Consider the following 54,935-nt stretch of genomic DNA (forward strand, 5'->3'; position numbering starts at 1 on the left):
CGCCGAAGTCGGACAGCGCGATCGCCAGCACACCGGCAAACGGGCCGAGGCCAACAACGTTGATCCACACCAGCGCCCAGATCAGCGTATCGACACCGCGGATGGAATCAAGGAACCGCCGCACCGGGAAGCGAAGCAGGTTCGACGGAATGATGTTCCGCGCCGCCAGCAGGCTGACCGGCAGTGCCGCCACGGCAGCCAGGGTCGTGCCGAGCAGCGCGATCGACAGCGTCTCACCGAGGGCTGCGAGATAGGCGGGCAGCGAGGAGCCGGGATCGGGTGGAATCATCATCACCGTGATCCAGCCGAGCTGGCTCAGGCCCGACACCAGTTTGGCCGGCGAGAAGCCGAGATCGACCAGCCCGAACACGAAGATCGCGAACACAGCCAACATCACCGCCGGCATGGCGAGGCGCGCCGATGCGGGCCGGTCGAAGACATCAGGGTATTTGGTCCGGAGCGCGCCTGTATCCGGTTTCGGCAACTGGCTCATGCGCGAGCCTCCTTGCCGAACAGTTTTCCGCGCAGCCAGCCGGTCGTGATATCGATGACGAAGACGGTGACGATGATGGTGACGAGGATCGCGCTGACGTCGGAGTAATAGAACTTGCGGATCGCGACGACGAGCTCCTGCCCGATGCCGCCGGCGCCAACAAAACCCATCACCGAGGCCTCGCGGACATTGATCTCAAAGCGCAGCAGCGCATAGCTGGCATAACCCGCCGTGACCTGCGGCAACACCGCAAAGCGCATGCAGGAGAGCCAGCTTGCGCCGGTCGAGCGCACACCCTCTACCGGTTTCATGTCGGCGTTCTCGACAATCTCGGAGAACAACTTTCCGAGCGCGCCGGCGGAATGTACGGCGATTGCAAATACGCCCGCCATCGGCCCGAGGCCGAAGGCGATGACGAAAATCAGCGCGAATACGATGCCGGGAACCGTGCGCGCGAACTCGAGGAGACGCCGGACGACGAAGCGCAGCCATGGCGCGGGCGACGTGTTCTGCGCGGCGAAGAAATTCAGCACAAAGGCGAGGACCGCGCCGGTCAGGGTGCCGACATAGCTGATGAGAATGGTCTCGCCGAGCATCTTGAGCCACTTCTGCCAGCCCCAGAACCATTCACCGAAATTGGTCCATACCCGCGTGCCGTCTTCCAGGGTAAGAATGCGATCGAAATAGCTGACGAAGTTGCCGAAATAGCTGAAGAGCGTGCGCAGATTCACTTCCGCGCCGATCGCTGCGATAATCAACGCGGCGAAGAAAACTGCCGCCGCCAAAATCACCTTCAAACGTTTGCGCGCGACCGCCTTGCGATAGGTATCGTTGAGCACCGCCAGTTGCTGGTCTGGAAGGATGGATATGGCATTCGCCATCGGGATCACTGTGCCCAAGTGTTAAACAGAATAGGCGTTAAACAGAACGAGTGTTAAACAGAACGGCGTTAGACAGAAAAAGGCCGGGTCGCTTGGACCCGGCCAGGCTCGTCTAGGTCTATTGATCAGGACGCCTTCTTTTTACGCAACGCATCGACGAACTTGATCAATTCGACGGTGCCATCCCAGTCCTTGGTGGTGGCCGGATTGAAGCCCTTCTTCTGACCGTCGGACAGACGGTCGAACGCAGCCTTGTCCTTGGCCGGCGCTTCGGTGAAAGCCTTGGCAATTGCGGCCTTCAGATCGGCCGGGAGGTCCGAATTATAGGCGTAGGGCCCGTTGATGATCGGGGCCGATTTGTGGATGATCCGGAAGTCGTCCTTCTTCATCGGCGAACCGTCGGCGTTCTTCAGCATGCCCTTGTGCAGCATCTGGGCGAGCGTGGAATCGTCGTCGTTGGTCCACTGATTGGCGGCGACCTCAACGGTGCCCTGCGACAGCGCCAGCATGGCGTTCTCGTGGCTGCCGGTGAAGACGACCTTGCCGAAATAGCCATCGGCGTCGGAAATGCCGAGCTTGTCGAGTTCGAAGCGCGGCACGTTGTTGCCCGACGTCGAGTTCGGGTCGACCAGGCCGAGATTCTTGCCCTTCAGTTGATCGATGTTCTTGTAGGGGCTCGACGCCTTGACGAAGAACACCGAATAATAGCCGGTCGAACCGTCGGCATTGATGTCGTTGGCGAAGGCATCGGTCTTGACGCCGGTCAGCCGGGCGCGAGCGAACGACGCCGAGCCGTAGCTGGCGATATGGATATTGCCGGCGCGCTGGCCTTCGATCACGGCCGCGTAATCGTTGGCAATGCGTAATGTGACCTTGACGCCGAGTTCCTTGGAGAGATACGCGACGAACGGCGTCCAGCGCTCGGTCACGCCCGAGGCGTTTTCGGCCGGCACCACGGCAAAAGTCAGTTCCGGATATTTGTTCTTCCAGTCCTGCGCCAAGGCGGAAGCGGTAAACGCCAGCGCGGCCGCGCCGGCGAGAACGATACGACGAGTGATCATGGTGAGCCCTCTAGTTGTGGTTACGCCTCTTCGCCGAATGCAGGTTTGCAACCGGCTACCCGTACAGAAATGACACTCAGGCTGCGGCCGCCGTGCCGAGTTCAGGCATCGCCGCAGCGCCGGGTGCCTGCGCAGGCGCGCCACCCATGACGTCATCGGCTTCGAGATCGTAGAGTTCGCGCGCGATACGATCGGTCAGGGTCTCGGGCGCGCCATCGAACACCACCCGTCCCGCCGCCATGCCGATCAGGCGGTCGCAATAGCTTCGCGCGAGATCGAGCGAATGCAGGTTGCAGATCACGGTGATACCGAAATGCTTGTTGATGCGCAGCAGCGCATCCATCACGATCCGCGTGTTGCGGGGATCGAGCGAGGCGATCGGCTCGTCGGCGAGAATGATGTCGGGTTCTTGCACCAGCGCGCGTGCGATTGCGACGCGCTGCTGCTGGCCGCCGGAAAGCTGGTCGGCGCGCTGGGCGGCGATCGACGCCATATCGAACTGTTCCAGCGCCGACATCGCCAGCGCCCTGTCCTCTTCGGGCCAAAGCTGCGTCAGCGAGCGCCAGGACGGGATTTCGGCCAGCCGCCCCATCAGCACATTGGTCAGGACGTCGAGCCGGCCGACCAAATTGAACTGCTGAAAGATCATCGCGGAGCGCGCACGCCACTGCCGCAGATCCTTGCCGCGCAGCGCGGTCACGTCAACGCCTTCAAAGAGGATGCGCCCCTCGGAAGGTTCAGCGAGGCGGTTGATCATGCGAAGCAGCGTGGATTTGCCGGCGCCGGAGCGGCCGATCACGCCGACGAAGCTGCCGGGCGCGATCGAAAATGACGCGTTATCCACTGCGGCCTTGGTGCCGAACCGGCACGTCAAACCTTCTACCACCAGCATGCAATGCTCCAGAGTTCCAGTCGTGGAGCATCGCTAACGGCTCGATCTAACAGTTGTGTGACACGACTGCTGCGGTGCGGCGTTCCTCCACAGCCCTCGTCCACAGCCTTGGCAGGCGTCACGTATCCGTCATGATCCTGTCATCAAGCGCATCGAAGACGAGCGGACGCCAACGATCTTTCCCCGATTTCTGATGGACACCACCGATGGCCGGCAAGATGCTTTCCACTGAACCGGCCGTCGACCCCACCGCCTCGGTGCGCAACTGCCAGCTTGGCGCCTATACCGAGGTCGGCGCCCGGACCATCCTGCTCGAAGTCGAGATGGCCGACTATTCCTACGTCGTGAACGATTCGCAGATCACCTACACGACGATCGGAAAATTCTGTTCGATCGCGGCGATGACGCGGCTCAACCCGGGCAATCATCCGATGCACCGGGCATCACAAGCGCATTTCACCTACCGTGCCAGCAGCTATTTTCAGGGCGAGAGCGATGATGCCGATTTCTTTGCATGGCGGCGCGGGCATCACGTCCATATCGGCCATGACGTCTGGATCGGCCACGGCGCGGTCATTCTGCCCGGCCGCTCGATCGGCACCGGCGCAGTGATCGCGGCCGGCGCCATCGTGACCAGGGACGTCCCTGCCTACACAATCGTTGCAGGCAACCCGGCCCGGCCGATCAGGCGGCGCTTTCCCGAATCCGTCGCGGGCCGGCTTGCGGAGCTTGCATGGTGGGACTGGGACCATGAGACGCTTCGCCGCGCCCTGCCCGATTTCCGCAAGCTCGATGTCGAGGGCTTTCTCGACAAGTACGAATCGGCCGAAACATCCGTCCGTCAGCAATTCAACCAGAGTGCCGCATCGTGACCGAACTGTTCATTGAAGGTGGCCGAGCCCTGCTCGGCCATGAGATCCACAAAACCACGTTGCGGATTGCCGGCCGCGAGATCGTCGCCGTGGGTACGGATAGCAGCCACAGTTCGCCCGGCATCGATGCCGGCGGCTTGCTGGTGCTGCCGGGCATTGTCGACCTGCATGGCGATGCGTTCGAGCGACAGATGATGCCGCGCCCCGGCGTCGATTTTCCGATCGACGTCGCATTGATCGACAGCGACCGGCAGGCGGTAAGCAACGGGATCACGACCGTCTACCACGCCACGACCTGGTCGTGGGAGCCTGGCCTGCGCAGCGCGGACAATGCGCGGAAATTGCTGGAGGCGATCGAGCAGATGCGGCCGCAGCTCGCCGCCGACACCCGCTTCCATTTGCGGCACGAGACCTACAACCTCGACGCCGAAAGCGAGATCATCGACTGGCTGGGGCAAGGACGCGTCGACCTGTTCGCATTCAACGACCACATGGACTCGACCGTGGCGAGCCTCGCCAAGCCGCAGAAACGCAGCCGAATGGTCGAGCGCACGGGTCTCACCGATGAGGCGTTCGATCGCCTGGCGCAAAACGTGATCTCCCGCGGCCACGACGTACCGGCGTCGATCACCCGGCTGGCGCAGGCAGCGCGCATGGCTGATGTCCGGATGCTTTCACACGACGACGAAAGCCCGGCGATGCGGCAGGCCTTTCGTGCGCAGCGCGTTGCCATCGCCGAATTTCCGGTCAACGAGGAAACCGCCCGCGAGGCCGCCGCGGCTGGCGACTTCATCGTGTTCGGCGCGCCCAATGTCGTGCGCGGCGGCAGCCATACCGGCTGGACCAAGGCCTCCGATATGATCGCCAAGGGCCTCTGTTCAGTGCTCGCGTCGGACTATTATTATCCAGCGCCGCTGCTGGCGGCCTTCCGGCTTGCGGCCGACGGCGTGCTGCCGCTGGCGGAGGCGTGGCAATTGATCTCCTCGGCGCCGGCGCGAGCCGCCGGCCTCGCCGATCGCGGCCTGCTCGCCGCGGGACAGCGCGCCGACATCATTCTCGTCGATGACACGGCGCCGTTGCGCCCGCGGGTCGTCGCGGTCATTGCAGCGGGACGCCTCGTGCATCTGACGGAGGCGAACCGTCTCGTCCGTTCGTCCGTCGCGCCCCGCAAGGCAGTTGCGGCCGCGTGAGCGGGCCCTATTCTGGCGCGATGGCAAACTATCCCCGTTACGCAATCTATTACACCGCCACGCCGGGCAGCGCGCCCGACCGGTTCGGCGCATCGCTGCTCGGCTACGATGCCCATGGCGGCGACGACCTGCCCTTTCCGGATGGGCTCCCATTGGACTGGCGCGATCTGACGCACGATCCGCGCAAATACGGCTTTCACGCCACGCTGAAGGCGCCGATGGCGCTGGCCGACGGCAAGGCCGAGTCACAGCTTGCTGCGGCATGCCAATTGTTCGCGGATCTGGTCCGGCCTGTACCGGTGATCCAACCGATCGTCGATTCGATCAGCGGTTTCATCGCGGTGATTCCGGCCGAACCGTCGGCGGAGCTCGAACTGCTCGCCGGCGACGCCACCAAGGCATTCGATTCGTTCCGGGCCACCCTCAGCCCGGAAGACCGCGCACGGCGAAATCCCGACAAGCTGACGCCGCGGCAGCGCGACTATCTCGACCGCTGGGGCTACCCTTACGTCTTCGAGGAATTTCGCTTCCACATGACGCTGACGGGACGGCTTCCCGCAGAACGGCGCGAGCAGGTTGTGGCGATGCTGCGCGGCAGGTTTGCGGCAACAGGCATCGGGCCGCTCGCGATCGACGCGATCGCCCTGTGCCGTCAGGAAAACCCGAATTCGCGGTTTCGGGTCATCGGCCGCTGGCAGTTGCGGACCTGACGTCCCCGGGTGCCAGCGCGCCAGGCCGCCAGCCGCGCTATCTCCGCTGGTTGTAGACGTCGAGGCAGACGGCGCCGAGCAGCACCAGCCCCTTGATCACCTGCTGGTAGTCGATGCCGATGCCAAGGATGGACATGCCGTTGTTCATGACCCCCATGATCATGGCCCCGATCACCGCGCCGCCGACCCTGCCGACGCCGCCATAGGCGGACGCGCCGCCGATGAAGCAGGCCGCGATGACGTCGAGCTCGAAGCCGGCTCCCGCCTTCGGCGTCGCGGTATTGAGCCGCGCGGCGAAGACGAGGCCGGCCAAAGCCGCCAGCGCGCCCATGTTGACGAAGGTCAGAAACGTCAGCCGCTCGGTCTTGATGCCGGACAGGCTCGCGGCCCTGGCGTTGCCGCCGATGGCATAGATATGGCGGCCAATCACGGTGCGGGTGGTGACGAAGCCATAGAGCGCGATCAGCGCCGTCATGATCACCAGCACGTTGGGCAGGCCGCGATGCGAGGCGATCAGGCCGGCGAAGAACACGATCACGGCGAACAGCACCGCGCTCTTGGCGACGAAGAAGCCGAAGGGCTCGACCTCGATGCCGTGCGAGGCCTGCCGTGCCCGGCTCTTGGCGCTGGTATAGACAAGGGCCACTGCCAATACGGCACCGATCAACAGCGACGTCGGATAGAGCGTGCCGGCGCCGGGAAACAATTCGGGAATGAAGCCCGAGGACAGTTTCTGGAAGGTCGGCGGAAACGGTCCGACCGACTGGCCTGCCAGGATCGCGAGCGCCAGCCCCTTGAACACCAGCATGCCGGCCAGCGTCACGATAAAGGACGGGATCTTGAAATAAGCCACCCAATAGCCCTGCGCGGCGCCGATCAGCGCACCAACCAGCAGGCAGGCGAGGAAAGCCAGCGGATAGGCAATGTGATAGCGCACCATCAGCACCGCGGCGACGGCGCCGACGAAGCCCGCGACCGAGCCCACCGACAGGTCGATATGGCCGGTGACAATGATCAGCAGCATGCCGAGCGCCATGATCACGATGTAGCTGTTCTGCAGCACCAGGTTGGTCAGGTTCAGCGGCTGCAGCAGCGTGCCGTCGGTCATGACCTGGAAGAACAGCATGATCGCAAACAGCGACAGCAGCATGCCGTAATTGCGCAGATTGTTCTTGATGAAGCCGGTGTGCCCGGGCAGCGCAACCGCCTTGTCGGTCATGGCCGCAAATCTCCCTGAAGTACTTTCTTGTCCATTTCCTTGTTGCGCATGATGGCGCGCATGATCCTTTCCTGGGTGGCCTCGGCGGCGGCGAATTCTCCGACAAAGGCGCCGTCATTCATCACGCAAATGCGGTCGCAGACCCCGAGCAGCTCCGGCATCTCCGACGAGATCATCACCACTCCCTTGCCCGCCTCGGCGAGCTCGTTGATGATACAATAGATTTCGTATTTTGCCCCGACATCGATGCCGCGCGTCGGCTCGTCGAGGATTAATACTTTCGGATCGGTCATCAGCCATTTCGACAGCACCACCTTCTGCTGGTTGCCGCCGGAGAGCTGACCGGTCTCCTGATAGACATCGGAACAGCGGATCCGCATCCGGGTGCGGTAGTCGCTCGCAACGCGCAGCTCGGACATGTCATCGATCATGCCTTTCGGCGCGACGCGGCCGAGGCTTGCCAGCGTGATGTTCTTGCGGACGTCGCTGTCCAGGATCAGGCCGAGCTGCTTGCGGTCCTCGGTGACGTAAGCGAGGCCGGCGTCGATCGCCGCCGCCACATCAGACAGGTTGACTTCCCTGCCATCGAGCCAGATGCGGCCGGTGATCCGATCCCCCCAGGCCCGGCCGAACAGGCTCATGGCGAATTCGGTGCGGCCAGCGCCCATCAGCCCGGCGATTCCGACCACCTCGCCGCGCCGGACCTCGAAATCGACGCCCTTTATTATCAGGCGTTCCCGGTGTTGTGGGTGGTACACTGTCCAGTCCTGAACGGCGAAGACCGGTTCGCCGATCGTGGCGGTGCGCTGCGGAAAGCGATGGGCAAGGTCGCGATCGACCATGCTGCGGATGATCCGATCCTCTTCCACCGGCTCGGCCCGGCAATCGATGCTGTCGACGGTGCGGCCGTCGCGCAGCACCGTGATCCGGTCGGCCACACGGGCAACCTCCGACAATTTGTGCGAGATCAGGATCGAGGCGATGCCCTGGGCGCGGAACGCAAGCAGACGATCCAGTAGTGCGGCGCTGTCGTTCTCGTTCAGGCTGGCGGTCGGCTCGTCGAGAATCAATAGTCGCACCCTCTTGGACAAGGCCTTGGCGATTTCCACCAATTGCTGCTTGCCGACGCCAAGGTCCGTCACCAGCGTATCGGGCATCTCGGTGAGGCCGACCTGGGCGAGCAGTTCCTGGGTCCGGCGGTAGACCGTGTCACGGTCGATCACGCCAAGGCGCGACGGCGGATGCGACAGGAAAATGTTCTCCGCGATCGACATCAGCGGAATCAGCGCCAGTTCCTGATGAATGATGATGATGCCGAGCGCTTCGGAATCATTGACGTCGCGAAAGCGCCGTTCCTCGCCGTCGAAGATGATGCTGCCTTCGTAGTCACCATGGGGGTAGACGCCGCTGAGAACCTTCATCAGGGTCGACTTGCCGGCGCCGTTCTCGCCGACCAGCGCATGGATCTGCCCGGCCTCCACCGTGAAGTTGACGTCGCGCAGGGCCTGCACGCCGGAAAAACTCTTGCTTACGCCGCGCATTTCGAGAATTGCGGTCATCGCGCCATCACGTCCATTATCTGTCTATCTCGTTGCGGTCGCATACAGGCAGGTGGCGGCGCCGGTGATCGCCGGCGCCGCCGTTGCTTGTTAGTCGAACTGCGAACGCTTGTAGTAGCCGCTGTCGATCAGCACCTTCTCCCAGTTGCTCTTGTCGACGACGACGGGCTTCAGGAGATAGGAAGGTACCACCTTGACGCCGTTATTGTAGGTCTTGGTGTCGTTGACGGTCACTTCCTTGCCGCTGAGGGCTGCGTCGACCATGTCGGCAGTGACGCGGGCGAGATCGCGGGTATCCTTGAAGATGGTCGAATACTGTTCGCCGCGCTGCATCGACTTGATCGACGGCACTTCGGCATCCTGCCCGCTGACAACAGGCATCGCCATGTTGCCGCTGCCATAGCCGACCCCCTTCAACGACGAGAGAATGCCGATGGAGAGCCCGTCATAGGGAGACAGCACCGCATCGACCCGCTTGCGGCCGTAGAACGCGCTCAGCAGGTTACTCCATGCGTGCCTGGGCGGTGGCGCCGTCCCAGCGCAGGGTCGAGACCTTGTCCATGCCTTTCTGGCCGCTGCCGATCACCAGCTTGCCGTTGTCGATATAGGGCTGCAGCACCGACATCGAACCATTGTAGAAGAAGTAGGCGTTGTTATCGTCCGGCGAGCCACCGAACAATTCGACATTGAAGGGCCCCTTGCCTTCCTTCAGCCCGAGCCCCTGCTCGATCGACTGCGCCTGCAGCACGCCGACCTGGAAATTGTCGAACGTGGCGTAGTAGTCGACATTGGGCGTGTCGCGGATCAACCGATCATAGGCGATGACCGTGATCCCCTTGGCCTTGGCCTGCTTCAGCACGTCCGACAGCGTGGTGCCGTCGATCGCCGCGATCACCAGCACCTTGGCGCCCTTGGTCACCATGTTCTCGACCTGCGAGAGCTGGTTCGGAATGTCGTCCTCGGCATATTGCAGGTCAGTGCCGTAGCCGCGCTCCTTCAGGATTTTTACAATATTGTTGCCATCGTCGATCCAGCGCGCCGACGATTTGGTCGGCATCGCGATGCCGACGGTTCCCTTGCCCTGGGCGAACGCGCCGGTCACCGCCGTCGCGGCCATGGTTGCTGCCAGCGCAAGGACGGACAATGTGGTCTTCAGACTAGTCATGTTTCACTCCCTTTGATCATCGAGGATCTATGGTTCCGGATCGTCAGACCGCTGAATGCGGCTCTTGAAACTCAGTCGTTTCTCGCACGTTTGTGCGCGCCTCGTGTTCCTCCATCAAGCCGTTGCAAGTTTTACGTCTGGTTCAGGGCGGCCAGGCGCGGCGACATCGAGCACGAAGGTGCGGCCATGGCCGGGATCGGCGCGTTTCGCTTCCTCGGCCATTCCCTGCCAGGCCGAGGTAACGAGCAGCCGTGAGAAATCCCGCCCGACAAAGGCAGGGCAGCTCGACTGCCGGGCCGGCACACGCAGGCTGCGCAGATGCTCGCCTTGCGGACTGTAGACATCAATGCAGCCGCCACCCCAGCGCGCGTTCCAGATCAGCCCGTCGGCATCGACCACCGCGCCGTCGATGCCGCCACCGCCCCGGCGGGTGACCAGCGCGGCGGGCTCGCCGCGCGGCAGGCCGGTCGCCGCATCGAGGTCGACGCGGAACAGGATGTTCTTACCCGTGTCGGCGAAATAGCCGACAGTCCCGTCCGGCGAGAAACAGATCGCGTTCGGGATCGTGATGTGGTCGTAGAGGCGCGACAGCTCACCGCGATGCAGCGCATAGATGGCGCCCAGCCCCCGCTCGGCGCGGCGGCCCATGGTGCCGATCCAGAACGTGCCGGACGGATGAACCCGGGCATCGTTCGAACGCGTTGCGGCATTGTCGGCTTCCAGCGGACAGTACAGCGTCATCCGCCTATCGGCCGCATCGCGGATATAGAGGCCGTCATCGGCAACGAGGAGGTGGCGAAGCGCGTCGATCCGCCCAAGCGCGCTGCCCATCACGCCGAGGGAATGGATGGTGATCCGGCCGGTATCAAGCCGCGCCTCGAACAGCCGCCGTTCGACGAATGGATGGTGATCCGGCCGGTATCAAGCCGCGCCTCGAACAGCCGCCGTTCGACGATGTCGAACCACCAGGCCGTATCTGTGACGGCGTCGTAGGTCGGCCCCTCGCCAAGATGGCACTGCTCGTCGCAGAGAACGCTCGTCGGTACCTCTTCCATTGTATGATCGCCGATCATTGCCCGCTCCCTCCAGGCAACTCTACCTCGAATTGTGTCCCGATTGCGCCCTGGATCGCATGCGTGAAGCGGTACAGCGTGGTGTGGCGATAGACTTCGCCCGGCGAAAGCCGCGCGGTCGGAAAGTCGGGCCGATTGGGTGTATTGGGCCAAGCGTGCGGCTCGAGGCACATGGCATCGGACTGCCGATAGAGGCGACCGCCCTTTCCGGCGGTAGAGCCGTCGAGAAAGTTTCCGGAATAGACCTGCAGGCCAGGCTGATTGGTGAACAGCTCGAGCACGCGGCCGGATGCAGGCTCAGCGAGCCGCGCGGCGAAACGAGGCGCGCCGCTGGCCGGGTCGAGACAGAAATTGTGATCATAGCCGCGGCCCGCGCGCAGTTGCGGATGGTCGTTACGTATCCGCGCGCCGATCTCGACGCCTGCCCGGAAGTCGAACGGCGTATCCGTTACCGCACTGGGCGGCTGCGGCAGCGGGATCGCGCCGGCATCGATGGCGATAAAATGATCGGCGGCCACGGTAAGGTGATGATCGAGAATACTCCGGCCCGACCGCGCACCGGCCAGATTGAAAAAGCTGTGATTGGTCAGATTGACCACGGTGGGGCGATCGGTCCGCGCCGTCATGTCGAGCACTAGTTCCATCGGCCCGGCAAGCCGCCAGGTCACCTCCACCTCCAGCGTGCCGGGATAACCTTCCTCGCCATCGGCGCTGGTGTACGCAAGCGTCACGGCCGGATGAGCGCCATCCTCGATCGCGACAATGCGCCAGTTGCGGCGATCGAAGCCCTCCGGCCCGCCATGCAACGCATTGGCGCCGTTATTTGCCACGAGTTGCACGTCAGTGCCGTCGAGCCTGAAGCGCGCGCCGGCGATGCGGTTGGCGTAACGCCCGACGGTTGCGCCGAAAAACTGGCGGCGGGCGAGATATCCCTCGAACGCGTCATGGCCGAGCACGATGTCGTCGCGACGTCCGGCAACATCGGGCACCAGCATTGCCTGCAGCGACGCGCCATAGGTCATGATGCGCGCTTCCAGTCCATCGGCGGCGTGCAGCGTAACGCGTTCGACTTCGGTGCCGTCGGGCAGCAGCCCGAAGGTGGAACACGCGACACGAGGAATGGAAGACACGTGCATGTCGCGTCCTCGAAGGGCTCTACCGTGCGGCGGCGTCCCAGCAGGAACGCGTCGGCAACGAGCTGGAGCGGCGCGAGATCGACGTCGGTCTCCCCGGTTGCGCAGAGCTCGCGGAAGCGGCGATAGAGCCCGGCATATTCGGCGTCCGGGGCATCGACGAGTTGCTTGCCCCCTGCCCGCAACCTCGCCCCGCCCATGGAAAGCGTGACCGGGCCGCCGTCGGTGTCGAGATCAATGTCCCAGCTCTGCGGGCCGGTCTGGAGGAAGTCGAATTCGGCCGTGATCTTCAGCCCCTGCGCATCGCTGAGCGCGAGGGTTGCAGCGATCGGCGCGTCGCGATTGGCGGGGAATGCGAGATCGGCCGACGTCACGAACAATGACTGCGGCAAGATCCACGTCAGGATCGAAAGCGCGTTGATGCCGGGGTCGAACACGCCGAGCCCGCCTGCCTCGAAGATCCAGGCCTGCCCCGGATGCCAGACCCGCACGTCTTCCTTCCAGGTAATTTTCACAGCCGTGACCTTTCGGCCGGCCAGCAATTGCCGCGCCGGCTCGACCGCCGGTGCGTACCGCGAGTGCCAGGTGGCGAACAGCGTGCGTTGCGCTGCCCTCGCGGCGGTCACGAGCGGAGTGATTTCAGCGACCGTCGCGCCGGGCGGTTTTTCCAGCATCACATGCTTGCCGGCGGCAAGCGCCATTGCCGCCTGCGCGTGGCGAACCTGCGGCGGGGTGCATAGCGCCACCGCGTCGATCGGCGGACCGTCGCGCAACAGTTCATCGAGCGTCGCCGCATGCGGCACGCCGGGAAGCGAGGCATTGCGGCTGGCGACGGCAACCAGCTCCACGCCGTCAGTCGCAGCGATCGCCGGCACATGCTGGTCGCGTGCGATCTTGCCGAAGCCGACGATAGCGACGCGAAGCGGGCTCATGATTGCTCTCCAGGCTCGACTGCCGCAGGGGTCGCAGATGCGGCACCGGACGATGCCGGAGCCCCCTCATGACGACGCAATCCATTGTGGATCACCTCGGCCATGGCGGCGGTCGCCGCCTCAGCATCGCCGCTCTCGATCGCATCGACAATGCGCTGATGCCACAGCAGCACTGTCTCGCGGTCCTGCGTCTCGACCGGCGCGCTGAGCAGGAACGAGGCGCGTAACGCCGCCTCGATAACGTTGCCGATCGAGCGCATGAACAAATTGCCGGAGGCGTTGGCGACGGCCAGGTGCAGGGCAAGATCGCCGTCGGCAAAACCAACGGAGTCGGAGGCCTCCGCCCGCATTCGCGCGATGCTCCGGTGCAACTCGGCGATGTCGGCCTCCGAGCGCCGGCCAGCGGCGAGCGCAGCCGCGCGCGGTTCGACGGCGAGGCGAATCTCGGCGAGATCGTTGAGAAAGCGCCGGTCGATGCCGGCGTCGAGATGCCAGGCCAGCACATCGGCATCGAACATGTTCCAGGCGCCGCGCTCGCGCACCACGGTGCCAACCCGCGCCTTGGTGGTGAGCAACCCCTTCGCAACCAGGGTCTTGACGCTCTCGCGCAACACCGGCCGCGATACGCCGAACATCGCCGTGAGTTCGGCATCGCCCGGCAGACGGCCGCCTTCGGCGTAACGGCCGGCGATGATGTCGACGCCGATGCTGCGGGCAACCTCGGCGTGGTTGGAATGCGCGCGCCGCGTCGGGATGACGACAAGCCGGGACGTCATGATTTCTGGACTCCTGCCTTACGGGGGCCGGCGCGGCGGGCGATGCCCAGCATGGCCTGCTGCAGGGCGATGAACGCGAAAAGCAGGATACCGGTCACGATCTTGGTCCACCAGCTCGACAAGGTTCCATCGAAATTGATGTAGGTCTGGATCAGGCCCTGAATCAACACGCCGAGCAACGTGCCGACCACCGATCCCTGCCCGCCGGTCAGCAAGGTGCCGCCGATCACCACAGCCGCAATGGAATCGAGTTCGACGCCGACGGCCGACAGCGAGTAGCCCGCCGCGGTGTAGAAGGAGAACACAATGCCGGCGAGCCCGGCAAGGACGCTCGACAGCATATAGATGCGCACCGTCATCGATCCGACCGGAATGCCCATCAGGGCCGTGGTCGCGCGGCTGCCGCCGAGCGCATAGACGTTGGCCCCGAAACGGGTGAAATGCAGCAGCACGGCCCCCGCCGCGACCACCGCCAGCATGATGAGGGCGATTGCCGTCAGCCGGCCTCCCCCGGGTAGCCGGAGCGCGAAATCCGACACGGTCGAATAGAGCGGCGCTGATATCGGCGTTGATTCCGTCGACATCAGGAAGCTGGCGCCGCGGGCGAGGAACATGCCCGCCAGCGTGACGATGAAGGGCGGCATGTCGAAGAAATGGATGACGGCGCCCATGGCCGCGCCGAAGGCGGCGCACAGCAGCAGGATCGCGGCGAAGGCAACGAGCGGCGGCACACCAAGACGCTCGATCGCCAGCGCGACGAATACGGTGGTGAAGCCGATCACCGAGCCGACCGACAGGTCGATGCCCCCGGAAATGATCACGAAGGTCATGCCGGTGGCGACGATGCCGAGAAAGGCGTTGTCGGTCAGCAAATTGGCGGCCACCCGGGTGGAAGCGAAATTGGGAAATTGCACCGTGCAGAGTGCAAATCCGACGACGAAAACAATGGCCGTGATCGCGACCGGCGGCAGACCCCTCATTGGCGGGCCCTCCCCAGCGCGGCCCCGGCATTGGCAAAGCGCGGCGACTGCAGCAGCAGGACGACCAGCACGACAGCCGCCTTCACCACGAGATTGAACTCCGGCGGATAGCCCGACAGCAGGATGCCGGTGTTCATGGCCTGGATGATCAGCGCGCCGACCATCGCCAGCACCAGGCTGAAACGCCCGCCGAACAGCGAGGTGCCGCCGATCACCACCGCCAGAATCGCGTCGAGCTCGAGCCAGAGCCCGGCATTGTTGGCGTCCGCGCCCATGATATCGGCGGCGGCAATCACGCCGGCGAGCGCCGCGCACAGGCCGCACCAGACATAGACCGCGAGGATCATGCCGCGCGTCCCGATCCCGGCCAGTTCACTCGCCCTTGCATTGCCGCCGGTCGCCTCGATCAACAGGCCGAGCGCGGAGCCACGGACCACCGCACCGGTGACGATCAACATGCCGAGCACGACCACGACCGGCGCCGGCACGCCGAGCAGCGCGCCGTTGCCGAGCCAGACCAGGTCAGGCGCGGTGAAGGTGACGATGCGGCCCTCGGTAATGAGCTGCACAACGCCCCGGCCCGCCACCATCAGGATCAAGGTGGCGACGATCGGCTGGATACCGAGTACCGCAACAAGAAAGCCGTTCCACAGCCCGCATAGCAATCCAGCGCCGAGGGCTGCGGCGAGCGCCAGCGGCAGGCCGTGGGCATCGGCAAGGCTCGCGGCAATGGCGCCTGATATCGCCATGACCGCGCCTACCGACAGGTCGATACCCCGCGTGGCGATGACCAGCACCATTCCCAAAGCAAGCAGCGCGACCGGTGCGCCGCGATTCAGGACGTCGATCAGGCTGCCGAACAGTCGGCCGTCCTGCATCCGCAGATCGAAGAATTGCGGCGAGACGGCGCGGTCGACCGCGAGGATCACCAGCAAGGCGATGATCTGGGCAACGCCACGGCTTTGCAGCAGTCTTTGCAGCAGGCTTGGCATCATGATGGCCCGGCTTCCGCACCGGCGGTGCTTGCTGCGGCAATTGCCGCAAGAATATTGGAGACGTCGATGGCCTCCCCTTCCAGCTCATCGATGTGGCTGCGATCGCGCAGCACGATTACCCGGTCGGAATAGGTCACGATCTCGTCGAGCTCGGAAGAAATCACCAGCAGCGCCAGGCCGTCGTCGCACAATTCGCGGATCAGGCGGATGATCTCGGCGTGGGCGCCGACATCGATGCCACGGGTCGGTTCGTCGAGCACCAGAACGCGCGGCGCGGTGGCGAGCCAGCGGGCGAGCAGCACCTTCTGCTGGTTGCCGCCGGACAATAGGCCGATCGGGCGCTCCGGCTCCGGCGGGCGGATGTCGAGCAGCCTGATGAAACGCACGGCGATCTCTTCCTGCTCGGCGCGCGACAGCGGTTTTGCGAGGCCGCGCTTGGCCTGCAGCGCCAGCACGATGTTTTCGCGCACGGTGAGATCGGCAATGATGCCCTCGGTCTTGCGCTCTTCCGAGCAATAGCCGAAGCCATGCGCGACCGCATCGCGCGGCGATTGCAGCCGGACCGGCGTGCCTTCAACCGTGGCGCTGCCGCTGTCGGCGCGCTCGGCGCCAAACACCAGCCGCGCGGTTTCGGTGCGCCCCGACCCGAGCAGGCCGGCGAGGCCAACCACCTCGCCGCGGCGAAGCGCGAGATCGAACGGCGCGACATAGCCGGCCTTGCCGTAATTTTCGAAATGCGCGCAGATCTCCCCCACCTCCCGCACCTGCGCCGCCGCGCGCTCACTCGTCGTCTCGGCGAGTTCGCGCCCGAGCATCATGCGGATCAACTCGATCCGCGGCAGTTCGGCGGTCGTCCGCTCGCCGATCAGCCGGCCATTGCGCAAAACCGTGATGCGGTCGCAGATCTCATAGACCTGATCGAGAAAATGCGTGACGAAGACAACGCCGATACCGCGCAACGCGAGCTTGCGCATCACCGCGAAAAGAATCTCGACCTCATGGCGATCGAGGCTAGCGGTCGGCTCGTCGAGGATCAGCACCCGCGCCGACTGGTCGACGGCGCGCGCGATCGCGGCGATGTGCTGAACCGCGACCGAATAGTTTCCGAGCGACTCGGCGACATCGATATGCAGGTCGAACTCCGCAAGCAGTTCGGTGGCGCAGCGGCGCATCTCGGCCTCGCGCACCAGACCGAACCGCGTCGGCTGCCTGCCGAGAAAGAGGTTTTGCGCCACCGACAGGTTCTGGAGCAGATTGACCTCCTGATAGACCGTCGCAATTCCCGCATCGACCGCTGCCTTGGCCGAGCGCGGCGCGACCTCGGCGCCACCGAGCCTGACGATGCCGGCGTCGCGCGGGAAGACGCCGGTCACCGCCTTGATCAGGGTGGACTTGCCTGCGCCGTTCTCGCCGAGCAGCGCGTGAATTTCGCCGGCCCGCAAGGTGAAATCCACCTCCTGCAGGGCGCGCAGCGTGCCGAAGCTTTTGCTCAGGCCGCGCACCTCCAGCAAAGCTGAACCAGGGTCGGAACTTGCATTCATGCCGGCATCACTCCTACCGACGTTCGCATCAAGCGCGAACGCCCGGCATGTTCGCCTCATGAGGCGGATTCGTCGAGAAGGCTTTTGCCGCCGGGCCGGGGCTGGCTTGAGACCCGGCGGCGCAACGCCGGCCGATCAGTAGCCGAGGCCCTTCTTGCTGTCGTAGATCTTCTGCGGATCGTCGGCAGCCGTGTAGAGCTTCGATTCCGTCTGGATCCACTTCGGCGGCACCGTTCCCTTCGCCTTGAAGGCCATGATGGCGTCCAGCGCCGGACCTGCCATGTTCGGCGTCAGCTCCACGGTGGCGTTGGCCTCGCCGGCCGCGATCGCCTTGAAGATATCGGGCACCGCGTCGATCGACACCGTCAGGACGTCCTTGCCCGGCTTGAGGCCGGCTTCCTTCATCGCCTGGATCGCACCGACCATCATGTCGTCGTTATGGGCGTAGACGGCGCAGATCGTCTTGCCGCCGCCTTCGGCCTTGATGAAGCTTTCCATCACTTCCTTGCCCTTGGCGCGGGTGAAATCGCCGGTCTGGCTGCGCACCACCTTGAGATTGGCGTTCTTGGCGACGACGCTGTCAAAACCCTTCTTGCGGTTGGTCGCGACGCTCGCGCCGACCGTGCCCTGCAGCTCGACGACATTGCATGCCTTGCCGCCCACCGTCTTCGCCAGCCATTCGCCGGCCACCGCACCTTCGTGCACGCTGTCCGAGGTGACGGCGGTGAGATAGAGTTCCTTGCCCGACGGATCGATGTCGCGATCGAGCAGCACGACCGGGATCTTGGCTTCCTTGGCCTCCTTCAGCACCGCATCCCAGCCGCTCGACACGACCGGCGCGAGGAAGATGGCGTCAACGCCTTGCGCGATAAAGGAGCGGATCGCCTTGATCTGGTTCTCCTGCTTCTGCTGGGCGTCGGCGATCTTGAGCGTGACCTTTCGCTTGGTAGCCTCGGTTTTTGAGACGGAGGTTTCCGCCGCACGCCAGCCGGATTCTGATCCGATCTGGGAAAAGCCGACGGTCAGTTCGGCAGCAGTTGCGGGAAGCGAAAGGGTGATGGCGACCAGGGCGGTGGCCGCAAGGAGGGCTTTGGAGGTCATGAGGCGCATTCTCCCAAAATGTTTGTTCAGAGTGCCTGCATCTCCGAATTCGGTATCAAGGCACCTTTGAAGCTGCCTATTGGCGACAGCGCGGGCAATATTTCACGGAAGATTGGCGCTGACTAGTAATATTATTTTACTATTGGGCTCCAGCCGATGACCCTCACCAGCCAGGATTTGCGTCCCGTGCGGACTAGACGGCGAACTCACATCCGCCGGCTTGTTGGCGGAAGGCCGCTTGATTGCATGCGCGGTTTGACCTTGATTGCCTCGATCAGGCGGCGCAGCTACGCGTTGCCTGATGCCGCCCGTGAACAAGGATTCGACATGCAGCCCGTCACCGCGAACCCGCTCTACATCCGCATGCACGCGGACGATAACGTCGCAATCGTCGCGAACCACGGCGGTCTGCACCCGGGCGCCGAATTCGCGTGCGGCTTGCGGCTGGTCGAGCAGATTCCGCAAGGCCACAAGGTTGCCCTCGCCGATATCGGCGAAGGCGAAGTCATTCGCCGCTACGGCGAGGTCATCGGCCGCGCCGCAGCGCCGATATCTAAGGGCAGTTGGGTCAAGGAATCGCTGGTACAGATGCCCGACGCACCCTCGTTCGACAATCTGCCGACGCCGAACGGCGGCGCGATCAGGCTGCCGCCGCTGGAAGGCTACACGTTCGAAGGTTTTCGCAATGCCGACGGTTCGGTCGGCACCCGCAACATCCTCGCGATCTCGACCAGCGTGCAATGCGTCGCCGGCACGGTCGAGTTCGCGCTCGACCGGATTCGCAAGGAGCTGTTGCCGAAATATCCCAATGTCGACGACGTAGTGGCGATCACGCATGCCTATGGCTGCGGGGTCGCGATCAACGCGCCGGGCGCCGCCGTCCCGATCCGCACGCTGCAGAACCTCGCCCGCAATCCCAATTTTGGCGGCGAGGTGATGATCGTTGGCCTCGGCTGCGAGAAGCTGCAGCCCGAGCTGTTGCTGCCCGAGGGCATGAACGCCGACGACGAAATCATGCGCATGCAGGACGAAGGCCTCACCGGTTTCGGCGAGATCGTCGAGGACATCGTGCAGATGGCCGATGCGCGTCTCAAGATCTTGAACCGGCGCCAGCGCGAAACCTGCCCGGCGTCGGCGCTGGTGGTCGGCATGCAATGCGGCGGCAGCGATGCGTTCTCGGGCGTGACCGCCAATCCGGCGCTGGGTTTTGCCGCCGATCTCCTGGTGCGCGCCGGCGCGACCGTGATGTTCTCCGAGGTCACCGAAGTGCGCGACGCCATCCACCTGCTGACGCCGCGCGCGACGAACCAGGATGTTGCGGACGCCCTGGTGCGCGAGATGGCCTGGTATGACCGCTATCTCGCCGGCGGCGAAGCCGATCGCAGCGCCAACACCACGCCGGGCAACAAGAAGGGCGGCCTGTCCAACATCGTCGAGAAGGCGATGGGTTCCGTCATCAAGTCCGGCACCAGCCCGATCGCGGGCGTGCTCGCGCCGGGTGAGCGGGTAAGCCAAAAAGGGCTGATTTTTGCGGCAACGCCGGCCAGCGATTTTGTCTGCGGCACGCTGCAATTGGCCTCCGGCATGACGCTGCACGTCTTCACCACCGGCCGCGGCACGCCCTACGGGCTTGCTGCCGTGCCGGTCATCAAGGTCTCGACGCGCAGCGAGTTGAAGCAACGCTGGCACGATCTGATCGACGTCGACGCCGGCAGCATCGCAACCGGCGAAGCGACGATCGAAGACGTGGGCTGGGAACTCTTCCGTCTCATGCTTGACGTGGCGAGCGGCCGCGAGACCTGGGCCGAACACTGGAAGCTGACCAACGCGCTTGCGCTGTTCAATCCGGGCCCGGTGACATAGCAATGGCTCGGCGCCCTGGTCGCAAGGCTGCAACCGCCATGGCCGAGCCGATCCATGGCTAGGCCGCTACAAGCCTTTCGATCTGCGGTATCGGATGCGAAGTTAATTGCTTCGGAATTTCGCCGACGATCCGGTCCGTAACCTCGGCATGAAATGCCTTGCGCAGGTTGCCGAGAATCTTCGCCGGCGCGATGACGACGAGCTTGTCGAAACGATTGTCATGGGCATGACGGTAGAGCGCTTCCGCGATCTCTACGGCGAACCGCTCCTTTGCGATGTGATGCCAATCGACCTCCTCTACCGCGCTTCGCGCCGTACCGACGCTTGAAACCGAGCGCCCTGGACGATCGGTGCCCTGCTCGCGCGTTGCCGGATTATCCTGCTGCAGGATTTGCTCGACTTCGAGCTTGACTTGCTGCGCGGTGCCTTTGTTGCGAAGAAAGAGCGCCTTCTGGCCGTCGCCGATCAGAACGAGTGCATTGTGGGAGATAACGGGGGTCGGTTCATTGGTCATTATTTTGATGCCTCCATGCGGGCCAACGCATGAATCGCCGCGTGGTTGCCTCTGCGACGATGACGCCCAGGCCGGTCGCAACGCACCCGCCGCGATCGGCACCTCATCCTCCTTCTTCGCGCATTGATGGAACTCCGGTCTCATTGCTCCCCAGCAGCGGAACCAAAGCGCTCCCCAGCATCGGAACCAAAGCGGGTGCGGATGCTTTTGTGCACCGAGGGCAGCATTCGATGAGGAGGAACTTATGAGGAAGATCGCAATCGGCCTGCTGGCCGGCGCGGGTGCGCTCCTGACCGGCAGCGCAAATGCGTCTGACGTCTACACCAGCAGCGAATATACGAACTCCGACCTGATACAGCAGGTTCGCATGGTCTGTGACGACAGCGGGCGCTGCTATCGCACCCGCGGCGGCAGCCGCGTGATCGTGCGCGATTCGTACGCCTACGCGCCGCGCGAGCGATACATCGAGCATCGACGCTATCGCGATTGGGATGAACCGCGCGCCGGCTTCGGCATCCGTGCGCCCGGCGTGAGCGTGGGCGTCGGCGTCGACAGCGACCGCTGGTAGGACAATCCAGGAGAGACGTCCCCAGGAGAGACTTCGGCTCAGTCTGAAGTCTCTCCGCCGGAGTCGGGGATATTTCATTTGCCCGCAGGAACGGCGGTCGACGGCACCTGTTAGCCCGATGAAGCAACCGCCAAAAGGAGAGCCTCACATGAAAGTTTCCGATGCGATGACGTCTGAGGTTCAACTCTGCACGCCCGATGACACATTAAAGGACGCCGCGCAGGCCATGGCGGCGCTCGGCGTCGGCTTGCTGCCGGTAACCGACAATGAGCGCCTGGTTGGCATGATCTCCGACCGGGATATCGCGATCCGCGGTATCGGCATGGGCCGAGGTCCGGAGGGACGGGTCGGCGACGTGATGACGGCCGACGTCAGGTATTGTTACGAAGACCAGAATCTCGACGAGGTGAGTGCGATCATGGGCGACATCCAGGTCCGTCGCCTGCCGGTGCTCAATCGCAGCAAGCGGCTCGTCGGCATCATCGCGCTGGGCGACATTGCGCTGATCCAGGGCGGCAGTGGCACGGGCGCGGCGTTGTGCGGAATTTCACGCCCCGGTGGACAGCACGCACAGGTTTGACCTGTGCCGCTTTGAGAGGAAGCTCGTTGCCGTGACCAGCGCCGCCTCCGGCATTAGCGAGGCCCCCGCAAGTCCCCGCATCACGCGGGAATGAACCGCCGGCATCTTGTCCACGAACGAAGCGAATGCCGGTGCGCGCAGACAACGGCATTCGCGCAAGCATCTGGCAGCCATCAGGCTGCGGGCCGTCATTATTTTTTGGTGCCGGGTCCGGCATCCATGCTGGAAGAACTGCCGCTGGACGAAGTGCCGGATTTCATTTTGCCAGCGGTCCCCGTCGTCGTTCCCTTTTTCACGTTAGTGTGCTTGGTCGTGCTTTTGGTCGCGCCGGGGCCGACATTTCCTTCGCCTGCTGCGCCGGGTGCTGGCTGCATTTGTGCGAGCACGCCCCCCGTCGACAGCAACAGGGCACATGCGCAAGCCAGGATAGTTTTCTTCATGAGGAACTCCTTTGATTGAAGCGACTCTTCAACCCAGGCTCCCGCGAAGGGTTCCGACGCAAAAAAGTGAGTGGCATCACGCCGAGGCGAGCACCGGAGGTTCGGACTGTCGCCGCCTGAATTGCTGATAGGCCGCAATTGCCTTGTTGGCCAGCATCAACCGCCGTCGCTCGCCGCGGCGCACCATCAACTCTATCGTGTCGCTGAGAAAGCGGCTGGCCACCAACGGATCGCCCAACTCCCCGGTACGGTTGAGATAGTCCCAGGCGATTTCAATCGAACTTTCTATCAGCAGGGGCAACGGTTCCGTCATGTCTACGTCCAACCATTTTTGGGAGAACGTTTGGCCGCAATCTCCGTTCCTGATTCAGCTTGCCGGGAGGCAGGCTTCGCAAAAACCGTTACGGTCCTCCTGCAACGGCGCCTGCAATCACCATCGCCAGATCGTCCAGATCGATCTTGCCCTTGACGACGAGGCCGTCGGCGTTGTCGACGCTAAGCGACTGCGGATCGTTCGCCGCTTGCCGTTTCAGCTCCGCAACGATCGCTTCCTTCAGTTTCTCTTCGAGCATTCGCAATGTCTCCAGCCGCCGCGCAACGCGCGGCGGCTAATGAGTGTTGGTCTCATGCCATTTTTCCAGATCGGGTTTTGACTCTCCCGATCGCTGCTCCTTTTCCGGATTCCCTTTCCAGGGTTTATCGGTCTGCTTGTGCGATCCCCAGTCCGTCTGCTGACGCGGATCATCGGTAGGCTTCTCTTTGCTCATTTGGACACCTCCGGAATTGGAAGCAGTGGGCCCGCGATTTGGTTCCCCGCGGCGGTAACCGGCCCAATCCACAGCAATTTGGGTTCCAAAGTTTGGAACCGAACAGACAGACGATGAGCCCGCTTCTATTTTTTTCTGATGGACAAGAAGGCCGAGGCTCGACTCCGGCAGGATTTGCAAATCGAGGCGCTGGTGGCGCTGGAACAAGCGCGAGCCATGCCGCATGGTCCTGCGCGAAGCGAGGCGCTGAAACGCGCAGGTATTCTCCAGAACGCGGCTGATATGCAGGGCGTGCGGTTCGCCAAACGCGGGCGTCCTCCAAAGACCTGATCCCCTCTCGAGCAGCATCATCGGCGAGCGCAGGCCAACGGAACCCGGAAACCGGTTGCCACGTTGCTCTCCGGGACAGCAAGGAGGCTTCCAATGGGATTGGCCGAATACATGATCGTCTCCAGGCCGGACGGCTGGACGGTTCTCCACGACGGGAACGCGGAGCACGATTACGACACGAAGGAAGCAGCGTTCGAAGCGGCCGTCGCAGCCGCCTCGCTGGCGATCCGCCAAGGCCACGAGGTCCATGTCAGCGTTCCCGGCCGCGAGGCCGGCAACAGGGCGGCGCTTGGCGTGAATGATTCCCAAAGCGCGTCGTGATAGGTCCGCCGCGCCGGAGTGGTCCGAATAATTTGGCCAAGCCGGCACGCAGCGCGCGGGGTTCGCGTTTGCCGAGCGTGCGATGGATGAATCCAGGGAGGACTTCATGGGCGACTTCAGGGACATTCAGCACGGCGTCAATGATCCCGTTGATGGCGTCGACGTGAAGCGAAAGTTCAACGACAACCAGACGCCACACGAACGCGCCCAGGCCGCGGCCGACGTCCGCTCCAGCGCCATTGCCGCGCCGGACGAGGAGTTCTTGCCGGAAGCGCTGAGGCGCCGGCCGACGGGTCCGCTCAATCCACGGACCGGCCGTCGTCCCGCTGCCTAGACAGATTTCGCGCGCAACTCACGCGAGCGCTGGCGCCATAACGATCGCAGTACGGCATCTGCATGCGCCGATGGAACCATCCCCCACGTCAAAAACAAGATCGTGATAGGTGACGCAGCCCACATTCGCGCGTGACCGTTGGCCGTAATGCGGTGGTGCAAAGCCACACTGCAAATCGAGCCAACGGAGTTTTCCATGAAGCGTCTGTTGATTTCCGGATTCGTGGCAGTCGCCCTGCTCGCTGTCGCGACCACGATGCGCTCGCATTCAATTTCCAATGAACGTTCCACCGTAACCACTGGCGTAGCGCTGTCGAAGAAATCTCCGGCCTCCGCGGGCGTAACCAGGCTTCCGACAGAGGAGTTCGAGGATATGTCGCTGGTGTTCTCGACGCCCGCGAAACATACGAAACCGGAATAGTCACCGCGCCGCCTCGCGCTATCGCTTGGTCGCGCGCTCGAGAAATTGCACGAGCGCGGCGCGATCCTGCTCCGAACCGATGCGCTGCTCCGGCATCTTGGTGCCGGGCGTATAGGCCTGCGGCCCGATCTCGAACAGTTTGGAAACCGTCTCCGGCGTCCAGACGATATCGAGCCGCTTGAGTGCTTCGGAAAAATTATAGCCCGGCGCGGTTGCAATCCGGCGGCCGAAGAGGCCGGCGAGCGTAGGCCCTGCGCGGTTGGCCTGATCGGCGCCAAGCGTATGGCACGCGACACAGGCGCGGAAGATCTCCGCGCCATGATCGCCGGCATAGGCGGCGAGCGGGTCCCCTGCCGTCTCCAGCAGAATTGGATCGATCGGCTCACCCGTCGCCACGTTCCAGCGCCGGATGATGTTGTCGGCGCCGCCGGTCAGCAACGTGCGGCTATCGGGCATAAAGGCCACCGACCAGACCGGCAGCCCGGGGCCGACCAGCGTGCGCGCCAGATTGCGCGCCTTGCGATCGATGACGCCCACCGACCCGCCGATGCTCGCGGCGGCGACCTGCGCGCCATCAGGCGAGATCGCAATCGAGATCACGGGCCTCGGCCCGGCCGCGACCTCGCCGGTCCGCGCGCCCTCGACTGTCAGAAAGTAAACCTTGCCGTCCGCACCGCCGACCGCGATCTCACCGTCGGTGCCGGCGGCCACGGCGTTGAGCGGGGTCGGCATCGGAACCACGGTTGGCGTTTGGGCGCCTGACAGTGGCCAGATTCGAACGCTCAGGTCGTAGCTAACGCTGACCAGGGCGCGACCATCGGCGGTAAACGCCACACCGTTGACGTTCTGCGTATGCTCGTCAAGCACGCGCGGCGCGCGGCCAGCGAGCGGCCAGAGTCGCACCGTGCGGTCCCAGGAGGCGGATGCGAGCGTAGCGCCATTGGGGGAAGCCGCCAGCGCGACGATCGGCGCCGTGTGACCCTCCAGTACCTTGTCGGGCTCTGCCTTGCCAAAAGTCCAGATCGCGATACGCCCATCGGCACCGGCGGTCGCCGCGCGTCCGTCAGCGAGCAGCACGACCGCATTGACGGCATCGGAATGGAAACGAAGCACCTGCTCGGCCGCATTGCGCGTCAGCGACCAGCGGATCGCGGTCGAATCGAAGCTGCCGGAGATCGCGATTTGCCCATCGGCCGAGACCGCCAGCGCCCGCACCGGCCCGCCGTGCCCTCGCAACTGCGCGCTGGCCTCCGTCACGCCGATCGGCAGCGCCATCAACGCGGCCGCCAGCGTCAGAAGCGCCGATCGGCCTCTGCTGGAGCGCGGAGCTTTCGCCGAAACCGATCGTGCCATTCCCATCGGCCTCAGCGCACGCCCGGCCTGTCGCGGTCGAGCCCCTTGGCGTGCAAGTCGTCGAGATATTCCTGAAAGCGCCGCTCGGCATTGACGCCGAGATCGCGCAGGAACGCCCAGGAGTAGATTCCGGTTGAGTGCATATCGTCGAACCCGATCCTGACGGCATAATTGCCGACAGGATCAACGGAAAGAATGGTCACATTACGTTTGCCGCCAACCGTCTTGCGCTCGGCTTCGGAATGGCCCCGCACTTCGGCGGAGGGACTGGCCACCCGGAGCAATTCGGCGGAGAGGTCGAACGTATTGCCGTCGTCAAAGGTGACCCGCAGTGTGCGGCGGTCTTTCGGCAAGCGAATTTCGACCGGCCACGCCACAGACATGTCAGGTGCGCTCACGCGGCGCTCCAGGCCCGATCACCCCGGACCGACAAGGTTGTGGCCAGGATTACCCACCCTGGCGCTGCCGGTCGCGAAGGCTTCATAACTCGGCCGCTGAACGGAATTCAGCACGATCGACATTCCGGCCGCGACTATCGCCGCGAACACCAGGGCCGCAACAAAGGCTTTCATGGCACTCCCTCAATTCTTGACCGGGCCGGATTATCCGGCCGCCACGGGTCGCGTCGCACCATCCGAGGCCGCGCGTGCCTTTGCCTGCTCCTCCTCGGCCCAGAGCGAGTGATGCTCTTTGGCCCAATTGACATCGACCGTACCGCTGCCCATCGCCTCGAAAGCCCCTTCCATGCCGATAGTGCCGATGTAGATGTGCGCCAGCATCGCCGCCACGAACAGGACCGCCACGATCGAGTGAACAATCTGCGCCCATTGCATTCCCTCGATCCCGGACAGGTAGAACGGGAACATCAGCAAATAGCCGCTTACCGCAACGGCAGTGCCGCCGATGATGACGATCCAGTAAATCGCCTTCTGCCCAGCGTTAAAGCGATAGGCCGGTGGATGATCGTGGCCGACGATGCCGCCGCCTCGCTTCAGCCAATCGACATCCACCTTGTTCGGGATGTTTCCGGCGATCCAGATCAGGAAGATCACTACCACCCCGATGGTGAACGGAAAGCTCAGATAGATGTGCGCATACTTCGCCCATTGCGACCACTCGGAAAACGCGTCGAAGCCAATGAGTGGCAGGAGCAGCGGACGACCGAACGTGATGTTCAGTCCCGAGATGGCCAGAACGATGAAACAGGCCGCGGTCACCCAGTGCACGAAGCGCTCGAATGCCGTAAAGCGCACGATGGTACGCCCCGAGCGGCCGCTCTCGAGCCGGACCATGCCGCGGCGGAGGTAGAAGATCACGAGCACGGCCAGCATGCCCAGGATGGCAATGCCGCCGATCCACCGCAGCGTCACATTACGGAATTCCCGCCAATCGCGGCCGGCGGGCTGTACGAGCACGCCTGAACGCTGATCGGGAATGCTGACGCGCCCCTGGATCCGGTTCAGCTCCTGCAGGAGCTGCTGCTCCTTGACCGAACTCGCGGTCGGATTCACCTGCTGGGCAACTGATGGCGCCGGCAATGCGATGACCAGCAGAAGAAAGGCCCACGCACCGATAGTGAGGCGGATCAATCTTGCAAACGACGCCATAGGTCCCTCTCCCCGATATCTGTGCGATCGCAGCCGATGCTGTCCTCAGGACTCAATCGTCTCGCGATAGGCGGTCTTCCAGCCCCACGCCCCGGAGCCGTAGCCGCGTTTCATCACGCGTTCTTTGTAAATTTGGGCGATGATTTCGCCGTCACCGGCGAGCAAGGATTTGGTCGAGCACATTTCGGCGCATAGCGGCAGCTTGCCCTCGGCGAGACGATTCGCACCATACTTCTCGTACTCCTCCCTGCTGCCGTCGGCCTCGGGCCCACCGGCGCAGAAGGTGCATTTGTCCATCTTGCCGCGCGAGCCGAAATTGCCGACCTTCGGATATTGCGGCGCACCGAACGGACAGGCGTAGAAGCAATAGCCGCAGCCGATGCACAGGTCCTTGGAGTGAAGCACGACGCCGTCGGCCGTGGTGTAGAAGCAATTTACCGGGCAAACCGCCGCGCAGGGCGCGTCGGTGCAATGCATGCAGGCCATCGAGACCGAACGCTCGCCCGGCTTGCCATCGTTGATGGTGACGACGCGGCGCCGGTTGATGCCCCAGGGCACCTCGTGCTCGTTCTTGCAGGCAGTGACGCAGGCATTGCATTCGATGCAACGGTCGGCGTCGCAGAGAAATTTCATACGTGCCATGGTCGTTGCTCCTTATGCCGCCGCGATTTGGCAGAGAGTGACTTTAGGCTCCTGCATACCGGTCGCGGGATCATAGCCGTAGGTGGTTATCGTATTCGCGCTTTCGCCGAGAACGATCGGATCGGTGCCCTTCGGGTAGGCGTCACGAAGGTCCTTGCCTGCGAACCAGCCGCCGAAGTGGAAGGGCATCCAGGCAACACCCTTGCCGATCCGCTCGGTGACCAGCGCCTTCATCTTGGCCTTGGAATTGCTCTCGGCGCCTGTGACCCAGACCCAGCCGCCGTCCTTGATGCCGCGTTCGGCGGCATCGGCCGGGCTGATCTCGATGAACATGTCCTGCTGCAATTCTGCGAGCCATGGATTGGTCCGGGTCTCCTCGCCGCCTCCCTCATATTCGACAAGGCGACCCGAGGAGAGGATGAGCGGAAACTGCTTGGCGATCCCCTTTTCCACCGCCGCCTTCTGCACGGAGAAACCGATGTTGGGCACACGGAACTGCTTGGCGTCCGGCCGCGTCGGATACTTCGCCACCAGATCGACGCGCGGAGTGTAGATCGGCTCGCGGTGCACCGGGATTGGGTCCGGCAAGCCGAAAGCATTCATGCGCGCCTTGCCATTGCCGTAGGGAACACACCCGTGCTTGAGAGCCACGCGCTGGATTCCGCCCGACAGATCGAGCGCCCACGACACCGCGTCGGGATTGGCGGGATTGACCTTGTTGATGACTGCCATCTCGGCCTCGGTCAGATCCGTATCCCAGCCGAGTTTCTTGAGGCTCGCCAAGGTGAACTCCGGATAGCCATCCTGGATTCCGGAATCCTTGGAGTAGGAGCCATCCGCCAGCAGACTAACCTTTCGCGTCGAGCCGTCGGGAAGCTTGTCCTCGCGTTCGACGCCGAAACGCGGCCGGAACGTGCCGCCGCCGTCCATCACCGCGAGATTAGTGTTGTAGAGCAGCGGCGTGCCCGGATGCTTGACTTCCGGAGATCCCCAGCACGGCCAGGGCAGTCCGTAATAGTCGCCGCCGACTTCAGGATCGTCCTTAGGCGCCCGCATCGTCAGCATATCGAACTTCGCCTGGTTCTTCATATGCGCCTTGAGCCGCTCGGGCGATTGCCCGCAATAGCCGGTCGACCAGCTTCCGCGATTCATCTCGCGCAACACATCTTCGGCTTCCGGAAGATTATTCTCGACCTTGATGTTCTTGAACATCTTGTCGGCGAATCCGAGCTTCTGCGCCATCCTGTAAATGATCTCAAGATCGTCCTTCGATTCGAAGATCGGCTTGACGATCTGTTCGCCCCACTGCAGCGAGCGGTTTGAGGCAACGCGCGAACCCTTGCACTCGAATTGCGTGGCAACCGGGAGAATGTAGACGCCATCCTTGCGTCCCGCCTCCACGGAGAGCGAGGCCCAGGTGGTCGGATGCGGGTCGGCTATGACGAGCAACTCGAGCGCCTTGAGGCCGTTGAGGGATTCAGGAATACGCGTGATGCTGTTGCTGGCATGTCCCTGCACGAACACCGCCCGCACATTGTCTTTCTGCGCGACTTGATCTTTCGGCAGCGTCACCGCGTCAAACCAACGGGTGAGCGGGATGCCGGGGGTTTCCATGATCTGCTTGGAGTCGAAGCGCGACTTCAAGAACTCATAATCGACTTCCCAAACCCGCGACCAATGCTTCCAGGCACCTTCGACGAGGCCGTAATAGAACGGCAACGTGACGATATCGAGCCCGACGTCGGTTGCTCCCTGCACGTTGTCATGGCCACGGAAGATGTTGGCGCCGGCGCCGGCCTTGCCGACATTGCCGGTCATCAACAGGGCGATGCAACTCGCCCGCACGTTGGCGGTGCCGACGGTCTTCTGGGTCTGGCCCATGGCCCAGATCAGCGTTGCCGGCTTCTCCGTCGCAAACATCTTGGCGACGCGCTTGAGCTGTTCGCCAGGAACGCCGCTGACGCGCTCGACCTCTTCCGGATTCCACTTCTCCACTTCCTCACGGAGCTCGTCGAAACCGTAGACGCGCTGTTTGATGAACTCCTTGTCCTCCCAGCCGTTCTTGAGGATGTGCCACATCATGCCGTAGAGTATCGGGATGTCGGTGCCCGGCCGCATGCGCACATATTCGGTCGCGTGAGCCGCGGTTCGCGTCATGCGTGGGTCGATGACGATAAAGTTGGCCTTTTGAAGCTCCTTGCCCTCGAGCAGATGCTGCATCGCTATCGGATGCGCCTCGGCCGGATTGCCGCCCATAATGACCTGGGTTTTCGCATTGCGGATGTCATTGAAGCTGTTGGTCATCGCGCCGTAGCCCCAGGTGTTGGCCACGCCGGTGACGGTCGTCGAATGGCAGATACGTGCTTGATGATCGGTATTGTTGGTGCCCCAGAACGCGCCGAGCTTGCGGAACAGATAGGCGCCCTCATTCGTCATCTTGGCCGATCCCAGCCAGTAGACGGAATCGGGGCCCGACTTTTCACGAATGGCCGTCAGCTTGTCGCCAATCTCGTTGACGGCCGTCTCCCATGAGACGCGCGTCCACTGTCCGTTGACGAGTTTCATCGGATAGCGAAGCCGCCGCTCGCTGTGGACCAGCTCGCGCACCGATGCGCCCTTGGCACAATGCGATCCGCGATTGATAGGGGAATCCCAACTCGGCTCCTGGCCGATCCAGACCCCGTTCAGCACTTCCGCGGTCACAGTGCATCCGACCGCACAATGCGTACAGATGCTCTTGCGGACGGCCGCCCCTGAGGTAAGCGGACCGGCCACGGCAGCTTCCGCCTTGCGGACGCTGCCAACCGGCAGGGTGCTCAGCGCAGCCAGCGCGCCGCCGGCAAGACCGGAGCGGCGCAGGAAAGTACGGCGATCGAGACCGCCGCCGCCCTGCCCCAACAAGGCCTGCGCAACTGATCCGCGACGGCCAGATTCGGAACGTTGTTCTGTTCTCCTGATCAGCACGGCGGCCTCCTCAAGCAGGATAACGATTGACGCGGTAAAACGCCTTCACGTGATCGGTTTCCTTGTAGCGCGCCTTGCGCTTTTCATCGCTGTTCTCGCTGTCGGCATGCGCGGGCGCGATCAATGGCGTCGCAAGCGTCGCACCGGCACCAACCGCGCCAGCGCCGACCTTGCGCAAGAAATCGCGGCGACCAACTGTCGTTTTCTTCTCGTCCCTCATCGCATCTCTCCCGGACCAGTGCCCCTGGTCAGTTGGCGAAGGTAAAAGCTTCAGCTTCGATTTTCATAAAGACTTGGCCGAGCGTCCCGACCGATTTGTAAAACCTGGCACTCGTTGCCCGCTCCATGTCGGCGAACATGCGCCCCATCCACGAGACGATGTGCTTCTCGAAGAACGCGCGCTGGCTTGCTTCGGATGCCGGGAAGCGGCCAGCTGCAAATCCAGCCATGATCTCGCACAACGTGCCTGCATGATCCTCGGGTTCGAAATTGTTCTCGACGCGCTCGATGCCGAGTGCGGCGAGGTCGTCGCGAAGACGGGAAAGCGGGCGTTCGTTGAGAAAGCCGGTCAGATAGTAGGAAGCATAGGGCAACAGCTCGCCGCGCCCGAGACCGACGAACAGATCGAAATATTCGCGCTCGACACCGGTGGTCACGACCTCCGATGCGGCCTCAGCCAAGGCGGCATGGGCGCGACCCAGCGGCGTTGCGTCGCCGCGCAGATGCGCGATCTCACCAAGCAAAGCGTTCGACGGCGGACAGGAAAGCAATACGGCAAGCAGTTCGTATTCCCGCGCGCGAGCGGCGTCGACGGGATCGACATCATTGTCTGGCAACGCGGGCTCGCTATAGAAATCGGGACGAAGTTGTTGACGCGGTACGCCGGTCGCGGTCTCCACCGCAATCACCCTTCCAACAGGCACTCTGTTCCAATTTGAAACGGACGGCTGCGCAATGCCAATTTTGCGGGCAAGCTGAGCAACGCCGCCTGCCGCATTAATGGCACGATCTAGGCCCGCATCACGCATGTGGACCTCCCATCCCAGGTGCCAAGCGCTTGATATCCCTTTACTTGGAAGAATTCTAAACGCGGGTTCCCGAGTGGTCAATCGCTAGGTATAGTTTGAAACTATAACATTTCGTCGCAAGCTAACGAGGCCGCGCACCGCCATGTGTGCGGCGCCGAACGGAAGGCTCCTCACTGTCGCTTGTCTCTGCGGTCGACGGGTGCGATGCAGCAGAACTTGTCGCCGGTTCGGCCGGCGTGGACTCCTCCGCCGTACTCGGCGCGCCTATCGCTTCCGTAGGATTCGGCTCTTTCGCGGGATCGCGCCCGGAAGAAGCCAGGCGCCCGACTTCCTCGACCTCTCCGGGTGGCTCCAGGAGCGCCTCGGCGGCCTTCTTCGCACCTCCGACGATCCGGTCGACGAGCCCACGAAGCTCCGCCTCTGAACAGTCGAGCGGTCCGAATCCAGGCATCGCATTCGGATCGTTGAAATCCCAGGCGTTCTCAGCGAGGCCGATAAAATCCCGTATGGCAGGATCCGCGGTCCAGGCGCGACGAAGCGCCGCACGGCTCAATTCCTGTGGAATGCCTTTGCGGAGGAAAGCCGTGATGTCCGTGCCGGCATCGATCGAATCGATTGGCGGCAAGTTCGATAGATCGACCTCCGGCGCCCCCGGGTCTTCAACTGCATTCGTGGGAGGGGCCGGGCTGGGCGCCTGCGTCGGCTCGGCCGGCTGCAAAGCATCGTTGCCAGCCCTCGTCTCCCGCTTTAGGCGAGACCAGCGCGCAAGGAATTCCTCGTCGCTCATTCGTGCCCGCCTTCCTGATGACGCCGCGCGAGCGCTTCCGGATCTGCGCGACCCAGCTTTCGCTTGACGAATTCTCGTTCGACGTGGTGCTCGCCAATGAACTTTTCAATCGCCTCGCGAAACACTTCGGGCATAGGCACCGCTTCGACAAGATTGACGCCTGCTATGGTGAAGGCCTCTCCTTCCGCAGGATCGGCGGTGACCGCCGAAACTACGTAGGGCCACTCCCCCTCTGAAGGGCTCAACACGACCCAGACGCTGGGCGAGCGGGACGCAAGATTATCTCGATAGCGCTCCGTTTCGGAACGGTAGAGATCGACCGTGGCGCTGCCGGCATAATAGATCGCCGTCTCATCCTGCTTGCGCAGAAGCGTCCACGGCTTCATCTCGGGTTCATCCGGCAAAACGCCGATGCCGCGCCAGACGAAATCAATCCATGGGGAATCAGCTTTGTGGCGTTCGACCACGACGCCTACGGGAATGCGCAACAAGGGTGTCGCGGAGGGGCTCAAGTTAAAACCTCCAGGTACTTGATCAGTAATCCCGTACCGATTTCTCGGGACCATTCGGTCATTGCCATGCCGGATCCTCCATTTGGTGACCGCTCACGTGACCTTCGCAGTCGCCGCAAGCGGCAGCCCCGCGACCAGATTTTGCGGCTTTAATCTCACCACCTTGTCCGCGCCCATGGCGAGGATGAGGTAGACCGGCCTGTCGGCAACCCGCTCATCCACCAGCCGAGTGTCTTCGAAGCTCAGGCGCATCAGGGCCACGATGCGCTCGGCGACGCCGTTCTCAAGCCGCTCGCCGCGCCACAGCGCATTGCCGATCCGCGTCGCGTCGCTGTCGAGACCAACGAACCAGCGCCAGTCGCGATCCTCGATCGAGGCGATGGTTTCGACGCTGACGGTAACGCCGAGCAGATGGCCAATCCAGCGCTCGATGACCCGGCACAGCCCGGCGCGCGCCTTTGCATTGCCGCCGAGATTCATGACCATCGCATGCGCGTCCGACCGCGACCAGTAGGTCCACGCATTTTCGTCGTCCATCACGTCCATCTCGCCGAAGGACTTCGGCTGTTGCAGCATGGCCGTGAGCGGCGATGAATGCAGATCATGCTGGGCATGCTGCTCCGCCTCGATCACCTCCGCATCGGCCAGCAGCAACGTGCCTTCATGAAAGGCAGCCAACTGGCTCCGATAGAACAGCTCCGCTGCGCGCAATATATAGGGGTCGTCGCAGCCTTCGAGGGCGTTGCGCAGGATCAGGTGGCACAGTTGCGACAGAAAGATCGGCGGCAGGTCGCCGGCCCCTTTACGGGCCAGCGCGACATAGACCGCCTCGAGCGACGGCGCCGCCATCAGCCGGTCGCGGAAGTTCATCATGAAGGACCAGTTTTCGCGGGCGTCGGCATCGGCAAGCCGGGCGATGTCCGCGCTGGAGATCGGGCGCAGCGGGTCGGCCATCAGGCTCGCATGCAGATCGCGCTCGGCCTCGCAGGCATCCGCCGGCGGCATCAATTCGGGCCGCGCCAGATAGGCCATGATGAGTTCGGGCGTCGCCACCAGCCCACCATGATCGGCGCGGCGCGTGAGGTGGTGGCCCGAGGCGACCCAGAATTCTCTCATGTATGATCCGTCGTCTTGCGGCCGGTCCCGATCAGCCCGAGAAGATCGACCTCTTCCTGCGGTTCAACGTCGCCTTCGACCTCATGGAAGGTAAAGGCGCTGGCATGGGCGTGCAACCGGTCGGCATCTGCGGCAACCGGGCGCGGCTTCAGGGTACGAAAGCGTTCGCGGATTTCGCCGTTTTCGACGCTGCGCTGCACGGCAAGCAGCGTCTGCGGCGGATGTTCGCACAAGGAAGCTGCGAACGCGATCTCCTCCTCGGCCGCAAGGCGCGCGGCGTCGGCATCGGGCGCACCGAATTTTTCCAGCAACTGCCCGGCGAGCCGCTCGATCATTCCCTGCCGCTCCGCTTCCGTCGCTTCGGTGACGATGGCAAGGGTCGACCATCCGAGACTATCGATCCCGAGAAACCCCGAGCGCAGCGCCACGCGCTGCTTCTGGCCGAGCGTGGCCGGATCCCGGTTCCAGAAAACGAACGCGCCGGAAACCGCCCATTCGCCGGGTTCCGCCGCCCGCTCGAAAACAAAGGTATCCGACGGGTCCAGCCTGATGGTTCGCGGAAATTTCAGCATCTCCGCCTCATCCTAATTTCGGACCACGCGCTTGTGGATCATACCAGGCGGCGCGTCCCAGCGCATCCACGAGACTGCTCCGCTCCGGCGCTCCACTGCCAGCCGGCAGGCTAACCAGAAGATCGCCGTTGACATCGATGCCCCGTCGCTCGCCGGCCTTGCGTTTGGGCAGCCGCTCCAGATAGTCCCGCGCGATCGCCTCGAAGCCGCGCTCCTTCCAGCGGTCGAACGCGGTCATGAGGTGGCGGGCGAAGCTTTCGATGATCGCGTCGGTATCGACCAGTTCGAAACCTTCGCTCAACAGGGACACGCCCGAGGCCGCCTGCACCTCCGGAAGATGCGCCATGGCGGCGGCACGCAGGATCACGCCGAAAACGAGCCATGCCGGTATGTCGTCTTCGGTGCATTCAGCCGGCCAGCCGAGTCGCCCGCCGCCAAGCAATCCCGCGTCAAACCTGATCGCGTCGGGCCAGTCGAAACTGACCTCCCGTTCCGGCGGACAATGGGCGGCAAGCGCATCGGCCACCGCATTCATGCCGGCAAAAAACGCCCGGCGCGCCGACTTGAGTGGCTCGTCGGGTTCAAGGACCACCGCGAACTCGACCAGGTCGTAGCGGCGAACCCAAACCAGCGTCCCGGCCCCCGCCTCCGCCGCAATCTCGCAAGCATGGGCGAAGGCATCGCCGAGCTCACGCAACGCGACCAAAGTATAACCGGGTGGCAAATCGAGCGTCTGTTCCTTATCTCTTGGACGAACGATCACGAGCGGTTAATTCCTAATTGCTCCATGAGCCGCTTGTGTATGCTATCCCACGCAAGTTGGCCACGCGAGCGGCCTTTGTATCTTGCAGATATCCGTCCGAGCGGTTACCGCAGAACCGTAGGGATGAAGCAACAACCCGCTTGATGCTCCGGGTTCAAGGTATTTCAACATGAGTGCGGCGACATCTCGCCTCCTTGTTTGCAGTTGCGAGAAGACCATGCCGATCGATGCGGAAGCGATCGGCCGTGGCTGCACGGCCAAGGTCGGCCAAGCAAACCAGCTCTGCGGGCTCGAACTCGACCGCTTCAAGGAGGCGCTTGCTGGCGGCGCGCCGATCACGGTTGCCTGCACTCAGGAAGAGCCGCTGTTTCGGGAAGTCGCGGAGAATTCTCCGGAAGCCCAGCTCACCTTCGTCAACATCCGCGAGACCGGCGGCTGGTCGAAGGATGCCGCGGCTGCCGGTCCGAAAGCAGCCGCGCTGATTGCCGCGGCGGGCGAAGACATGCCGCCGATCTCATTGGTCACGCTCGAGAGCAGCGGCGTTGCACTGATCTATGGCCGCGACGAGATTGCCATCGAGGCGGCGCAACGTCTCGCCGATCGTTTGGACATCACCGTGCTTCTGACCAGGCCCGGAGATGTGGCACCACGCCGCACGAACGAATTTCCCGTGCTCAAGGGCACGATCCGCAATGCAAGCGGACATCTCGGGCAATTCGAGCTTGCGATCGACGACTACGCGCTGCCCTCCCCCTCCTCGCGCGCAAAACTCGTGTTCGGGCCTTCGCGTAACGGCGCCACTTCCACCTGCGATCTGATCCTCGATCTCTCCGGCGGCACGCCGCTGTTTCCCGCGCATGAACTGCGCCCCGGCTATCTGCGCGCCGATCCGCGCGACAAGGTCGCGGTCGAACGCGCGATTGCGGATGCCGGCGGCCTGGTCGGCACCTTCGATAAGCCGCGCTTTGTCAATTTCGAGCCGTCGCTTTGCGCGCATTCGCGCTCGTCCATCACCGGATGCACACGCTGTCTCGATCTGTGTCCGACCGGCGCGATCACGCCGAACGGGAACGCAGTCGCAATCGATGCCAATGTGTGCGCCGGCTGCGGCTCCTGCGCATCCGTATGCCCGACCGGCGCGGCCTCCTACGCGCTACCAAGCGCGGACGCCCTGATGCGCCGGCTGCGGACGCTGCTGCAGACTTACCGCAAGGCGGGCGGAAGCGCCGCCGTGGTATTGTTTCACGACGGCGAACACGGCGAGGAAATCATCGACGCCCTGGCGCGGTTCGGCGAAGGCTTGCCGGCCAATGTGCTGCCGCTGCGCGTCAACGAGGTGACGCAGATCGGGCCGGAACTCCTCGCGTCCGTTTTCGCCTATGGCGGCAGCGGCGTCGCGCTGCTGACGCGCGCCAGGCCCCGCCACGACATCACGGCACTTCGCCGCGCGGTCGAGACGTCGGATCGGATCGTTAGCGCGCTTGGCTTCGGCACCGGCATCATCCAGATCATCGAGACCGACGATCCTGACCAGTTGCGCGCCTTGCTGGATGCCGCACCTCTCGGCGTCGCAACGCAAAAGCCCGCCGGCTTCGTGCCGCGCGGAGCGAAACGCGGCGTGCTGGAAACGATTTTTCGCGAGCTTCACCTCGCCGCGCCTACGCCCGTCGAGGTCGTGCCGCTGGCGCCGGGCGCGCCCTTTGGCACCGTGAACCTGAATGTCGAAGGCTGCACCCTCTGCCATGCCTGCGTCACCGCCTGCCCGACGGGCGCGCTTTCAGACAATCCCGACCGCGCGATGCTGCGCTTCACCGAAAGCCTCTGCGTGCAGTGCGGCCTTTGCCAATCCACCTGCCCCGAGAAGGTTATTGCCATCGAACCCCGTCTCGACTTCCAGGCCTGGAACACCCCACAGCGCGTGCTGAAGGAAGAAGAGCCGTTCAATTGCATCGCCTGCGGCAAACCCTTCGGCACCAAGAGCTCGATCGACCGCGTGCTGGCAAAACTCGGCGAGAAACACTGGATGTTCCAGGGCGCCAATGCCAAGCGGCTCGACGTCATCAAGATGTGCGCAGATTGCCGCGTCGAAGCGGTGGTGAACGAAAGTTTCGACCCGCATGCGGCGCCGCAACGCCCGCCGGTCATGTCGACGGAAGATTATTTGCGCGCGCGCGATGTGAAGAAGGACGATCCGCTTGGATCGTGAGCAGCCTGTGTCCGCCACCCAAACTGATCTCAAGGCACGTGCGACCTCGAAAGCCGCCGGCATTCCCGGCGTCAAGCATGTCATCGCTGTCGCCTCCGGCAAGGGCGGCGTCGGCAAATCCACCACCTCCTGCAACCTCGCGCTCGGCTTTGCCGCGCTGGGGCTGAAGACCGGTATTCTCGACGCCGATATCTACGGTCCGTCGCAACAAAAACTGTTCGGGCTGCGCGGCAAGCCGCGCCAGCTCGGCCCGCGCATGCTGGAACCATTGGAGCGATTCGGCGTCCAGGTGATGTCGATCGGCTTTCTGGTCGAGGAAGACAACGCCATGATCTGGCGCGGACCGATGGTGATCTCGGCCATCACGCAGATGCTTCGCGAGGTGGCGTGGGACGACCTCGATATTCTCGTCGTCGATCTGCCACCCGGCACCGGCGACGCGCAGCTCACCATGGCGCAACAGGCGCCGCTCGACGGCGCCATCATCGTCTCGACGCCGCAGGACCTCGCCCTGATCGACGCACGGCGCGGCATTGCGATGTTTCAGAAGGTCAGCATCCCGATCCTGGGCGTGATCGAAAACATGTCGAGCTTCTGCTGTCCGACCTGCAACCACGTCACGCCGATCTTCGGCCATGGCGGCGCGCGGATGGAAGCCGAAAGCCGCGGCGTTCCCTATCTCGGCGAAATTCCGCTCGATATGCAGATCCGCCAGACCTCCGACGATGGCCGCCCGATCGTCGCCGTCGAGCCCGACGGCGTCCACGCCAGGCATTACATCGGCATTGCGCGCGAGATCTGGACCGCGATCGTCACCGGCGCGGCGCACCGGCCGCCGCCGCGCATCGTCATCGAGTAGACGCGGCGCGAGTAACTCACGGACTCATGAAGACCGGATTGATCCGCTCTGCTCCACCGACAAGGCCGAGCGTTCGCAGCTCGTCGCGGTGCAGATCGATCATGAGGATCGACAGCACCAGGCAAAGAGCGGCAGCAACGTAGATCAGAAGTGGCGAGGCCGATCTATTGGCCGCATCGCGCTGCGCAGCCGTCCGCTCTCGGGAATAGCTCCAGAATGGAGCCAGCAGAGCCCGCAAAGCTGAGAGCATTCGGACCGTTCTTCGTTGCATCGCGCCCTGAGCCTAGATCGGCCCTGGGCCAATGTCGAGATTTGGGCAGAGGCCATCGTGCCACACCTGCAGGCAGGCGTGGCGGAAGCCGACCTGTGAACTAACGGGCCTCTTCGAAGCCGCCGAGCGCCGCGGTGAGGTTGGCGCCGAGAATATCGGACAGATAGCCGCCCTCCTGAACGAAAACGGTCGGAAGACCCAATCGGGCGATCGCGGCGCCGATGCGCCGGAAGCCGGCCGTCGTCACCGCGAGGCCGGCGAGCGGGTCGTGCTCCGAGGCATCGAGGCCGAGCGCCACCACCAGCGCGCCGGGCGCAAACGCGCGGATGGTTTTTTCCGCCTCGCCGATCGCCTTTATGTAGTCGTCGTCCCCGGTGCCCTTCGGCAACGGGATGTTCAGATTGGCGCCGAGGCCGGCGCCCGCGCCGCGCTCATGGGCATATCCCCAGACGAACGGATTGAAGAAGACGGGATCGGCATGGATCGAGACCGTGAGCACATCGGGCCGTTCATAAAAAATGCCCTGCGTGCCGTTGCCGTGATGCACGTCGACATCGAGGATCGCGACCCGCTCGTGTTTCAGCTTAAGTTGAGCCGCCGCGACTGCGCTGTTGTTTAGAAAGCAGAATCCGCTCGCGAGATCGCGGTAGGCGTGATGGCCGGGCGGCCGGCAGAGCGCGTAAGTTGCGTCTTCACCGTCCATGACAAGCTGGGCAGCCGTCGTGGCAACATCGGTCGCGGCGCAGGCCGCAGCCCAGGTGCCGGGACCGATCGGGCACGAGGTGTCGATCGTGTGCCAGCCAAGGCGACCGACAATGTGGGTCGGGTACGTGGCGGCGTAGCGCACCGGATGCATGTTGGCGATCATTTCGGGACCTGAATCGCCAAGCGCACTCCAGGCGTCCCACGCCTCCTCCAGGAAGCGAAGATATTCGGGACTGTGAACCCGCGCCCGCGGTCCCTGACCGAAAACCGTCGGCGCGACCAGATCGTGCTTGCCGGCCTTCAACCCTGCCAGCAAACGATCGGCGCGCTCCGGCTGCTCGGTGGTGCGCCGGACGACGCCGCGCACCAGGAAGAATTGCGGATCGTGGCTGCGGTGCAGTTCGGTGTAGACGGCCTTCACGCGGGTACTCCGTTGGTGGGCGATAGAATTCCGCCTGGCGCCGCACCTGCGTCGCTGCTCGTAGGCGTAAGCTCCCGCACCAGCTTGCCGACCTCACGCCAGGCGTGACCGATATGGTAGTCGACATGTGCGGTGATGCGTTCGGGGTGCCCGGCTTCGATGGCCGCAAGCAGCGGCTCGTGCGTCCGCGCGATCTCATGCGGATCGTCGTACAGGCGGCCGATCAGCCCGATGACCATGCGCAGCTCTGCCGCGAGATCGTCGAACAGCCGCAAAAGGCGCCTGTTGTCGGCGATTTCAAAGATCAGCCGGTGAAAGCGATAGTCCTCTTCCACCTGCCGCGCCGGATCGTCGAGATCGGCGGTCTTGTGCAAAACATCGATTTGCCGCCGCAGCGCTTCGCGCGACTGGGTCGTGAGATTCCGCGCAGCCAGCACGCTGGCGTGGCGCTCAATGCAAAGCCGCAGATCATAGATCTCGTCGATGTTTCTGATTTCGAGCTTGCGCACGAAAAAGCCGCGGCGCGGCTTCGCCACCAGCAGCCCCTGCTTCTCCAGCAGCCGCGCCGCTTCCCGCACCGGCGCGCGGCTGACGCCCAATTCCCGGGCAATCCCCGCTTCCACCACTTTTGAGCCGGGCGGCAGGCGGCCCTGAACGATCGCTTGCGTCAGGATGCGAGCGACCTGGCCGACCAGATCGCTGTCCGCAACTGCCGGTAATCCAACAGGAAGAGACATAGGTCGCATTTGGCTAAACCCGCGTCAGTCTGTGTATATTTTTTAATCGTCGATTGTCGACAGTTTAGTCTTGCCCTAATGTCACGCCCCACGCAAGCTGAAAACGTTGAACGTGGGCAGAAGGCAGAAATGACAAGTGCAGCGCAAAACACCGCCAAGGCATGGCCAGCGGTGGAAGATCAGACTCTTCAAATCCGGATCGACCTCGCGGCCGCCTACCGGCTGATTCACCGGCTCGGTCTCGACGACAGCATCTACACCCACATCTCTGCCCGGCTTCCGGGCCGGCAAGACCGCTTCCTCATCAATCCCTACGGCCTGCGCTTCGAGGAAGTCACCGCGTCCAACCTGGTGACGGTCGATCTGGACGGAAACGTCATCGACGATCCCATGTGCCTCGGCATCAACCCGGCAGGCTTCACGATTCACAGCGCGATCCATGCCGCGCGGCACGATGCGATCTGCGTCCTGCACACGCATACAGTCGCCGGCATCGCCATTGCCTGCCAGAAGCGGGGTCTGCTGCCGCTCAATCAATGGTCGTTGCAGTTTACTGATTGTCTCGCCTATCACGACTACGAAGGCATCGCGCTCGATCTCGATGAGCGTTCGCGCCTTGTCGCCGATCTCGGCGACAAGTTCGTGATGGTGCTGCGCAACCACGGCATGCTGACCTGCGGACGATCCGTCGCCGAGGCCTTCAAGCTGATGCACAATCTGGAGCGTTCCTGCCGCGCCCAGCTCGCCGTGCAGTCGTCCGGCGCCGACATCATCGAGCTATCGACTGCGGTGGCCCGCAAGACGGCCGGCCAATACGCCAGCTTCTACGACGCGATCGAAACCAGTGGCGTGCCCGACAGCGAATGGGCCGCCTTCAAGCGGATGCTTGAACGTACCGACCCCGATTTTGCGAACTGACGAACACAACGCTCAACCCGGTAGCGCGCCGGCCAACTTTTTTGAACGAGGTAAATAATGTCCAAGCGTAAGATTTTGATGAGCTTTGCCGCGCTTTGCATGCTGAGCACCGCGGCAGTGGCCGAGGGGCCGAAAGCAGGCGGCGTTGTCAATGCAGTGATTCAGCCGGAGCCGCCGAGCCTGATGGTGGGCCTGGTTCAGAACGGCCCGACGCAGATGGTGGCCGGCAACATCTATGAAGGCCTGCTGCGCTACAGTCCCAAACTGGATCCCCTGCCCGGCCTCGCCGAGAGCTGGTCGGTCAGCGAGGACGGCAAGATCTACACGTTCAAACTCGTGAAGGGCGTGACCTGGCACGACGGCAAGCCGTTCACGGCAGCAGACGTCCTGTTCTCGATCGAATTCCTCAAGCAAACCCACGCACGCGCCCGCGGCAATCTGGTACAGCTCGACAAGGTCGAGGCTCCGGATGAATCGACGGTCGTCTTCACGCTGAAGCAGCCGTTCGGCCCCTTCATCGGCATCTTCGAAGTCGGCTCGCTGCCGATGATTCCGAAGCACATCTACGAAGGCACCGATTTCAAGACCAACCCCGCCAACAACACGCCTGTCGGCACCGGCCCCTTCATGTTCAAGGAATGGCAGAAGGGCTCGTTCATCCGCCTGGTCAAGAATCCGAACTACCACGTCAAGGGCAAGCCCAATATCGACGAGATCTATTGGCACGTCATTCCAGATGCCGCAGCGCGTTCGGTAGCCTACGAAACCGGCAAGGTCGACGTGCTGCCCGGCGGCTCGGTGGAAAATTTCGACGTACCGCGGCTCAGCAAACTCAAGAACACCTGCGTCACCGGGGCGGGGTGGGAATTCTTCAGCCCGCATTCCTGGCTGTGGCTGAACAACCGGTCCGGCCCCACCGCAAACAAGAAATTCCGTCAGGCGCTGATGTTCGCGATCGATCGCAACATGGCCAAGGACGTGGTCTGGAACGGCCTCGGCAAGGTCGCCACCGGCCCGTCGGGCTCGGCGATCAAGTACTACACCGGCGCGGTGCCGAAATACGACTACGATCCGGCCAAGGCAAAGGCCCTGCTCAAGGAAGCCGGCTACAACGGGGAGAAAGTCCGCATGCTGCCCTTGCCGTATGGTGAGACCTGGCAGCGCTGGGCCGAAATGGTTCGCCAGAACCTGCAGGACGTCGGCATCAACGTCGAGATGGTCGCGACCGACGTCCCCGGCTGGAATCAAAAGGTCAGCGAGTGGGACTACGACATCGCCTTTACCTATCTCTATCAGTACGGCGATCCCGCGCTTGGCGTCGGCCGCAATTATATCTCCAGCCAGATCGCCAAGGGCTCGCCGTTCAACAACGTCGAAGGCTATTCGAATCCCGAAATCGACAAGCTGTTCGCCGACGGCGCGGTCGCCTTCCCCGATGCGGCGCGCGAGGAGATCTACGCCAAGGCGCAGAAGATCCTGGTCGAGGACGTGCCGGTGGCGTGGATGCTCGAACTGCAGTTCCCGACCATCACCCGCTGCAGCGTCAAGAACCTGGTCACGACAGGCATCGGCGTGAACGACGGTTTCCGCGACGCCTGGATTGAGAAGTAATCACCGCCTCCCCGGGCGTCGGATCTCAGGTCTGACGCCCGGATATCGCGCCTCCAACGCAATCGGCCGAACATGATTTCCTTCATCGCCCAGCGGATCGCGAAGGCCATCGTCGTCCTTCTCGCGCTCGTCGTCCTCAACTTCTTCCTGATCCGGATGGCGCCGGGCGACCCGGCGCTGGTGATGGCGGGTGAAGCGGGCGCAGGCGATCAGGTTTTCCTGGCGCAACTGCGCGAGAAATTCGGTCTCGACCAGCCGCTGCCGGTGCAACTGTTCCTGTACGTCAAAGGCATTCTCAGCCTCGATCTCGGATTCTCGTTTCGCCAGCAGATGCCGGTCGCCACGCTGATCCTGCAGCGCCTGCCGGCGACGCTGTTGCTGACGGGGACTGCGTTTGCGATCTCGCTGGCCTTCGGCATCCTGTTCGGCGCGCTGGCAGCACGCTTTGCCGGCACCTGGGCCGATACCGCAATCACGGTGCTCGCGCTGGTCTTCTACGCCACGCCGCTGTTCTGGGTCGCGCTGATGGCGATCCTGCTGTTTTCGGTCACGATGGATTGGCTGCCGAGCTTCGGCTACGAGACGGTCGGCGCCAACTATACCGGGCTCGCGCACGTGCTCGATGTCGCCGCCCACCTGATCCTGCCGGCGACGACCATCGGCCTGTTCTTCATGGCGACCTACGCCCGCATGACGCGGGCCTCGATGCTCGAAGTTAACCGGCTCGACTTCGTCAAGACCGCGCGCGCCAAGGGCCTGTCCGACACCGTCATTCAGCGCCGTCACGTGCTGCGCAACGCACTGTTGCCGGTGGTGACGCTCGCTGGCCTGCAGGCCGGCACGCTGGTCGGCGGCGCGGTGCTCACCGAGACCGTGTTCGCGTGGCCGGGCATCGGCCGCCTGATGTACGAAGCCCTGCTGCAGCGCGACTACAATCTGCTGCTCGGCGTGTTCGTCGTGTGCTCGGCCATGGTGCTGGCCTTCAACCTGATCACGGACCTTGTCTACCGCTCCGTCGATCCCCGCATCGAGTTCGCCGCGTGAGACAGGTCTGGCGAATGCTGTTGCGCAATCCCGGCGGCATGATCGGCGTCGCGATCCTGACCATCGCGATTGCGGTTGCGCTGTTTGGTCCGCTGCTGTTTCCGACTTCGCCCTGGCGCATGGTGCAGCGGCCGTTCCTGCCGCCGTTCACAATGGCTAACCTGCCGCTCGGCACCGATGCGCTGGGCCGCGACGTGATGGCGGGCATCATCTATGGCGCGCGGGTTTCCCTGCTGGTCGGCCTGATCTCGACGCTGGCCTCGCTGGCGGTCGGCATCCCGCTCGGCGCGGCGGCTGGATATTTCGGCGGTAGGATCGACGATGCCCTGATGCGCTTCACCGAGTTCTTCCAGACCGTCCCGAGTTTTGCACTGGCGATCGTGCTCGTCGCGATCATGCAGCCCTCCATCGTATCGATCGTATCAGCCATCGCCATCGTGAGCTGGCCGCCGGTGGCACGGCTGGTGCGCGGCGAGGTGCTGTCGCTGCGTACGCGCGAATATGTCCAGGCGGCGGTCGTAACCGGCCAGACCAACTGGTGGATCATCTGGCGCGAGATCCTGCCCAATGCGCTGTCGCCGGTCATCGTGCTGGCCTCGCTGATGGTGGCGACCGCGATCCTGCTGGAATCCTCACTCTCCTTCCTTGGCCTCGGCGATCCCAATCTGATGTCATGGGGCTACATGGTCGGCGCCGGCCGCACCGTCATCCGTCAGGCCTGGTGGATCACGGTATTCCCCGGCATCGCCATTCTGCTCTCGGTGCTGGCGCTGAACCTGATCGGTGAAGGCCTCAACGACGCGCTCAACCCTCGCCTCGCCAAAGGGGGGCGCTGAGCATGACCGTCGTCATCAAGAACCTGAAACTGGCGCTGCCGCCCGGTGGCGACCGCCCTTATGCCGTGGATGGCGTTTCGTTCGAGCTATCAGCCGGAAAAATCCTCTGCGTGGTCGGCGAATCCGGCTCCGGCAAGTCGATGTGCGCCCATGCGCTGATGGGCCTTCTGCCGGATACCGTGACGGCTGAATCCGGCGAGGTCCTGTTCGAGGGTAAGAACCTGCTGTCGCTCAGCCCGACGGAATGGTTCGCGCTGCGGGGCCGACGCATCGCCATGGTGTTCCAGGAGCCGATGACGGCACTCAATCCGTTGATGCGGATCGGCGACCAGATCGCCGAGATGTTCGAGGCGCATGATCTCTTGACGCCGAAGGAGCGACGGCAAAAGGCCCTCGCCTTGATCGGCGAAGTCGGCCTGCCCGACCCCGAGCGGATCGTTCGTGCCTATCCCCATCAACTATCCGGCGGCCAGCGCCAGCGCGCGATGATCGCCATGGCGCTGGCGCTCGAACCGGCCGTGCTGGTGGCGGACGAACCGACCACCGCACTCGATGTCACGACGCAGGCGCAAATCCTCAAGCTGATCCGCGACCTGCAGCGGCGACGCAACATGGCCGTCATGTTCATCACCCATGATTTCGGCGTCGTCGCCGAGATTGCCGATCGCGTGGTCGTGCTTCAGCACGGCAAGGTGGTCGAACAGGGCACCGCCGATGACGTGCTGTCGCGCGCCCAGCATCCCTATACCCGCGCATTGCTTGCCGCCGTCCCCACCCTGCAGCCTCCGCAGCGGACGCCCCTGCTCGACCGCAGCAAGGCGGTGGAAGTGATCGGCCTCGGCAAGACCTATGTCAGCGGCGGCGGATGGTTCCGCGCCGAACGGCGCGTGCAGGCGGCCAAGGAAGTCAGCTTCGACATTTTTCGCGGCGAGACGCTGGGACTTGTGGGTGAATCCGGTTCGGGAAAATCCTCGGTGGCGCGGCTCGTGATGCGCCTGATCGAACCCGACGCCGGCACCGTCCGTATCGGCGACGTCGATCTCACCCGGATCAGGGGAAAGACGCTGCGCGAACAGCGCCGCCGCATTCAGATGGTGTTCCAGGATCCGTTCGCCTCGCTCAATCCGCGCCGCAAGGTCGGCAACATCATTACTGATGGACCGATCGCGCATGGCGTCGATCCGGCGGCGGCGCGAAAGCGTGCCGGCGAGCTGCTCAGCCTTGTCGGCCTCAACGCCAGCGCGATGGAGCGATTTCCGCATGAATTCTCCGGCGGGCAACGGCAGCGCATCGGAATTGCCCGCGCACTGGCGCTCGATCCGGAAATCCTGGTCGCCGACGAAGCGGTGTCCGCGCTCGACGTGTCGGTGCAGGCACAGGTGCTGGACCTGCTGGAGGATCTGAAGGCCCGGCTCGGCCTGTCGATGCTGTTCATCACCCACGATCTGCGCGTGGCCGCGCAGATCTGCGACCGCATCGCCGTGATGCAGCATGGCGCGATCGTCGAGCTCAAATCCGCGTCCCTGCTTTTCGCCGCCCCTGAGCACGCCTACACGCGCGAGCTGCTTTCCGCCGTACCCGGCCAGACGTCATCGTCCAAGGCGGCATGAGCGGGTCCACCATGCGCTGCGTCCTGGTCAGCAAAAGCCTCGATCTTCGCGGCTATCTCGGCCCGCAATTCATGCGCGCCGCCGACCGTATCGAAATCATCAGTCATCCCCACGAAGGTCCGGTAACGGACATCCGGCTGGCGGTGGCCTGGCATCCGCCGGATGACTCATTCGAACGCTATCCCAATCTGCAGGCGGTCTGCTCGATCGGCGCCGGCGTCGACAACATTTTGGCGTGCCCCAGCCTGCGCCCCGATGTCGACGTGATCCGTGTCGTCGACCCGGCGCAGGCGCAGATGATGTCGGGCTTCGTGGCCTGGCACGTGATCGGCCATCAGCGGCGCTTTGCGACCTATCAGGCGCAACAGCGTAAGGAGCGATGGCGGCGTCTCGGCCTGCGCCGGGCGCAGGACGTGCCGGTCGGCATTTTGGGCTTTGGCGAGATTGGCCGCAGGGTCGCCACCGACCTCGCCTTGCTCGGTTTCCCGGTCATGGCGTGGAGCCGGACCGCGAAGCCGACACCGCAAGGCGTGCGCGGCTTCAGTGGCGCCGCAGGCCTCGATGCCATGCTCGGTCAGACCGAGGTTCTCGTGAACCTGCTGCCGCTGACGCCGGAGACAAAGGGCATCCTCAACCGCAATACGTTTGCCCGAATGTATCGTGGCGGCTACCTGATCCAGGTCGGCCGCGGCGAGCATCTGGTCGAAGCCGATCTGCTCGCTGCACTGGAGAACGGCCAGCTTGCCGGCGCTTCGCTCGATGTATTCTCGCCAGAGCCACTGGCCCCGCGGCATCCGTTCTGGCGACATCCCAACATCGTCGTCACGCCTCACGATGCCTGCGAAGTCAGCGTGGAAGCGATCGGGGCGACGTTTCGCGCAACCGCAGAAGCGATACGCGCCGGCCGGCGCCCACCGCACTCCATCGACCGCGAACGCGGCTACTGAGCGACAGCAATGGATATTCTAGTGCCGGACTCGTCGCTTGCGACTGTTGCCGCTCACCCGATCGACACGCTGCGCGCCGCATCCGCCATTCCGGAAGCGCTGGCCCAACGACTGGCGGCCGAGCACTACGGCCTGATAGCCGCCGTGCACCGGCTCGACAGCGAGCGCGATCAAAACTTTCGGCTGCGCTCGCTGAGTGGCCGCGAATACGTCCTGAAGATTGCCAACCCCGCCGAAGACCGCGCGGTGACCAATCTGCAGACGGAGGCTCTGCTCCATCTCACTGCCGCCGACCCCGGCCTGCCGGTCCCGCGCATCTTTCCGGCGCGGAATGGCATGACGGAGCTTGATGTCACGTTCGACGACGGCTCGACGCGCGTGGTGCGCCTGTTGTCGTATCTCGCGGGAACCCCGATGCATGCGGTCGCAGGGTCGACGGCGCTGCGGCGCGATCTCGGCCGCTGCGCCGCAAGGCTCGCGCGGGGTCTTTCCGCTTTCAGCCATTGCGGCGCCAATCACAAACTACTTTGGGACCTTCAGCACGCCGCCGAACTGCGGCCGCTGATCGATGCCGTCCCGGGCGAGCGTCGCGGCCCGGTGGAGGACGTTCTCGGCGGTTTCGAAAGCTACGCCCTGCCAATGCTTCCGCAGTTGCCGAACCAGCCCGTTCATAACGACCTCAACCCGCATAACGTCGTCGTCGACCCCGAAACCCATGCCGTCGTTGCCGGGATCATCGATTTCGGCGACCTCACCTGCACGGCGCGGGTCAACGACCTTGCGATCACGGCCGCGTATCAGGTTGCCGACAACGACGATCCGCTTGCGCCGGCCTGCGAGATGATCGCGGCCTACCATGCCGTGCTGCCGCTGGAGGCGGCCGAATTCAGCGTGCTGTTCGACCTGATCGCCACGCGCATGGCCATGACGGTCGTGATCAGCAGTTGGCGCGCCGCCCGTTATCCTGCTAACCGGAACTACATTCTGCGCAACAATGCCGCGGCCTGGGCTCGGCTGCGGCGCATGGCCACGCTGTCGCGCGACCAGGCCAAACTTCAAATTCAACGCGCCTGCCACGTGGGATAGGGATATGTCCGCTACGGACGAAGCTATTTCGACACAAGACATGATCGCGCGGAGAAGCCGGCTGCTCGGGCCTGCATACCGGCTGTTCTACGACCAGCCGGTGCAGTTCGTGCGCGGCGAAGGCGTCTGGCTCCATGACGCCGCCGGACATCGCTATCTGGACGCCTACAACAATGTCGCCTCCGTCGGGCACTGCCACCCGCACGTCGTGCAGGCGATTGCGCGGCAGGCAGCCGTACTCAACACGCATACGCGCTACTTGCACGAGACCGTGCTCGACTTCGCGGAAAAACTGCTCGCGACGTTTCCGCCCCAGATCGGTCACGTCATGTTCACCTGCACCGGCAGCGAGGCCAACGATCTCGCTTTGCGCGTCGCGCGGACCTGCACCGGCGGCACCGGCTTCATCGTCACCGCAGACGCCTATCACGGCGTCACCAGCGCGCTGACCGAACTGTCTCCCTCGCTCGGGCTACCGCTTCCGGAAGGAAGTCACGCGCGACTGATACCGGCGCCCGGTTCGGAAGCGAACGCCGGCGAAGTGTTTGCGCATCATGTCGGCGACGCGCTGGAAGACATGAGGAAATGCGGCATCCGGCCGGCTGCGCTTCTGGTCGATACGATCTTTTCAAGCGACGGCGTGTTCGCCGATCCGCCTGGTTTTCTGCGACCGGCCGTCGAGGCTGTACGTGCCGCCGGTGCGCTGTTCATTGCGGATGAAGTGCAACCCGGCTTCGGCCGCTGCGGCGGAGGGATGTGGGGCTTCGCCCGCCACGGCCTCGTCCCCGATCTCGTCACCATGGGCAAGCCGATGGGTAACGGCCATCCGGTCGCCGGAATGGCAGCCCGTCCAGAACTGCTCGCGGAGTTTGGCCGGCGATCGCGCTACTTCAACACCTTCGGCGGCAACCCGGTTTCGGCCGCCGCCGGGATTGCAGTTCTCGACGTGATCGAGTCGGAAGGATTGATGGAGAACGCGCAACACACAGGCGCTTATCTGATCAAGCTGCTGAGGGAGCTGCGCGCGCGGCACACGCTGATCACCGAAGTGCGCGGTACTGGCCTATTCGTCGGCGTCGAGCTGCGGCACGACGGCAAAACGGGAACGCCTGCCACAGCGGAGACCGCGCGGATCGTGAACCTGCTGCGTGAAGGGCGCGTGCTGATCAGTTCGGCCGGCCCGCACGGCAACGTGCTCAAAATCCGGCCGCCCCTGGTGTTCCGGAGCGAACATGCCGACCTGCTCGTCGAGCGCCTCGATCAGGCGCTGACGGAATTGAACTTGGTGTCGGCGGAGTAACGCGCGTCTTAAGCGCCGGCAGACGGCAGGCTGGCAGCGGCGATGGCCACGATCTGGGACAGCCGGCGTCCGATCCGGGAGGACGCGCTGCTCAGCAATGAACGAACCTGTCGCATCTCTTCGTCTTCCATATGCGCCGGGGGGCAAGGCGCACAGGGAAAATGATCTTACTCAGCTAAGTAGTCGATATCCCTCGGAAAATAGCAATGCACGCTTCGTCCGGAGGCCGATCGGCAGTGGTTTTATTGCCCCGATCGCCCCAGCGGCGAATGAGATTTTCTCCGCGGATTCCGACCCTCATAGCCCGGTGATGCCGCTGTCGACCGCCAGCGCCTGTGCGTTGACGTAAACGCTCTCGTCGGAAATGAAAAACAGCGCCGCGTACGCGATTTCCCACCCCGTCGCCATCCGCCCGAACGGCACGCCCGACGCGCTTCGCGACGGCCGGCCGGCGCTGGTGTGCCGGCCGAGCGGGGTATCGACCAGGCCCGGGTAGATGATGTTGGCGCGAATGCCGCGCCTGGCGCCTTCCTTCGCGACATTGCGCATAAGACCGCCGAGCGCCGCTTTCGACGCGTCATAGGCGATCAGCCGCGAGCCGGAACGAAGTGCCGCAATCGACGAGATGAACACGATCGAGGATCCGTCGGCGATGTGCTTGAGCGCCTTGCGACAGCAGAGCATCGGACCGGTCAGGTTGACCGCAAACGTATCGTTCCACTCCTTCAGATCCACCCCGTCGAGGCCGAGCGCCCCCACGCCAATGCCGACATTGAGCACCATGCCATCAATGCCGCCGAGCCCCTCCATCGCCTCGTCGATCATCCGGTTGACGTCATCTTCACGCGAGATGTCAGCTTCTATCGAAAATGCCGCACCACCCTCAGCAATAATCCGTTGGACGGTGTCGTCAGCGCTGGCCCGGTTGACATCGGCAACCGCGACATGCGCCCCTTCCCGCGCAAACAGCAACGACATGGCCCGGCCGTTTCCAACCGGATCGGTGGCGGCGTCGAACGTCCGCTGCCCGCCGCCGACGACCAGAATCTTGCGGCCCTTGAGCCGCCCGCGACCGGGTGCCTCGCCCGCAGATTCCGGGCTGAGCTGACGGACGTAGCGCATCTTGTCTGACATCTTCATCTCACCGTGCTTTGAGCAGGCTGCGGGGCATCGAGAAACTGCCGCAGCGACGCGAGAACCACATCAAGCCGGTCATGATGGAGCCAATGCCCGGCGCCCGCAATCTTCTGCAGCTCAGCTTGCTTGAAATGCGCCAGCAGGCCGGCAGCTTCGGGATCGGGAAGAAAGCTTTCGTCGCCCCACATCAACAACGTCGGACAGGTAATGCGCGACCACAAGGCGGCATATTCGTCCGATGACAGCCGATACGGCGCTCTCGCCCGCTGATAATGATCGAACTTCCAGCGATAGAGGCCGTCGGCATCCTGCCGAACGCCGTGGCGGGCCAGATGGAGCGCCAGCGCCGGCGTCAGGCGCTTGTTGCGCGCCGACAATCGCTTCGCCGCCTCCTCGATCGTCCGGAACGTACTCTCCTGATGCTGCGAGATACGGTCGAGCTGGTCGATCCAGCGCGACATCTGGTCGGCGATCGGCGCTGGTTGCGAGCCCGACAGGAAAGCGCCATCGAGCACGACGAGCCGCGATACCCTCTCTGGGTAGGTACCGGCATAGGCCAACGCGACCATGCCGCCCATCGAGTGGCCGACAATCGCGACATCCTGCAGCGCCGCGAAACGCATCAGCCGGGTGAGGTCATAGACATTGTCGGTCAGGCTATAGCTGCTTCCTCTCGCCCATTCGGAATCGCCGTGCCCGCGCAGATCCGGGGCCATGACATGGAAATGCGGCTGCAGTGCCTGCGCGATCGCATCCCAGTTGCGGCAATGGTCGAGCCCGCCATGGACCAGGATCAATGGCGGCGCGGTTTCGTTGCCCCAGTCGACATAGTGCAGCCGCAGCCCTTGGGACTCATAAAAGCGGTCTGCCGGTTCGGCCATCATGGAAACGTCTCTCGCGGAGGTGACGGCCTATTTCGGCGCAAATCCGAACGCGCACTCGAAGCGCTTGACGTAATCGGGCCACACCTCGGGATTGACGATGCGCGGCGGCCGTTTTCCGTCGAGCGCATCGAGAATCTGTTCAGCGGCGATCTTGCCCATGTTCATGCGCGCTTCCTTGGTGACGCCCGCCGTGTGCGGGCTGGCCAGCACATTGTCGAACTGCAGCAGCGGATGCTCCGGCGGCGGCGGCTCCTTGTCCCAGACGTCGAGGCCGGCTCCGGCAATCCGCTTGTCGCGCAACGCGGCGTACAGCGCCTCCTCGTCGTGAATGAAGCCGCGCGCCGTAGTGATGAAGAATGCGTGGGGCTGCATCAGCGCGAACTCGCGGGCGCCGATCATGCGGCGATTATCCTTGGTCAGGGGGCATGAGATCGAGACAAAGTCCGAGCGACGCATCAGATCGTGAAGCTCGACCTTCTCGCCGCCGCGCGCGGCGATTTCTTGCGCGGTCAGATAGGGATCGTAGGCAATCACCTTCATATGCAGCAGGCCGTTGCAGAGCTCGGCGATGCGGCGGCCGACATTGCCGATCCCGACGATGCCGATCGTCTTGCCCTGAACCTCGTTGCCGATCAGTGAATTCCGGTTGACGTTGGCCTCGCGGCGCAGCGCGCGGTCGGATTCCAGAATGCGCTTGGACAGCGTCAGCATCATCCCCAAGGCATGCTCGGCGACCGAATTGGCGTTGCCGCCGGATTGATTGACGACGAGCACGCCCGCCGCCGTGCAGGCATCGACATCCACGGGATCGAAGCCCGCGCCGTTCGAGGACACGATCAGGAGGTTGGGCGCCCGCCGCAGCAAATCTCGATCGACATGGAAATGTTTTGCGATCTCGTCGCGCGCCGCTCCGACCTGATAGGCATGCGCCGCTGACAGGATCGGCGCGGCGACCGCATTCGGACTGTCGTTTTCCAGCCGGTCGAGCCGCACGTCAGCGCGCGCTTTCAGAATATCGATATAGATCTCGTGGGCGAGGTACTTGACGTAGAACACGCGCTTGTTGTTGACGGTCATGTTTGCTGGCAACTTTCAGTTCGGCAGAGCGTAGGGCTTGACTGGCTTGGCGGGATGGCCGCTCGGGACCACGATCAGGTGACAAATCTCAGCGCAAGTGCGGGCAGTGCGGCCAGCGCCGCGGCGTTGGCAGCAGTCCGGACACATTCAGCCATAGCCCCTCCCGACATCTTTTCTTATCTATCTCACATCGTCGCATCCTGACTGTAGCGGCACGAGGCGCAGAGCAGGATACGATCAGGACATGTTGACAATCCCGCCGATGGCGTCAAGTTCGCCGCTCCGGGGATGAACGCGAACGAAAGATCGTCGCGGGTGGCGAACGAAAGATCGTCGCGGATAAAGGAGACCAAAATGGCGGTTGCGGAGGAAAAAACCTCGCCCGAAACCTCTGAGAAGAGCTGGCACGGCATCGTGCTGCAGACGCTCAAGCGCAACGACGTCCGCCTGGTACCTTACGTGCCCGACCGCGTTCTGACGACGCTGATCAAGAACCTGCACGCCGACCCCTTCTTCACGACTTTCCCCACGGCTCGCGAGGAGGAAGCGGTCGGCATCGTCTCCGGGGCCTGGATGGGTGGCATGCGCGGCGCGGTGCTGATGCAGACTTCCGGGTTTGCCACGCTCGCGAACGTGCTGGCATCGCTGGCGATCCCCTACCAGATCCCGCTGATCATGTTCGTATCCGAGCGCGGCACGCTCGGCGAATTCAACTATGGCCAGTCGCTGGTCTGCCGCACCATGCGCCCGGTGCTGGATTCGCTCGCGATGGAGCACCACACCGCGACACGGCTCGACGAGTTCGAGTTCATCGTCGACCGCTCCATCAAGCAGGCCATCACCACGCAGGCGCCGGTGGCGCTGATCCTCTCGCCGCTTTTGACCGGCGGCAAGGTCTTCGACAAGTGAGCGATCTCATGAACAGCACCCCTGCCCGCAATACCAAGGTCATGAACCGCTTCGATCTCACCTCGCGGCTGATCGCGAAGCTGAAGCACAAGGAGGCCGTGATCGGCGGCATCGGCAACACCAATTTCGACCTGTGGGCCGCCGGCCACCGGCCGCAGAATTTCTACATGCTCGGCAGCATGGGGCTTGCCTTCCCGATCGCGCTCGGCGTGGCGCTGGCGCAACCCGACCGGCGCGTGTTCGCGCTGGAGGGCGACGGCTCGCTGTTGATGCAATTGGGTTCGCTCTCGACCATCGCAACGCTTAAGCCGAAAAACCTCACC

General features: G+C 63.6%; 58 protein-coding genes and 3 pseudogenes (2 of these 61 running past the window's edge). 22 read left to right on the plus strand and 39 right to left on the minus strand.

The annotated features are described in order from the left end of the window. The 4 genes from phnE (V1293_RS10760) to phnC form a co-directional block, all read right to left on the minus strand. A protein-coding gene (gene phnE, locus V1293_RS10760; RefSeq protein WP_334509233.1) for a phosphonate ABC transporter, permease protein PhnE crosses the window boundary here: on the minus strand, positions 1-493 show its 5' portion. The gene continues 356 nt to the left of window position 1, outside the view; only the first 493 of its 849 coding nucleotides appear in the window; the start codon lies at positions 491-493; its stop codon lies off the left edge, out of view. Next, complete coding sequence (gene phnE / locus V1293_RS10765) at positions 490-1,374, minus strand: phosphonate ABC transporter, permease protein PhnE (RefSeq protein WP_334509235.1); 885 nt, start codon at positions 1,372-1,374, stop codon at positions 490-492. Before phnE (V1293_RS10765) ends, phnE (V1293_RS10760) begins: the two co-directional genes overlap by 4 nt. Positions 1,375-1,499: 125 nt before the next feature. Further along, positions 1,500-2,435 (minus strand): phosphonate ABC transporter substrate-binding protein, encoded by a 936-nt coding sequence (gene phnD, locus V1293_RS10770; RefSeq protein WP_334509237.1) that lies wholly within the window; start codon positions 2,433-2,435, stop codon positions 1,500-1,502. 76 nt (positions 2,436-2,511) lie between these two features. Beyond that, positions 2,512-3,327, minus strand: a complete 816-nt coding sequence (gene phnC / locus V1293_RS10775) for a phosphonate ABC transporter ATP-binding protein (protein ID WP_334509239.1) — start codon at positions 3,325-3,327, stop codon at positions 2,512-2,514. Positions 3,328-3,533: 206 nt separating this feature from the next. On the opposite strand from phnC, the gene V1293_RS10780 reads away from it, so the two are divergent. The 3 genes from V1293_RS10780 to V1293_RS10790 are packed head-to-tail and all read left to right on the plus strand — an operon-like array spanning position 3,534 to position 6,099. Continuing rightward, complete coding sequence (locus V1293_RS10780) at positions 3,534-4,199, plus strand: transferase hexapeptide repeat family protein (protein WP_334509241.1); 666 nt, start codon at positions 3,534-3,536, stop codon at positions 4,197-4,199. Continuing rightward, positions 4,196-5,389 carry an alpha-D-ribose 1-methylphosphonate 5-triphosphate diphosphatase gene (locus V1293_RS10785; protein WP_334509242.1) on the plus strand — a complete coding sequence of 398 codons (1,194 nt, stop codon included), beginning with the start codon at positions 4,196-4,198 and terminating at the stop codon, positions 5,387-5,389. Before V1293_RS10780 ends, V1293_RS10785 begins: the two co-directional genes overlap by 4 nt. A 20-nt stretch (positions 5,390-5,409) precedes the next feature. Then, entirely contained in the window at positions 5,410-6,099 is a 690-nt protein-coding gene (locus tag V1293_RS10790; RefSeq protein ID WP_334509244.1) for a DUF1045 domain-containing protein, read from the plus strand. Between the two features lie 37 nt (positions 6,100-6,136). Here V1293_RS10790 and mmsB read toward each other — a convergent pair whose 3' ends face one another. The 11 genes and pseudogenes from mmsB to ytfQ all read right to left on the minus strand — a co-directional run bounded on the left by mmsB (position 6,137) and on the right by ytfQ (position 18,573). After that, on the minus strand, positions 6,137-7,318 hold the full coding sequence (gene mmsB / locus V1293_RS10795; protein ID WP_334509247.1) for a multiple monosaccharide ABC transporter permease: 1,182 nt from the start codon (positions 7,316-7,318) through the stop codon (positions 6,137-6,139). Further along, a complete protein-coding gene (gene mmsA / locus V1293_RS10800; RefSeq protein WP_334509249.1) occupies positions 7,315-8,877 on the minus strand; it encodes a multiple monosaccharide ABC transporter ATP-binding protein in 1,563 nt (520 codons plus the stop codon). The genes mmsB and mmsA overlap by 4 nt, the downstream gene beginning before the upstream one ends. 90 nt (positions 8,878-8,967) lie before the next feature. Continuing rightward, positions 8,968-10,042, minus strand: a pseudogene (gene chvE / locus V1293_RS10805) (multiple monosaccharide ABC transporter substrate-binding protein). A 114-nt stretch (positions 10,043-10,156) separates the two neighbouring features. Then, positions 10,157-11,097 (minus strand): annotated as a pseudogene (locus tag V1293_RS10810) (SMP-30/gluconolactonase/LRE family protein). A gap of 14 nt (positions 11,098-11,111) precedes the next feature. Next, positions 11,112-12,251, minus strand: a complete 1,140-nt coding sequence (locus tag V1293_RS10815; RefSeq protein WP_334509251.1) for an aldose epimerase family protein — start codon at positions 12,249-12,251, stop codon at positions 11,112-11,114. Next, the gene (locus tag V1293_RS10820) at positions 12,134-13,180 is read right to left on the minus strand and encodes a Gfo/Idh/MocA family protein (protein WP_334509253.1); all 1,047 of its coding nucleotides are present in this window, start codon (positions 13,178-13,180) and stop codon (positions 12,134-12,136) included. The genes V1293_RS10815 and V1293_RS10820 overlap by 118 nt, the downstream gene beginning before the upstream one ends. Next, positions 13,177-13,956 (minus strand): FadR/GntR family transcriptional regulator, encoded by a 780-nt coding sequence (locus V1293_RS10825; RefSeq protein ID WP_334509255.1) that lies wholly within the window; start codon positions 13,954-13,956, stop codon positions 13,177-13,179. Before V1293_RS10825 ends, V1293_RS10820 begins: the two co-directional genes overlap by 4 nt. Beyond that, positions 13,953-14,936, minus strand: a complete 984-nt coding sequence (gene yjfF, locus V1293_RS10830) for a galactofuranose ABC transporter, permease protein YjfF (RefSeq protein WP_334509256.1) — start codon at positions 14,934-14,936, stop codon at positions 13,953-13,955. The genes V1293_RS10825 and yjfF overlap by 4 nt, the downstream gene beginning before the upstream one ends. Continuing rightward, positions 14,933-15,928 carry an ABC transporter permease gene (locus V1293_RS10835; RefSeq protein ID WP_334516693.1) on the minus strand — a complete coding sequence of 332 codons (996 nt, stop codon included), beginning with the start codon at positions 15,926-15,928 and terminating at the stop codon, positions 14,933-14,935. Before V1293_RS10835 ends, yjfF begins: the two co-directional genes overlap by 4 nt. Further along, positions 15,928-17,472, minus strand: a complete 1,545-nt coding sequence (locus V1293_RS10840; RefSeq protein ID WP_334509257.1) for a sugar ABC transporter ATP-binding protein — start codon at positions 17,470-17,472, stop codon at positions 15,928-15,930. Before V1293_RS10840 ends, V1293_RS10835 begins: the two co-directional genes overlap by 1 nt. Before the next feature lie 135 nt (positions 17,473-17,607). Continuing rightward, positions 17,608-18,573 (minus strand): galactofuranose ABC transporter, galactofuranose-binding protein YtfQ, encoded by a 966-nt coding sequence (ytfQ, locus tag V1293_RS10845; RefSeq protein ID WP_108512932.1) that lies wholly within the window; start codon positions 18,571-18,573, stop codon positions 17,608-17,610. A gap of 327 nt (positions 18,574-18,900) precedes the next feature. On the opposite strand from ytfQ, the gene garD reads away from it, so the two are divergent. After that, the gene (garD, locus tag V1293_RS10850) at positions 18,901-20,436 is read left to right on the plus strand and encodes a galactarate dehydratase (protein ID WP_334516694.1); all 1,536 of its coding nucleotides are present in this window, start codon (positions 18,901-18,903) and stop codon (positions 20,434-20,436) included. Positions 20,437-20,494: 58 nt separating this feature from the next. Here garD and V1293_RS10855 read toward each other — a convergent pair whose 3' ends face one another. Next, positions 20,495-21,052, minus strand: coding sequence for a host attachment family protein (locus V1293_RS10855; protein WP_334509260.1), 558 nt, complete (start codon positions 21,050-21,052; stop codon positions 20,495-20,497). A 142-nt stretch (positions 21,053-21,194) separates the two neighbouring features. Here V1293_RS10855 and V1293_RS10860 point away from each other — a divergent pair, with 142 nt between their 5' ends. Together V1293_RS10860 and V1293_RS10865 are read left to right on the plus strand one after the other, a co-directional pair. Further along, complete coding sequence (locus V1293_RS10860; protein ID WP_334509262.1) at positions 21,195-21,518, plus strand: hypothetical protein; 324 nt, start codon at positions 21,195-21,197, stop codon at positions 21,516-21,518. A 148-nt stretch (positions 21,519-21,666) separates the two neighbouring features. Beyond that, positions 21,667-22,098 (plus strand): CBS domain-containing protein, encoded by a 432-nt coding sequence (locus tag V1293_RS10865; protein WP_334509264.1) that lies wholly within the window; start codon positions 21,667-21,669, stop codon positions 22,096-22,098. 191 nt (positions 22,099-22,289) lie between these two features. Here the strand turns inward: V1293_RS10865 and V1293_RS10870 are convergent, their stop codons facing one another. From V1293_RS10870 to V1293_RS10885, 4 genes are all read right to left on the minus strand, one after another. Further along, complete coding sequence (locus tag V1293_RS10870) at positions 22,290-22,538, minus strand: hypothetical protein (RefSeq protein WP_334509266.1); 249 nt, start codon at positions 22,536-22,538, stop codon at positions 22,290-22,292. Positions 22,539-22,614: 76 nt separating this feature from the next. Continuing rightward, entirely contained in the window at positions 22,615-22,851 is a 237-nt protein-coding gene (locus V1293_RS10875) for a hypothetical protein (protein WP_334509268.1), read from the minus strand. A gap of 88 nt (positions 22,852-22,939) precedes the next feature. Then, complete coding sequence (locus V1293_RS10880) at positions 22,940-23,110, minus strand: hypothetical protein (RefSeq protein WP_334509271.1); 171 nt, start codon at positions 23,108-23,110, stop codon at positions 22,940-22,942. A gap of 36 nt (positions 23,111-23,146) precedes the next feature. After that, positions 23,147-23,305: a hypothetical protein gene (locus tag V1293_RS10885; protein ID WP_334509274.1), complete on the minus strand. Its 159-nt coding sequence runs from the start codon at positions 23,303-23,305 to the stop codon at positions 23,147-23,149. Positions 23,306-23,443: 138 nt separating this feature from the next. Here V1293_RS10885 and V1293_RS10890 point away from each other — a divergent pair, with 138 nt between their 5' ends. The 4 genes from V1293_RS10890 (at position 23,444) to V1293_RS10905 (ending at position 24,710) form a co-directional block, all read left to right on the plus strand. Continuing rightward, on the plus strand, positions 23,444-23,635 hold the full coding sequence (locus V1293_RS10890; protein WP_334509276.1) for a hypothetical protein: 192 nt from the start codon (positions 23,444-23,446) through the stop codon (positions 23,633-23,635). A gap of 93 nt (positions 23,636-23,728) precedes the next feature. Then, positions 23,729-23,956 (plus strand): DUF2188 domain-containing protein, encoded by a 228-nt coding sequence (locus tag V1293_RS10895; RefSeq protein ID WP_334509278.1) that lies wholly within the window; start codon positions 23,729-23,731, stop codon positions 23,954-23,956. Positions 23,957-24,038: 82 nt separating this feature from the next. Next, the gene (locus tag V1293_RS10900; RefSeq protein WP_334509279.1) at positions 24,039-24,290 is read left to right on the plus strand and encodes a hypothetical protein; all 252 of its coding nucleotides are present in this window, start codon (positions 24,039-24,041) and stop codon (positions 24,288-24,290) included. Between the two features lie 195 nt (positions 24,291-24,485). Then, entirely contained in the window at positions 24,486-24,710 is a 225-nt protein-coding gene (locus V1293_RS10905; RefSeq protein WP_334509280.1) for a hypothetical protein, read from the plus strand. An 18-nt stretch (positions 24,711-24,728) separates the two neighbouring features. Here V1293_RS10905 and V1293_RS10910 read toward each other — a convergent pair whose 3' ends face one another. From V1293_RS10910 to V1293_RS10970, 13 genes are all read right to left on the minus strand, one after another. Further along, a complete protein-coding gene (locus tag V1293_RS10910) occupies positions 24,729-26,063 on the minus strand; it encodes a c-type cytochrome (RefSeq protein ID WP_442894229.1) in 1,335 nt (444 codons plus the stop codon). Positions 26,064-26,074: 11 nt separating this feature from the next. Then, positions 26,075-26,446: a DUF971 domain-containing protein gene (locus tag V1293_RS10915; protein WP_334516696.1), complete on the minus strand. Its 372-nt coding sequence runs from the start codon at positions 26,444-26,446 to the stop codon at positions 26,075-26,077. Positions 26,447-26,479: 33 nt separating this feature from the next. After that, entirely contained in the window at positions 26,480-26,635 is a 156-nt protein-coding gene (locus V1293_RS10920) for a hypothetical protein (RefSeq protein WP_334509281.1), read from the minus strand. 30 nt (positions 26,636-26,665) lie between these two features. Then, positions 26,666-27,670, minus strand: coding sequence for a formate dehydrogenase subunit gamma (locus tag V1293_RS10925; protein WP_334509283.1), 1,005 nt, complete (start codon positions 27,668-27,670; stop codon positions 26,666-26,668). 45 nt (positions 27,671-27,715) lie between these two features. Further along, positions 27,716-28,312, minus strand: a complete 597-nt coding sequence (gene fdh3B / locus V1293_RS10930) for a formate dehydrogenase FDH3 subunit beta (RefSeq protein ID WP_171578555.1) — start codon at positions 28,310-28,312, stop codon at positions 27,716-27,718. 12 nt (positions 28,313-28,324) lie between these two features. After that, positions 28,325-31,276: a formate dehydrogenase subunit alpha gene (locus V1293_RS10935; RefSeq protein ID WP_334509285.1), complete on the minus strand. Its 2,952-nt coding sequence runs from the start codon at positions 31,274-31,276 to the stop codon at positions 28,325-28,327. A gap of 10 nt (positions 31,277-31,286) precedes the next feature. Beyond that, positions 31,287-31,496, minus strand: coding sequence for a twin-arginine translocation signal domain-containing protein (locus V1293_RS10940; RefSeq protein WP_334509287.1), 210 nt, complete (start codon positions 31,494-31,496; stop codon positions 31,287-31,289). A gap of 28 nt (positions 31,497-31,524) precedes the next feature. Further along, positions 31,525-32,304 (minus strand): molecular chaperone TorD family protein, encoded by a 780-nt coding sequence (locus tag V1293_RS10945; RefSeq protein ID WP_334509288.1) that lies wholly within the window; start codon positions 32,302-32,304, stop codon positions 31,525-31,527. Between the two features lie 121 nt (positions 32,305-32,425). Further along, positions 32,426-33,091 (minus strand): DUF3306 domain-containing protein, encoded by a 666-nt coding sequence (locus V1293_RS10950; RefSeq protein WP_334509289.1) that lies wholly within the window; start codon positions 33,089-33,091, stop codon positions 32,426-32,428. Further along, positions 33,088-33,603: a DUF3305 domain-containing protein gene (locus V1293_RS10955; protein WP_334509290.1), complete on the minus strand. Its 516-nt coding sequence runs from the start codon at positions 33,601-33,603 to the stop codon at positions 33,088-33,090. The genes V1293_RS10950 and V1293_RS10955 overlap by 4 nt, the downstream gene beginning before the upstream one ends. Before the next feature lie 93 nt (positions 33,604-33,696). Continuing rightward, the gene (locus V1293_RS10960; protein WP_334509292.1) at positions 33,697-34,719 is read right to left on the minus strand and encodes a DUF6352 family protein; all 1,023 of its coding nucleotides are present in this window, start codon (positions 34,717-34,719) and stop codon (positions 33,697-33,699) included. Further along, positions 34,716-35,291: a DUF6505 family protein gene (locus V1293_RS10965; RefSeq protein WP_334509295.1), complete on the minus strand. Its 576-nt coding sequence runs from the start codon at positions 35,289-35,291 to the stop codon at positions 34,716-34,718. The genes V1293_RS10960 and V1293_RS10965 overlap by 4 nt, the downstream gene beginning before the upstream one ends. A 7-nt stretch (positions 35,292-35,298) precedes the next feature. Further along, positions 35,299-36,054: a biotin/lipoate--protein ligase family protein gene (locus tag V1293_RS10970; RefSeq protein ID WP_334509297.1), complete on the minus strand. Its 756-nt coding sequence runs from the start codon at positions 36,052-36,054 to the stop codon at positions 35,299-35,301. Positions 36,055-36,271: 217 nt separating this feature from the next. Here V1293_RS10970 and V1293_RS10975 point away from each other — a divergent pair, with 217 nt between their 5' ends. Further along, a complete protein-coding gene (locus V1293_RS10975; RefSeq protein WP_334509299.1) occupies positions 36,272-38,260 on the plus strand; it encodes a 4Fe-4S binding protein in 1,989 nt (662 codons plus the stop codon). 61 nt (positions 38,261-38,321) lie between these two features. Continuing rightward, positions 38,322-39,119 (plus strand): annotated as a pseudogene (locus V1293_RS10980) (Mrp/NBP35 family ATP-binding protein); the annotation flags it as partial. Positions 39,120-39,135: 16 nt separating this feature from the next. Here V1293_RS10980 and V1293_RS10985 read toward each other — a convergent pair. From V1293_RS10985 to V1293_RS10995, 3 genes are all read right to left on the minus strand, one after another. Beyond that, positions 39,136-39,369, minus strand: a complete 234-nt coding sequence (locus tag V1293_RS10985) for a hypothetical protein (RefSeq protein WP_334509302.1) — start codon at positions 39,367-39,369, stop codon at positions 39,136-39,138. A gap of 121 nt (positions 39,370-39,490) precedes the next feature. After that, positions 39,491-40,516: a histone deacetylase family protein gene (locus tag V1293_RS10990; RefSeq protein WP_334509304.1), complete on the minus strand. Its 1,026-nt coding sequence runs from the start codon at positions 40,514-40,516 to the stop codon at positions 39,491-39,493. Then, complete coding sequence (locus V1293_RS10995) at positions 40,513-41,253, minus strand: GntR family transcriptional regulator (RefSeq protein WP_334509306.1); 741 nt, start codon at positions 41,251-41,253, stop codon at positions 40,513-40,515. Before V1293_RS10995 ends, V1293_RS10990 begins: the two co-directional genes overlap by 4 nt. A 129-nt stretch (positions 41,254-41,382) precedes the next feature. Between V1293_RS10995 and V1293_RS11000 the strand changes: the two genes are divergently transcribed. From V1293_RS11000 to V1293_RS11035, 8 genes are all read left to right on the plus strand, one after another. Beyond that, positions 41,383-42,171 carry a class II aldolase/adducin family protein gene (locus tag V1293_RS11000; protein WP_334509310.1) on the plus strand — a complete coding sequence of 263 codons (789 nt, stop codon included), beginning with the start codon at positions 41,383-41,385 and terminating at the stop codon, positions 42,169-42,171. A gap of 57 nt (positions 42,172-42,228) precedes the next feature. Continuing rightward, positions 42,229-43,782 carry an ABC transporter substrate-binding protein gene (locus V1293_RS11005; RefSeq protein ID WP_334509312.1) on the plus strand — a complete coding sequence of 518 codons (1,554 nt, stop codon included), beginning with the start codon at positions 42,229-42,231 and terminating at the stop codon, positions 43,780-43,782. Positions 43,783-43,854: 72 nt separating this feature from the next. Continuing rightward, positions 43,855-44,826, plus strand: coding sequence for an ABC transporter permease (locus V1293_RS11010; protein WP_334509314.1), 972 nt, complete (start codon positions 43,855-43,857; stop codon positions 44,824-44,826). Continuing rightward, positions 44,823-45,662 (plus strand): ABC transporter permease, encoded by an 840-nt coding sequence (locus V1293_RS11015; RefSeq protein WP_334509317.1) that lies wholly within the window; start codon positions 44,823-44,825, stop codon positions 45,660-45,662. The genes V1293_RS11010 and V1293_RS11015 overlap by 4 nt, the downstream gene beginning before the upstream one ends. Before the next feature lie 2 nt (positions 45,663-45,664). Further along, positions 45,665-47,272, plus strand: a complete 1,608-nt coding sequence (locus tag V1293_RS11020; RefSeq protein ID WP_334509320.1) for an ABC transporter ATP-binding protein — start codon at positions 45,665-45,667, stop codon at positions 47,270-47,272. Then, complete coding sequence (locus tag V1293_RS11025) at positions 47,269-48,219, plus strand: 2-hydroxyacid dehydrogenase (RefSeq protein ID WP_334509322.1); 951 nt, start codon at positions 47,269-47,271, stop codon at positions 48,217-48,219. Before V1293_RS11020 ends, V1293_RS11025 begins: the two co-directional genes overlap by 4 nt. Before the next feature lie 9 nt (positions 48,220-48,228). Continuing rightward, positions 48,229-49,305 (plus strand): phosphotransferase, encoded by a 1,077-nt coding sequence (locus V1293_RS11030; protein WP_334509324.1) that lies wholly within the window; start codon positions 48,229-48,231, stop codon positions 49,303-49,305. A 4-nt stretch (positions 49,306-49,309) separates the two neighbouring features. Next, positions 49,310-50,605, plus strand: a complete 1,296-nt coding sequence (locus V1293_RS11035) for an aspartate aminotransferase family protein (RefSeq protein WP_334509326.1) — start codon at positions 49,310-49,312, stop codon at positions 50,603-50,605. A gap of 297 nt (positions 50,606-50,902) precedes the next feature. Here the strand turns inward: V1293_RS11035 and V1293_RS11040 are convergent, their stop codons facing one another. The 3 genes from V1293_RS11040 to V1293_RS11050 are packed head-to-tail and all read right to left on the minus strand — an operon-like array spanning position 50,903 to position 53,703. Further along, positions 50,903-51,739, minus strand: a complete 837-nt coding sequence (locus V1293_RS11040) for an SDR family NAD(P)-dependent oxidoreductase (protein ID WP_334509328.1) — start codon at positions 51,737-51,739, stop codon at positions 50,903-50,905. Between the two features lie 2 nt (positions 51,740-51,741). Further along, positions 51,742-52,626, minus strand: coding sequence for an alpha/beta fold hydrolase (locus V1293_RS11045; protein WP_334509330.1), 885 nt, complete (start codon positions 52,624-52,626; stop codon positions 51,742-51,744). Between the two features lie 27 nt (positions 52,627-52,653). Next, positions 52,654-53,703 (minus strand): hydroxyacid dehydrogenase, encoded by a 1,050-nt coding sequence (locus tag V1293_RS11050; RefSeq protein WP_334509333.1) that lies wholly within the window; start codon positions 53,701-53,703, stop codon positions 52,654-52,656. 354 nt (positions 53,704-54,057) lie between these two features. On the opposite strand from V1293_RS11050, the gene V1293_RS11055 reads away from it, so the two are divergent. Continuing rightward, positions 54,058-54,612, plus strand: a complete 555-nt coding sequence (locus tag V1293_RS11055; RefSeq protein WP_334509336.1) for a decarboxylase — start codon at positions 54,058-54,060, stop codon at positions 54,610-54,612. 8 nt (positions 54,613-54,620) lie between these two features. Then, on the plus strand, positions 54,621-54,935 hold the 5' portion of the coding sequence (locus V1293_RS11060) for a thiamine pyrophosphate-dependent enzyme (RefSeq protein WP_334509337.1). 291 nt of this gene lie beyond the right edge of the window; only the first 315 of its 606 coding nucleotides appear in the window; its start codon is at positions 54,621-54,623; the stop codon falls past the right edge of the window.

It is taken from the genome of Bradyrhizobium sp. AZCC 1693, from assembly GCF_036924745.1.
Lineage (GTDB): Bacteria > Pseudomonadota > Alphaproteobacteria > Rhizobiales > Xanthobacteraceae > Bradyrhizobium.

Coding starts and splice junctions, on each gene's coding strand:
- V1293_RS10925 (WP_334509283.1), bottom strand. CDS start 27,670: ATGGCGTCGTTTGCAAGATTGATCCGCCTCACTATCGGTGCGTGGGCC.
- phnC (WP_334509239.1), bottom strand. CDS start 3,327: ATGCTGGTGGTAGAAGGTTTGACGTGCCGGTTCGGCACCAAGGCCGCA.
- V1293_RS10995 (WP_334509306.1), bottom strand. CDS start 41,253: ATGTCTCTTCCTGTTGGATTACCGGCAGTTGCGGACAGCGATCTGGTC.
- V1293_RS10985 (WP_334509302.1), bottom strand. CDS start 39,369: ATGCTCTCAGCTTTGCGGGCTCTGCTGGCTCCATTCTGGAGCTATTCC.
- V1293_RS11005 (WP_334509312.1), top strand. CDS start 42,229: ATGTCCAAGCGTAAGATTTTGATGAGCTTTGCCGCGCTTTGCATGCTG.
- V1293_RS11050 (WP_334509333.1), bottom strand. CDS start 53,703: ATGACCGTCAACAACAAGCGCGTGTTCTACGTCAAGTACCTCGCCCAC.
- V1293_RS11055 (WP_334509336.1), top strand. CDS start 54,058: ATGGCGGTTGCGGAGGAAAAAACCTCGCCCGAAACCTCTGAGAAGAGC.
- V1293_RS10875 (WP_334509268.1), bottom strand. CDS start 22,851: ATGACGGAACCGTTGCCCCTGCTGATAGAAAGTTCGATTGAAATCGCC.
- V1293_RS10860 (WP_334509262.1), top strand. CDS start 21,195: ATGAGGAAGATCGCAATCGGCCTGCTGGCCGGCGCGGGTGCGCTCCTG.
- V1293_RS10780 (WP_334509241.1), top strand. CDS start 3,534: ATGGCCGGCAAGATGCTTTCCACTGAACCGGCCGTCGACCCCACCGCC.
- V1293_RS11040 (WP_334509328.1), bottom strand. CDS start 51,739: ATGTCAGACAAGATGCGCTACGTCCGTCAGCTCAGCCCGGAATCTGCG.
- mmsB (WP_334509247.1), bottom strand. CDS start 7,318: ATGACCGACAAGGCGGTTGCGCTGCCCGGGCACACCGGCTTCATCAAG.
- yjfF (WP_334509256.1), bottom strand. CDS start 14,936: ATGAGGGGTCTGCCGCCGGTCGCGATCACGGCCATTGTTTTCGTCGTC.
- V1293_RS10895 (WP_334509278.1), top strand. CDS start 23,729: ATGGGATTGGCCGAATACATGATCGTCTCCAGGCCGGACGGCTGGACG.
- ytfQ (WP_108512932.1), bottom strand. CDS start 18,573: ATGACCTCCAAAGCCCTCCTTGCGGCCACCGCCCTGGTCGCCATCACC.
- V1293_RS10865 (WP_334509264.1), top strand. CDS start 21,667: ATGAAAGTTTCCGATGCGATGACGTCTGAGGTTCAACTCTGCACGCCC.
- V1293_RS10885 (WP_334509274.1), bottom strand. CDS start 23,305: ATGAGCAAAGAGAAGCCTACCGATGATCCGCGTCAGCAGACGGACTGG.
- phnE (WP_334509235.1), bottom strand. CDS start 1,374: ATGGCGAATGCCATATCCATCCTTCCAGACCAGCAACTGGCGGTGCTC.
- V1293_RS10825 (WP_334509255.1), bottom strand. CDS start 13,956: ATGACGTCCCGGCTTGTCGTCATCCCGACGCGGCGCGCGCATTCCAAC.
- V1293_RS11045 (WP_334509330.1), bottom strand. CDS start 52,626: ATGATGGCCGAACCGGCAGACCGCTTTTATGAGTCCCAAGGGCTGCGG.
- V1293_RS10950 (WP_334509289.1), bottom strand. CDS start 33,091: ATGAGCGACGAGGAATTCCTTGCGCGCTGGTCTCGCCTAAAGCGGGAG.
- V1293_RS10840 (WP_334509257.1), bottom strand. CDS start 17,472: ATGAATGCAAGTTCCGACCCTGGTTCAGCTTTGCTGGAGGTGCGCGGC.
- V1293_RS10870 (WP_334509266.1), bottom strand. CDS start 22,538: ATGAAGAAAACTATCCTGGCTTGCGCATGTGCCCTGTTGCTGTCGACG.
- phnD (WP_334509237.1), bottom strand. CDS start 2,435: ATGATCACTCGTCGTATCGTTCTCGCCGGCGCGGCCGCGCTGGCGTTT.
- V1293_RS11020 (WP_334509320.1), top strand. CDS start 45,665: ATGACCGTCGTCATCAAGAACCTGAAACTGGCGCTGCCGCCCGGTGGC.
- V1293_RS10920 (WP_334509281.1), bottom strand. CDS start 26,635: ATGAAAGCCTTTGTTGCGGCCCTGGTGTTCGCGGCGATAGTCGCGGCC.
- mmsA (WP_334509249.1), bottom strand. CDS start 8,877: ATGACCGCAATTCTCGAAATGCGCGGCGTAAGCAAGAGTTTTTCCGGC.
- V1293_RS11025 (WP_334509322.1), top strand. CDS start 47,269: ATGAGCGGGTCCACCATGCGCTGCGTCCTGGTCAGCAAAAGCCTCGAT.
- V1293_RS10965 (WP_334509295.1), bottom strand. CDS start 35,291: ATGCTGAAATTTCCGCGAACCATCAGGCTGGACCCGTCGGATACCTTT.
- V1293_RS11035 (WP_334509326.1), top strand. CDS start 49,310: ATGTCCGCTACGGACGAAGCTATTTCGACACAAGACATGATCGCGCGG.
- V1293_RS10790 (WP_334509244.1), top strand. CDS start 5,410: ATGGCAAACTATCCCCGTTACGCAATCTATTACACCGCCACGCCGGGC.
- V1293_RS10975 (WP_334509299.1), top strand. CDS start 36,272: ATGCCGATCGATGCGGAAGCGATCGGCCGTGGCTGCACGGCCAAGGTC.
- garD (WP_334516694.1), top strand. CDS start 18,901: ATGCAGCCCGTCACCGCGAACCCGCTCTACATCCGCATGCACGCGGAC.
- fdh3B (WP_171578555.1), bottom strand. CDS start 28,312: ATGGCACGTATGAAATTTCTCTGCGACGCCGACCGTTGCATCGAATGC.
- V1293_RS11010 (WP_334509314.1), top strand. CDS start 43,855: ATGATTTCCTTCATCGCCCAGCGGATCGCGAAGGCCATCGTCGTCCTT.
- V1293_RS10910 (WP_442894229.1), bottom strand. CDS start 26,063: ATGGCACGATCGGTTTCGGCGAAAGCTCCGCGCTCCAGCAGAGGCCGA.
- V1293_RS11030 (WP_334509324.1), top strand. CDS start 48,229: ATGGATATTCTAGTGCCGGACTCGTCGCTTGCGACTGTTGCCGCTCAC.
- V1293_RS10945 (WP_334509288.1), bottom strand. CDS start 32,304: ATGCGTGATGCGGGCCTAGATCGTGCCATTAATGCGGCAGGCGGCGTT.
- V1293_RS10915 (WP_334516696.1), bottom strand. CDS start 26,446: ATGTCTGTGGCGTGGCCGGTCGAAATTCGCTTGCCGAAAGACCGCCGC.
- V1293_RS10890 (WP_334509276.1), top strand. CDS start 23,444: ATGGACAAGAAGGCCGAGGCTCGACTCCGGCAGGATTTGCAAATCGAG.
- V1293_RS10900 (WP_334509279.1), top strand. CDS start 24,039: ATGGATGAATCCAGGGAGGACTTCATGGGCGACTTCAGGGACATTCAG.
- V1293_RS10940 (WP_334509287.1), bottom strand. CDS start 31,496: ATGAGGGACGAGAAGAAAACGACAGTTGGTCGCCGCGATTTCTTGCGC.
- V1293_RS11000 (WP_334509310.1), top strand. CDS start 41,383: ATGACAAGTGCAGCGCAAAACACCGCCAAGGCATGGCCAGCGGTGGAA.
- V1293_RS10880 (WP_334509271.1), bottom strand. CDS start 23,110: ATGCTCGAAGAGAAACTGAAGGAAGCGATCGTTGCGGAGCTGAAACGG.
- V1293_RS10815 (WP_334509251.1), bottom strand. CDS start 12,251: ATGCACGTGTCTTCCATTCCTCGTGTCGCGTGTTCCACCTTCGGGCTG.
- V1293_RS10835 (WP_334516693.1), bottom strand. CDS start 15,928: ATGCCAAGCCTGCTGCAAAGACTGCTGCAAAGCCGTGGCGTTGCCCAG.
- V1293_RS10820 (WP_334509253.1), bottom strand. CDS start 13,180: ATGAGCCCGCTTCGCGTCGCTATCGTCGGCTTCGGCAAGATCGCACGC.
- V1293_RS10905 (WP_334509280.1), top strand. CDS start 24,486: ATGAAGCGTCTGTTGATTTCCGGATTCGTGGCAGTCGCCCTGCTCGCT.
- V1293_RS10960 (WP_334509292.1), bottom strand. CDS start 34,719: ATGAGAGAATTCTGGGTCGCCTCGGGCCACCACCTCACGCGCCGCGCC.